Source organism: Mycobacterium sp. E2238 (assembly GCF_001672665.1).
Lineage (GTDB): Bacteria > Actinomycetota > Actinomycetes > Mycobacteriales > Mycobacteriaceae > Mycobacterium.
In genome coordinates, this window is sequence record NZ_LZKF01000151.1 from 57,672 (window position 1) to 115,342 (window position 57,671).

General features: G+C 66.3%; 47 protein-coding genes, 1 tRNA gene and 1 pseudogene. 20 read left to right on the forward strand and 29 right to left on the reverse strand.

Going from position 1 to position 57,671, the window contains the following annotated elements; genetic code table 11:
- The first annotated feature begins 134 nt into the window (after window positions 1–134).
- Window positions 135–1,373, forward strand: a complete 1,239-nt coding sequence (locus A5711_RS13055; protein WP_067947169.1) for a GNAT family N-acetyltransferase — start codon at window positions 135–137, stop codon at window positions 1,371–1,373.
- Window positions 1,374–1,530: 157 nt separating this feature from the next.
- Window positions 1,531–1,606 (forward strand) — tRNA-Lys (locus tag A5711_RS13060).
- 115 nt (window positions 1,607–1,721) lie between these two features.
- Here A5711_RS13060 and A5711_RS13065 read toward each other — a convergent pair.
- Window positions 1,722–2,858 (reverse strand): cytochrome P450, encoded by a 1,137-nt coding sequence (locus A5711_RS13065; protein ID WP_067947075.1) that lies wholly within the window; start codon window positions 2,856–2,858, stop codon window positions 1,722–1,724.
- Between the two features lie 1,324 nt (window positions 2,859–4,182).
- Here A5711_RS13065 and A5711_RS13070 point away from each other — a divergent pair.
- On the forward strand, window positions 4,183–5,925 hold the full coding sequence (locus A5711_RS13070; protein WP_067947077.1) for a DUF3556 domain-containing protein: 1,743 nt from the start codon (window positions 4,183–4,185) through the stop codon (window positions 5,923–5,925).
- A 4-nt stretch (window positions 5,926–5,929) separates the two neighbouring features.
- Here the strand turns inward: A5711_RS13070 and A5711_RS13075 are convergent, their stop codons facing one another.
- Window positions 5,930–6,157, reverse strand: coding sequence for a DUF3618 domain-containing protein (locus tag A5711_RS13075; RefSeq protein WP_067947172.1), 228 nt, complete (start codon window positions 6,155–6,157; stop codon window positions 5,930–5,932).
- Window positions 6,158–6,255: 98 nt separating this feature from the next.
- Between A5711_RS13075 and bcp the strand changes: the two genes are divergently transcribed.
- Entirely contained in the window at window positions 6,256–6,729 is a 474-nt protein-coding gene (gene bcp, locus A5711_RS13080) for a thioredoxin-dependent thiol peroxidase (RefSeq protein WP_067947079.1), read from the forward strand.
- An 18-nt stretch (window positions 6,730–6,747) separates the two neighbouring features.
- Here bcp and A5711_RS27235 read toward each other — a convergent pair whose 3' ends face one another.
- On the reverse strand, window positions 6,748–7,104 hold the full coding sequence (locus A5711_RS27235) for an MmpS family transport accessory protein (protein ID WP_067947082.1): 357 nt from the start codon (window positions 7,102–7,104) through the stop codon (window positions 6,748–6,750).
- A 184-nt stretch (window positions 7,105–7,288) separates the two neighbouring features.
- On the opposite strand from A5711_RS27235, the gene A5711_RS27240 reads away from it, so the two are divergent.
- Together A5711_RS27240 and A5711_RS13090 are read left to right on the forward strand one after the other, a co-directional pair.
- Complete coding sequence (locus A5711_RS27240) at window positions 7,289–7,576, forward strand: hypothetical protein (protein WP_068121218.1); 288 nt, start codon at window positions 7,289–7,291, stop codon at window positions 7,574–7,576.
- 70 nt (window positions 7,577–7,646) lie between these two features.
- Window positions 7,647–8,150, forward strand: coding sequence for a DUF3060 domain-containing protein (locus A5711_RS13090; protein ID WP_067947084.1), 504 nt, complete (start codon window positions 7,647–7,649; stop codon window positions 8,148–8,150).
- A 25-nt stretch (window positions 8,151–8,175) separates the two neighbouring features.
- Here A5711_RS13090 and A5711_RS13095 read toward each other — a convergent pair whose 3' ends face one another.
- The 5 genes from A5711_RS13095 to A5711_RS13115 all read right to left on the reverse strand — a co-directional run bounded on the left by A5711_RS13095 (window position 8,176) and on the right by A5711_RS13115 (window position 21,395).
- Window positions 8,176–9,501 carry a dipeptidase gene (locus A5711_RS13095; protein ID WP_067947086.1) on the reverse strand — a complete coding sequence of 442 codons (1,326 nt, stop codon included), beginning with the start codon at window positions 9,499–9,501 and terminating at the stop codon, window positions 8,176–8,178.
- A gap of 10 nt (window positions 9,502–9,511) precedes the next feature.
- The gene (locus A5711_RS13100) at window positions 9,512–9,910 is read right to left on the reverse strand and encodes a holo-ACP synthase (protein WP_067947088.1); all 399 of its coding nucleotides are present in this window, start codon (window positions 9,908–9,910) and stop codon (window positions 9,512–9,514) included.
- A gap of 31 nt (window positions 9,911–9,941) precedes the next feature.
- The gene (locus A5711_RS13105) at window positions 9,942–19,166 is read right to left on the reverse strand and encodes a type I polyketide synthase (RefSeq protein ID WP_067947090.1); all 9,225 of its coding nucleotides are present in this window, start codon (window positions 19,164–19,166) and stop codon (window positions 9,942–9,944) included.
- Window positions 19,167–19,709: 543 nt separating this feature from the next.
- The gene (locus A5711_RS13110) at window positions 19,710–20,432 is read right to left on the reverse strand and encodes a DUF1906 domain-containing protein (RefSeq protein ID WP_067947092.1); all 723 of its coding nucleotides are present in this window, start codon (window positions 20,430–20,432) and stop codon (window positions 19,710–19,712) included.
- Between the two features lie 60 nt (window positions 20,433–20,492).
- Window positions 20,493–21,395: a MerR family transcriptional regulator gene (locus A5711_RS13115; protein ID WP_067947094.1), complete on the reverse strand. Its 903-nt coding sequence runs from the start codon at window positions 21,393–21,395 to the stop codon at window positions 20,493–20,495.
- A 40-nt stretch (window positions 21,396–21,435) separates the two neighbouring features.
- Here A5711_RS13115 and A5711_RS13120 point away from each other — a divergent pair, with 40 nt between their 5' ends.
- A complete protein-coding gene (locus A5711_RS13120) occupies window positions 21,436–22,641 on the forward strand; it encodes an aromatic ring-hydroxylating dioxygenase subunit alpha (protein WP_067947096.1) in 1,206 nt (401 codons plus the stop codon).
- On the opposite strand, the gene A5711_RS13125 is transcribed toward A5711_RS13120, so the two are convergent.
- Window positions 22,624–23,985 (reverse strand): lipocalin-like domain-containing protein, encoded by a 1,362-nt coding sequence (locus tag A5711_RS13125; protein WP_067947098.1) that lies wholly within the window; start codon window positions 23,983–23,985, stop codon window positions 22,624–22,626. The two genes, A5711_RS13120 and A5711_RS13125, sit on opposite strands and share 18 nt — an antisense overlap.
- Before the next feature lie 91 nt (window positions 23,986–24,076).
- Between A5711_RS13125 and A5711_RS13130 the strand changes: the two genes are divergently transcribed.
- On the forward strand, window positions 24,077–25,543 hold the full coding sequence (locus A5711_RS13130) for an aldehyde dehydrogenase (RefSeq protein WP_067947100.1): 1,467 nt from the start codon (window positions 24,077–24,079) through the stop codon (window positions 25,541–25,543).
- A 105-nt stretch (window positions 25,544–25,648) separates the two neighbouring features.
- On the opposite strand, the pseudogene A5711_RS13135 reads toward A5711_RS13130, so the two are convergent.
- The 6 genes and pseudogenes from A5711_RS13135 to A5711_RS13160 all read right to left on the reverse strand — a co-directional run.
- Window positions 25,649–26,095: pseudogene (locus tag A5711_RS13135) on the reverse strand (maleylpyruvate isomerase family mycothiol-dependent enzyme); the annotation flags it as partial.
- 78 nt (window positions 26,096–26,173) lie between these two features.
- On the reverse strand, window positions 26,174–26,623 hold the full coding sequence (locus A5711_RS13140) for a MaoC family dehydratase (RefSeq protein WP_067947104.1): 450 nt from the start codon (window positions 26,621–26,623) through the stop codon (window positions 26,174–26,176).
- Window positions 26,620–27,093, reverse strand: a complete 474-nt coding sequence (locus A5711_RS13145) for a MaoC family dehydratase N-terminal domain-containing protein (RefSeq protein ID WP_197520794.1) — start codon at window positions 27,091–27,093, stop codon at window positions 26,620–26,622. The genes A5711_RS13140 and A5711_RS13145 overlap by 4 nt, the downstream gene beginning before the upstream one ends.
- Before the next feature lie 62 nt (window positions 27,094–27,155).
- Window positions 27,156–27,581 carry a nuclear transport factor 2 family protein gene (locus A5711_RS13150; protein WP_067947106.1) on the reverse strand — a complete coding sequence of 142 codons (426 nt, stop codon included), beginning with the start codon at window positions 27,579–27,581 and terminating at the stop codon, window positions 27,156–27,158.
- A gap of 95 nt (window positions 27,582–27,676) precedes the next feature.
- Window positions 27,677–29,263 carry an AMP-binding protein gene (locus A5711_RS13155; RefSeq protein WP_067947108.1) on the reverse strand — a complete coding sequence of 529 codons (1,587 nt, stop codon included), beginning with the start codon at window positions 29,261–29,263 and terminating at the stop codon, window positions 27,677–27,679.
- Window positions 29,264–29,274: 11 nt separating this feature from the next.
- Window positions 29,275–30,402 (reverse strand): aromatic ring-hydroxylating dioxygenase subunit alpha, encoded by a 1,128-nt coding sequence (locus A5711_RS13160; RefSeq protein ID WP_156744919.1) that lies wholly within the window; start codon window positions 30,400–30,402, stop codon window positions 29,275–29,277.
- Between the two features lie 152 nt (window positions 30,403–30,554).
- On the opposite strand from A5711_RS13160, the gene A5711_RS13165 reads away from it, so the two are divergent.
- Window positions 30,555–31,796, forward strand: coding sequence for a cytochrome P450 (locus tag A5711_RS13165; protein ID WP_067947176.1), 1,242 nt, complete (start codon window positions 30,555–30,557; stop codon window positions 31,794–31,796).
- A 15-nt stretch (window positions 31,797–31,811) separates the two neighbouring features.
- On the opposite strand, the gene A5711_RS13170 is transcribed toward A5711_RS13165, so the two are convergent.
- Window positions 31,812–32,003 carry a ferredoxin gene (locus A5711_RS13170; protein WP_067947112.1) on the reverse strand — a complete coding sequence of 64 codons (192 nt, stop codon included), beginning with the start codon at window positions 32,001–32,003 and terminating at the stop codon, window positions 31,812–31,814.
- 18 nt (window positions 32,004–32,021) lie between these two features.
- Entirely contained in the window at window positions 32,022–34,406 is a 2,385-nt protein-coding gene (locus A5711_RS13175) for a CoA transferase (RefSeq protein ID WP_067947114.1), read from the reverse strand.
- A 99-nt stretch (window positions 34,407–34,505) separates the two neighbouring features.
- Between A5711_RS13175 and A5711_RS13180 the strand changes: the two genes are divergently transcribed.
- The gene (locus tag A5711_RS13180; protein WP_066958635.1) at window positions 34,506–35,327 is read left to right on the forward strand and encodes a FadR/GntR family transcriptional regulator; all 822 of its coding nucleotides are present in this window, start codon (window positions 34,506–34,508) and stop codon (window positions 35,325–35,327) included.
- A 10-nt stretch (window positions 35,328–35,337) separates the two neighbouring features.
- Window positions 35,338–36,057 carry an SDR family oxidoreductase gene (locus A5711_RS13185; RefSeq protein ID WP_067947115.1) on the forward strand — a complete coding sequence of 240 codons (720 nt, stop codon included), beginning with the start codon at window positions 35,338–35,340 and terminating at the stop codon, window positions 36,055–36,057.
- A gap of 3 nt (window positions 36,058–36,060) precedes the next feature.
- On the opposite strand, the gene A5711_RS13190 is transcribed toward A5711_RS13185, so the two are convergent.
- Window positions 36,061–36,918: an LLM class flavin-dependent oxidoreductase gene (locus tag A5711_RS13190; RefSeq protein ID WP_067947117.1), complete on the reverse strand. Its 858-nt coding sequence runs from the start codon at window positions 36,916–36,918 to the stop codon at window positions 36,061–36,063.
- Between the two features lie 77 nt (window positions 36,919–36,995).
- On the opposite strand from A5711_RS13190, the gene A5711_RS13195 reads away from it, so the two are divergent.
- The 5 genes from A5711_RS13195 to A5711_RS13215 are packed head-to-tail and all read left to right on the forward strand — an operon-like array spanning window position 36,996 to window position 42,751.
- Window positions 36,996–38,078: an acyl-CoA dehydrogenase family protein gene (locus A5711_RS13195; RefSeq protein WP_067947119.1), complete on the forward strand. Its 1,083-nt coding sequence runs from the start codon at window positions 36,996–36,998 to the stop codon at window positions 38,076–38,078.
- On the forward strand, window positions 38,075–39,172 hold the full coding sequence (locus A5711_RS13200; protein ID WP_067947121.1) for an acyl-CoA dehydrogenase family protein: 1,098 nt from the start codon (window positions 38,075–38,077) through the stop codon (window positions 39,170–39,172). Before A5711_RS13195 ends, A5711_RS13200 begins: the two co-directional genes overlap by 4 nt.
- Window positions 39,169–40,326, forward strand: coding sequence for an acyl-CoA dehydrogenase family protein (locus A5711_RS13205; protein ID WP_197500913.1), 1,158 nt, complete (start codon window positions 39,169–39,171; stop codon window positions 40,324–40,326). The genes A5711_RS13200 and A5711_RS13205 overlap by 4 nt, the downstream gene beginning before the upstream one ends.
- Window positions 40,323–41,258 carry an acyl-CoA dehydrogenase family protein gene (locus A5711_RS13210; RefSeq protein ID WP_067947123.1) on the forward strand — a complete coding sequence of 312 codons (936 nt, stop codon included), beginning with the start codon at window positions 40,323–40,325 and terminating at the stop codon, window positions 41,256–41,258. Before A5711_RS13205 ends, A5711_RS13210 begins: the two co-directional genes overlap by 4 nt.
- Window positions 41,255–42,751, forward strand: coding sequence for a class I adenylate-forming enzyme family protein (locus A5711_RS13215; protein WP_067947125.1), 1,497 nt, complete (start codon window positions 41,255–41,257; stop codon window positions 42,749–42,751). The genes A5711_RS13210 and A5711_RS13215 overlap by 4 nt, the downstream gene beginning before the upstream one ends.
- A gap of 10 nt (window positions 42,752–42,761) precedes the next feature.
- Here A5711_RS13215 and A5711_RS13220 read toward each other — a convergent pair whose 3' ends face one another.
- Window positions 42,762–43,184, reverse strand: a complete 423-nt coding sequence (locus A5711_RS13220) for a hypothetical protein (protein WP_231987470.1) — start codon at window positions 43,182–43,184, stop codon at window positions 42,762–42,764.
- A gap of 74 nt (window positions 43,185–43,258) precedes the next feature.
- Window positions 43,259–44,116 (reverse strand): SDR family oxidoreductase, encoded by an 858-nt coding sequence (locus A5711_RS13225; protein ID WP_067947127.1) that lies wholly within the window; start codon window positions 44,114–44,116, stop codon window positions 43,259–43,261.
- Between the two features lie 196 nt (window positions 44,117–44,312).
- On the opposite strand from A5711_RS13225, the gene A5711_RS13230 reads away from it, so the two are divergent.
- On the forward strand, window positions 44,313–45,344 hold the full coding sequence (locus A5711_RS13230) for a hotdog fold thioesterase (RefSeq protein ID WP_067947129.1): 1,032 nt from the start codon (window positions 44,313–44,315) through the stop codon (window positions 45,342–45,344).
- Window positions 45,345–45,446: 102 nt separating this feature from the next.
- A complete protein-coding gene (locus A5711_RS13235) occupies window positions 45,447–46,652 on the forward strand; it encodes an amidohydrolase family protein (RefSeq protein WP_067947131.1) in 1,206 nt (401 codons plus the stop codon).
- A gap of 122 nt (window positions 46,653–46,774) precedes the next feature.
- Here the strand turns inward: A5711_RS13235 and A5711_RS13240 are convergent, their stop codons facing one another.
- The 4 genes from A5711_RS13240 to A5711_RS13255 form a co-directional block, all read right to left on the reverse strand.
- Entirely contained in the window at window positions 46,775–47,398 is a 624-nt protein-coding gene (locus tag A5711_RS13240; RefSeq protein WP_231987471.1) for a DUF4396 domain-containing protein, read from the reverse strand.
- Window positions 47,399–47,466: 68 nt separating this feature from the next.
- On the reverse strand, window positions 47,467–47,988 hold the full coding sequence (locus tag A5711_RS13245) for a DUF421 domain-containing protein (protein WP_067947184.1): 522 nt from the start codon (window positions 47,986–47,988) through the stop codon (window positions 47,467–47,469).
- 14 nt (window positions 47,989–48,002) lie between these two features.
- Entirely contained in the window at window positions 48,003–49,358 is a 1,356-nt protein-coding gene (locus A5711_RS13250) for a NarK/NasA family nitrate transporter (RefSeq protein ID WP_067947133.1), read from the reverse strand.
- 61 nt (window positions 49,359–49,419) lie between these two features.
- Window positions 49,420–50,619, reverse strand: a complete 1,200-nt coding sequence (locus A5711_RS13255) for a phosphatidylserine decarboxylase (protein ID WP_067947135.1) — start codon at window positions 50,617–50,619, stop codon at window positions 49,420–49,422.
- Between the two features lie 212 nt (window positions 50,620–50,831).
- Between A5711_RS13255 and A5711_RS13260 the strand changes: the two genes are divergently transcribed.
- Window positions 50,832–51,845, forward strand: a complete 1,014-nt coding sequence (locus tag A5711_RS13260) for a tellurite resistance/C4-dicarboxylate transporter family protein (protein ID WP_067947137.1) — start codon at window positions 50,832–50,834, stop codon at window positions 51,843–51,845.
- Here the strand turns inward: A5711_RS13260 and A5711_RS13265 are convergent.
- Window positions 51,831–53,198: a PPE family protein gene (locus tag A5711_RS13265; RefSeq protein WP_067947139.1), complete on the reverse strand. Its 1,368-nt coding sequence runs from the start codon at window positions 53,196–53,198 to the stop codon at window positions 51,831–51,833. The genes A5711_RS13260 and A5711_RS13265 overlap by 15 nt on opposite strands.
- Before the next feature lie 73 nt (window positions 53,199–53,271).
- Window positions 53,272–54,483, reverse strand: coding sequence for a PPE family protein (locus A5711_RS13270; RefSeq protein WP_067947186.1), 1,212 nt, complete (start codon window positions 54,481–54,483; stop codon window positions 53,272–53,274).
- 269 nt (window positions 54,484–54,752) lie between these two features.
- Here A5711_RS13270 and A5711_RS13275 point away from each other — a divergent pair, with 269 nt between their 5' ends.
- Window positions 54,753–55,136: a hypothetical protein gene (locus A5711_RS13275; RefSeq protein WP_082975730.1), complete on the forward strand. Its 384-nt coding sequence runs from the start codon at window positions 54,753–54,755 to the stop codon at window positions 55,134–55,136.
- A 6-nt stretch (window positions 55,137–55,142) separates the two neighbouring features.
- Here the strand turns inward: A5711_RS13275 and A5711_RS13280 are convergent, their stop codons facing one another.
- The 3 genes from A5711_RS13280 to A5711_RS13290 are packed head-to-tail and all read right to left on the reverse strand — an operon-like array spanning window position 55,143 to window position 57,472.
- Window positions 55,143–55,466 (reverse strand): hypothetical protein, encoded by a 324-nt coding sequence (locus A5711_RS13280; RefSeq protein ID WP_067947141.1) that lies wholly within the window; start codon window positions 55,464–55,466, stop codon window positions 55,143–55,145.
- 1 nt (window position 55,467) lies between these two features.
- Window positions 55,468–56,958 (reverse strand): molybdopterin-dependent oxidoreductase, encoded by a 1,491-nt coding sequence (locus A5711_RS13285; protein WP_067947143.1) that lies wholly within the window; start codon window positions 56,956–56,958, stop codon window positions 55,468–55,470.
- Between the two features lie 13 nt (window positions 56,959–56,971).
- A complete protein-coding gene (locus A5711_RS13290; protein WP_067947145.1) occupies window positions 56,972–57,472 on the reverse strand; it encodes an oxidoreductase in 501 nt (166 codons plus the stop codon).
- Window positions 57,473–57,671: the final 199 nt, after the last annotated feature.

Sequence of the window (57,671 nt, forward strand, 5' to 3'; positions counted from 1 at the left end):
ATTGCCCGTATCGACCGGACCGCCGGCGACGTTTGGCAATCCAGCACTCGGGTATCGAACGAAAAGGGCGCATCCAGTGAGCCATTCGCTGTGCGAGCGCCGTTCTGGCTGGGCGATAAGCGGATTGGATGACGATGAACGCGACGGACAACGCCATCAAGACGAGACATCCCACGGAACAGGATCTGCCGGCGATATTCGCGAATCAGGCTCGCACTTTCGGCGATCCGATTGACCAGCGCGATATCGAAGCGTGGAAACGCCGCGTCGACGTCGACAACATGCTGGTCGCCGAGGACTTCTCCGATCCGCAACGGTCATTCTTGGTCGGGTCGTCCATCATCTACCCCACGCAGCTGACAGTGCCGGGCGGCGCCAGGTTACGAGCCGCGTGGTTGACGATGATCGCCGTCGCGTCAACGCATCAGGGCAAGGGAGTGTGGGGGCAGCTCAGCGCACAGGGGCTGGGGATTCTCATCGAGCGCGGCTATCCGATCGTCTTCGGGGCGCCGACCCAGACCGCGATGTACGACGGCTTCGGTGCGGGTGTCGCGAGCTACCTCCGCAGCTACTCCGTCGACCGCCGCTTCGCGAAGCTGCGAAACAAACCGAGCGAGATGCGGGCTCGCGAGATCGGCGCTGACGAAGCGAAAAGCCTTGTGCCGGAAATCTACCAACGCTGGTGCGACACGACGTCTGGCGCCGTCGACCGCGACGACGCTTGGTGGGCAGACTATTTGGAGGACCGGCCGACGCAGCGCGGAAACGGAACCGCGTTGAACTACACCATCCATCCGGACGGCTTCCTGACATACCGCGTGGTCGGCGACTCGAACCACGGCTACCGACCCCCGTTGGGGACGGTGGTCGTCGAGGACTTCTGCCCCATCACCGACGAGGCTCACACCGAGCTGCTTCAGACATTGTTGGTCTTGGAGATGTTCGACACGGTTGAGATCGACGTGCCGGTCGACGATCCGCTGCCGCTCAAGCTCACCGACCCCCGGGCCGCGGAAACCACCGGCGTGAACGACTTCCTCTGGGTGCGGATCAACGACGTGGCCGAGGTGCTCGGTACCCGGGCCTACGCCGCCGACATCGAGATCGCGCTGGAAGCCGACGACCCGCTGGGCCTGGCCGGCGGCCGTTTCCTGCTACAGGCGCGCGACGGCGTCGGAAAGTGCACGCCGCATGACGGGCCCGTCGACGTCAAGATCGGTCTTGCCGATCTGGCCACGATCTACATGGGCGCGCACAGCGCCTCTGAACTCCTCCGGGCGGGCCGGATCACGGAACTGCGGCCGGGCGCGATACCCGATCTGGATGCCGCCTTCAGCACCGACCGGGCACCGTTCTGCGGAACGCTGTTCTGAGTACGCTGCGCCGCAGGTCATTTCGTCGGTCGAGGGCACCGGAGCGTCCAGGCGGGGCCTACCATCCCCTCGGCGGCTATGATGGAGGGGATTCTGGGGATTTCACGCCGCGGCAGAACGCCTGTTATTGTCGCGTACGCGGTCTCGACCGCCGAAAGCGCCGTTAGCTCAGTTGGTAGAGCAGCTGACTCTTAATCAGCGGGTCCGGGGTTCGAAACCCTGACGGCGCACCACAGACGTCTTCGAGCTCGTGCCGCTCCTCACCAGCATCGATGCATCTGCGCGGCACCGGGTCGGTCGGACGTGCATGCCCCTCCCTCTGGCAGGTGCCGACGGCCGGGTGCTCGTCTATGAGGCCTCCGGAGCAGCACTTGAGCCGGTCGCGGTCGCAGAGCCGGCCGGCTCAGGCCAGGTCAACGGCAGCGACCTGAGCGCAAAGCTCTTCGAAGGGAACTTGATCTCCGGGATGTACCCGTGCGGCGCTTCGAAGTCGGGGATCTGCTTCAGCCACTCGTCGACAACGATCGTCAGCTCGATTCGTGCCAAATGTGATCCTATGCAGCGGTGCGGCCCGCCCCCGAATCCCCAGTGTCGGTGCACCTTTCCGTCCATGACCAATTCGTCCGTCGAAGCCTCGTCGCTGCCGTCGCGGTTGATCGCCGCTGTGCACAGCCCCACGGGCGTGCCAGGAGGGAGTGTCATCCCGCCCACGTTGACGAAGGCGGTTGTAACCCGCGCCGCCAGCGGGGCTGCGGGCTCCAGTCGGACGATCTCTTCAATGAAGAACTTGACCCGCTCCGGTTGGTTACGAAGCTCTCTGCGCAGCTGCGGCCGGCGCGCCAATTCGAACAACGAGAACCCGATCGCCGCGGACACGGTGTCCAAACCGGACAAAACCAGCAGGAGGCTCATGCCGATTAGCTCGAGATCACTCAGTTCGCCCGGTCCGGTCATCACCTGCGACAGCAGGTCCGATCCCGGGTTCCGCCGGCGATGATGAATGGTTTCGGTGAAATACGTCAAGAGCTCGTTCCCCCCAGACTTGCCGTCCACGGCCGTGTCTTTCCACCCGATCACGCGATCCCGGTCTTCCAGCGGCAGCCCGTAAAGATCTATGAACACCTGGTACGGGTAGAGGCGCGCGAAGTCGGCCATCGCCTCGCACCCACCACGGCCAGCGAGGCCAGCGATCATGTCAACGGCGTGGCGCTCCATCACGGGCCGGAACTTGGTCAGGGCGTGCGGGCTGAAGTGCGGTTGCAAAATTTTGCGGTAGCGGGTGTGCTCGGGAGGGTCGAACGCCGACGGCAGCACCGGCACGGGGCAGCCCGGAGGTTGAAGCGCCAAATGCGCCGAGAAGAGGTTGGGTTGGCATAAGGCTGCCAGCACGTCTTCGCGACGGGTCAGGTAATAGGTGCCGTTCATGTACACGACCGGCCCCGCGTCCCGCAACACCTTCCATCCGACGCCCCGGTCAGCGGCCATCGGCAACGTCGAATGTTCCAGCCGCGGTAGGTGGAATTGTTCTGGCCGGTTTACATCAAGTGCGCTACTCGAGTGGATACATCCTGAAATGCGCTCTGTTGCAGACGAATTCATTGTGAACCTTCCTGGCGCACGGGAGAGGGCTGAGTTGCGCCTAAAGACATGACGTTTTCTAAGGAGGGAGGCCGGCGAAATGGCGGCGCTCAGGGCGTCGCAATGGTTGACCGAACGGCGGAAGCCGCTACACCTGCGGGTGATTCAGCACGACCCCGCAGATCTCATGTGGTGCTTCGCCGCGTCGAAGCCGCGGCGTCACGGCAAGTCGGTGGGCGCGTTGGTCTCACCGGCCTAGCCAGGCGCACGAAGGCCCAGAGCCAAGCCCTCAGGATCGGCTGATGCAGAACCTGGTCAAGAGGCCTCGGCCGCCGGGAACGACCGTCGGCGCCACCCGCTGTGCGCAGCAGGCGGGATACCGTGGCGCGGCAGGAGAAGTCAGCGGAGCCAGCCGGCCAGACTCCGGTGAGATGGACGGCCAACTGGCCGGTCGGTCTCGCGTCATCCACATGCTGTGGAACGGCTTTTTGTCCGTTGGTGTGGAGCCGGACGATAGGCCATGGTCCCGACGGCTGATGATTGGGGCCGCAGCAGGCTGAACCTGGCCGACATGCGTTTGGGGACTGTGGGTTTCGTGTGTCCATGCCGCCGGCTCGGGAAGCGAACCCGCCGCTAGTTGGGGACGCAGGCACGATCCCGCGATCAAGGCAGTGAACAAGCTCAGCGCTGTGACGGCTGCGACGATCGACTGCCTTCGTCGAGTCTTCAGAGCGCTCGCATGCCCCACAGTGGCAGGACTGTACAAGACCAGACTTGAGCGCTAGCCACCAGTGAGCTGTGAAAACGATCAAAGTCCGGTGTTTGTTGCCTTCTTGATTGTTCGATTTGCCGGTAGCTCATAACCACTTCAGCCGGCGTCGTTTGCCACCCGCTCGGCAGCCGGGATGCACAGGAACACAGCAGAGCTGGCCGACGGGTTCACCGCAACAAGCTTGTGCGCATACACATTCGGCCGACTGACGTTGTTTCTCACGCGGTGCGTCAAGGAACCAATGTCCTTGGCATCAGCTGCGCTGCACGCGATTTAGGCGAGGCCGCACGGGCTACGCAATGCGGCCACAAAACAACGACCGGCGATTCGGAGGATGGAGAACACCGATCAACGGCCGGCCTAGGTTGGCCGAAGAAATTGCCGACGGCGTATCCGCACGCGGTAGCTGTCGCTCAGGTACTTTTTTGCTGGAAACGAGCCGCGTCGAAGGAGCCGCAAATGGGGTTCATCCAGCCGAATCTGCCCGTCGTCGACGTAGCCGAATGGAGCAAGCAGAGCCGCGCCCAGCGGATCTTGCCGATGGTGCGCCACATCGCCGAGAACGGCTTCGGCACCCCGCTGGTGATGCATGTGATGTACGGCGTGAAGATCGCGCTGTACATCCTGGGCGGCTGGGTGTTCGGGTGGTGCACGACGGGCATCGGCAGCTTCACCGGCGTCGCCGCCTGGTGGTCGGAACCGATCGTGTTCGAGAAGGCCGTGCTGTACACGATGCTGTTCGAAGTCATCGGCCTGGGATGCTGCTTTGGACCACTGGCCGGCCGCTACTTCCCGCCGATGGGATCGATTCTGTACTGGCTGCGGCCGGGCACCATTCGGTTGCCGCCGTGGCCCGATCGGGTGCCGATGACCAAGGGCAGCGTCCGCAGCCCGGTCGACGCGGCGCTCTACGGCGCCCTGCTGGTGTTGCTCGCCATCGCGCTGGTGTCCGACGGCACCGGCCCAATCCCCGCGCTGCACACCGAGATTGGTGTGCTGGCGCCCTGGCACACCGTCGCGATCCTGGCGGTGCTGGCCGTCGTCGGGCTGCGCGACAAGGTGATCTTCCTGGCCGCTCGCGGCGAGGTCTACGCGCCGCTGGCGCTGGTGTTCCTGTTCGCCGGTGCGGACTCCATCATCGGGGCCAAGGTGGTCTTCATGGTGATCTGGCTGGGGGCCGCCACGTCAAAACTCAACCGGCACTTCCCGTTCGTGATCTCGACGATGCTGGCGAACAACCCATTCATCCCCTCCGGCCCGCTGAAGCGGTCGATGTTCAAGCGCTATCCGGACGACCTGCGACCCAGCGCATTAGCGGGTTTCATCGCCCACTTCTCCACCGCCGTGGAGGGCCTGGTGCCGCTGGCGCTGCTGTTCTCCCACGGCGGCTGGCCGACGGCCGTCGCCGCGTTCGTGATGATCGTCTTCCACCTGAACATCCTGCTGGCCTTCCCGATGGGTGTCCCCCTGGAGTGGAACGTGTTCATGATCTTCGGGGTGTTGTCGCTGTTCGTCGCGCATGCCCGCCTCGGCCTGGCTGACCTGGCCAACCCCGTGCCGGTGGCGATCCTGTTCGTGGTCATCGCCGGGATCGTCGTCGTCGGAAACCTCTACCCGCGCAAGGTGTCCTTTCTGCCCGGCATGCGGTACTACGCGGGCAACTGGGACACCACCGTGTGGTGCGTCAAGCCCTCATGCGACGAAAAGTTCCGGACGGGCTCCCGCGCGCTCGGACCGATGCAACACCTGCAGCTCGAGCGCCTCTACGGCTCCAAAGAGGCCACCCTGGTTCCGCTGCACCTCGCCATGGCGTTTCGGGGGATGAACACCCACGGGCGCGCGCTGTTCACGCTGGTGCACCGCGCGCTGGCCGGATTCGACGAGGACGACTACAACCTCTGCGAGGGCGAGGTGCTGTGCTCGATGGTGCTCGGGTGGAACTTCGGCGACGGGCACATGCACAACGAATGCCTCATCGAGGCGCTCCAGGAGCGCTGCAAATTCCAGCCCGGCGACGTGCGGGTGGTGATTCTCGACGCGCAGCCCATCCACATCCAGCGACAGGAATACCGGCTGGTCGACGCGGCGACCGGCGAGTTCGAGCGCGGCTATGTCGACGTCGACGACATGGTCACGACGCAGCCCTGGGCCGACGACATTCCGGTGCACGTGCAAAGCGGCACGGGCGCCGGCATGGCGTGACGAGTCAGCGGTTGCGCACCCGGTGCACCACCACCACGACCACGAGGACACCGACGCCGGCCAGAGTCACCGTCACCGCCGGCTTCTTGACGAACTCGATCGCCTTCGCCTTCAGGTCGTCGGCGAGGCGGCGCGGGTTGGCCCGCACGGCGAGTGTGTCGACGGTGGCCGCCAGCTGGTCGCGGGCGACGTCGATGTCGCGCTTGATGGCCTCGGGGTCCCGGTCCGCCACGTGTCTGTCCTCCCAGTCGGCCTGATGCACCTGACGCACTACCCTAGATCAGCTGGTGATAACCCCCACGCTCCGGTGAACAGAAAGGGGCCCAGAAATTGGCCGAGACCACGCGGCTTGCGCCGGGCGACAAAGCGCCCTCGTTCAGCCTGCCCGATGCCGACGGCAACAAGGTGTCGCTGGCCGACTACAAGGGGCGTCGCGTCATCGTGTACTTCTACCCGGCGGCCTCGACGCCCGGCTGCACCAAGCAGGCCTGCGACTTCCGCGACAACCTGCACGAACTCAGCGACGCCGGTCTGGAGGTCGTCGGCATCTCCCCCGACAAGCCGGAGAAACTCGCGAAGTTCCGCGACGCGGAAAAGCTGACGTTCCCGTTGCTGTCGGATCCCGACCGCAAGGTGCTGACGGCCTGGGGCGCCTACGGCGAGAAGCAGATGTACGGCAAGACCGTGCAGGGCGTGATCCGTTCGACCTTCGTGGTCGACGAGAAGGGCAAGATCGCCGTCGCGCAGTACAACGTCAAGGCCACCGGCCACGTCGCCAAACTGCGCCGCGACCTTTCCGTCTGATCCGCCAGCGTTATTCGATTACGCGGCGCACTGCGCCAGGCCGGCTTCACCCGTACCCGTCGTGGACTTGGTGTCCTTCACCGATCCGTTGACGGTGATCGTGCAGGTCGTCTTTTGACCGGTTGGGTTCGCCGCGACGGTCAGGACCGCCGGGGAACTGGTGTCCTTGCTGGTGAACGAAAGAGACCAGGGCACGGGCTGATTGGTGACAATCTGCATTTGGCCCGTCGCGTCTATGTAGGACACCGCCGCCAACGGGGCGTCCGAGGTCACGGTGTACACGACCGCATCGCCCGGCGCGGCGACCGCACCCGGTGCGGTCATCAGCGACGCTGAGACCAGTAGTGCGGAGACCGCGGAAAACTGCGCCTTCATCAGTTGCTCCCTTCTGCCCCCGCTGACCCGTACTTTGCACTCGTCGTGGCCTCCCGGCAACTTCACACCACGGCAGCCCCGAGCCCAATACGAAGGTTGGGATCGGTAGCCGCAAGCGAACGTCAAGAATTTCGCAAGTGATTCGCCGTAGCGTACGGCGCGATCGGCAGCAAAGGATTCTGGAATGAACACACCACTCGGGCGGATCATCGCGACGGCGATGATTTCTGGCGCCGTAGTGGCGGCCACCATGGGCTTGGCCGCGCCCGCCCAAGCTACGCCGTCCTACTGGCATTACTGCCCCGGCCAGAAATGGGGATATACGGTTCCGATACCGCCCGGCTTCGACCTGAGTGTTTGTCATTGGTTTGCGGTGACCACTGACAGCACCCCGTCGGGCCCGGTCTATCACTTCCGGGAAGCTGACCCGTCCGAGGTGCCCCCACCGTCACCCGGCTTCCCCTGGCCGTAACGGTCAGGCCGATGCCGGTGATCAGGGACGACCATTGCACTCTGCGCGGGCCGAGGCGGATCATTTAGCCGTGGACGCGGACGACCCCGAGCAATACATTCGCGACCTTGAGCACGGCTCGGGCAAGTCGCCGGGCGCGCCGCAGCCGTTCGAGGCGTCCAGCGGCGGACAGTTCGGCGGCCCAGGCAATTTCGGCGGCCTGGCGAAACTCGCGAATACGCCGCGAGGAAAGTTGATCCTCGGGATGTGCGCGGTCGTGGCGGCGGTGGCGGTCGCGTTTTTCTTGAGTCACGCCGGCACCACCGTGCAGGGGAATCTGGTGATGATCAATAGCGGCGCCAAGGACACGATCGACTGCAACAACGGCGACCTGAAGCTGGACGGCGACAACAACACCTACACCGTCACCGGCCACTGCGAACGGCTCGAGATCTTCGGCAGCGGGAACCACGTGGCCGCCGACAGCGCCGACACCATCGACGTTTTCGGCGACGACAATGCGGTGACCTACCACTCGGGCTCACCGAAGATCGAAAAGACGGGAAACAACAACGCCGTAGCCCAGCGACGGTGAAGCGGTTCGTCCGTAGGGCCCGCCGTCAGGCCAGGTTGGCCAGCAGCAGCGCCTCGGCTATGGCGGCGCGTTCCAGCACACCCAGGTGCAAACTCTCGTTGATGCTGTGCGCCTGGGTGCCGGGATCCTCGACGCCGGTGACCAGGATCTTGGCTTGTGGGAACGCGTCGGCGAACTCGGCGATGAACGGGATGGAGCCGCCCATGCCCATGTCGATGGGTTCGGTGCCCCACGCCTGCCGGAAGGCCGCCCGCGCGGCGTCATACACGGGGCCGCTGGCATCGATGGCGTAGGGCTCGCCGACGTCGCCGCGGGTGATGCTGACGCGCGCGCCCCATGGAACATGTTTTTGCAGGTGCGACGTCAACGCGTCCAGGTGCGCTGCGGCGTCACCACCCGGCGCGATCCGCATGCTGATCTTGGCGCGGGCCCGCGGGATCAGTGTGTTCGACGCCTTCTCGATGGGCGTGGTGTCGATGCCGATCACGGTGATCGCGGGCTTGGCCCACAACCGCTGGGGCGCCGAACCCGAGCCGATCTCGGACACCCCGTCCAGCAGCCCGGAGTCGGCGCGCACCCGTTCGGGCGGGTAATCCACCGCGGCGGCGGCACTTTCGTGCAGGCCGGCGACGGCCACATTGCCCACGTCGTCGTGCAGACTCGCCAGCAGCCGCACCAGCACGCTCAGCGCATCGGGGACCACGCCGCCCCAGATACCGGAGTGCAGGCCGTGATCGAGCGTGGCGACCTCGACGACGCAGTCGACCAGGCCGCGCAGCGAAACCGTGAGCGCCGGAATGTCGGTGCTCCAGTTGTCCGAGTCGGCGATGACGATCACGTCGGCGGCCAGCGCGTCGCGGTGAGCAGCCAGCAAGCGGCCCAACGACGGCGAGCCGGATTCCTCTTCGCCCTCGACGAAGACGGTCACACCGACCGGCGGTTGACCGCCGTGCGCCCGGAAAGCCGCCAAATGCGTTGCGATGCCGGCCTTGTCGTCGGCGCTGCCGCGGCCGTAGAGTCGCCCGTGGCGTTCGGTGGGCTCGAAGGGCGGCGACGCCCACTGGCCGGGATCGCCTTCGGGCTGCACGTCGTGGTGGGCATACAGCAGCACGGTCGGCACGCCCGGCGGCGCGGGATGCCGCGCGATGACCGCGGGAGCGCCGTCCTCGCTGACGATCCGCACATCACCAAATCCGGCCTGCGCCAACAGGTCCGCCACTGCCCGCGCGCTGCGGTGCACCTGGTCGCGCCGGGCCGGGTCGGCCCACACCGATTCGATGCGCACCAAGTCGTCGAGGTCGCGGCGCACCGACGGCAACACCTCGCGGACGCGTTCGACAAGATCGCTCATGATCTCGAGGTTAGTCGGAGGTCGTCTCCAGGATCGCCACCGCGGCCGCGGTGTCCCCCTCGTGCGTCAGCGACACGTGAATCGTCACGTCGGCCAGATGTTTGGCGATGTCACCACTCAGCCGCACCCGGGGCCGCCCCCACATGTCGGTGACCACCTCGATGTCGCGGTGAATGTCCTCCGGCAGCACGGGCCGTTGCGCGAAGCGGGATCCCGACCAGGCCTTGATCACCGCCTCTTTCGCCGCCCACCGGGCCGCCAGGTGGCGCGCCGCGAACGAACTCTTGTCCGAGGCGTCTCGGCGCTCACCCGGTGTGAACGTCTCGGAGAAGACGGTTCCCGGCTGGTCGACCTGCTCGGCGAAATCAGGGATGGAGACGACGTCGATCCCCACACCGACAATTCCCATGGGTCGCCAGGCTAACGGACGGTCGAAGACGTCATCCGGCCGAGACCTCGTAGGCCTCGCCGTCACCCAGCCGCGACGCCGGGTTCAGCAGCATCGCCGCCTCCTGGCGCTTCTCCGGTGCGTCGTGGTCGAAGCGACGACCCGACGGCCGCTCGTACATCGGCGCGCCGCCGGCGATGGCCGATGCCAACCGGCGCTGACCGGCCAGCAGCCGCGCCTCCGCACGCCGCTGGTAGTCAGCGCGCTGATCGGCGTCCAGCGAGGCGATGAACGCCTGCGGGTGCACCAGCGCCACGAGTCCGGAGACGTGGCCGAACCCGAGGCTGGTCAGCATCCCCGCCTTGAGCGGGAACTTCTCGCCGAGCCGCAGCGTCTCGCGCACCCAGACGAAGTGGGCCGACCCGGCCAGTTCGTCGTCGACACAATCCAGGCTGCGGTTGGGCGGGATCACCCCGTCGCGCAGCATCTGGCACAGGCCCATCATCTGGAACACCGCGGCGCCGCCCTTGGCGTGGCCGGTCAGGCTCTTCTGCGACACCACGAACAGCGGGGCGCCCTCGGAGCGGCCCAGCGAGTCTGCCAGCCGCTCGTGCAGCTCGGTCTCGTTGGGATCGTTGGCCAGTGTGGATGTGTCGTGCTTGGAGATCACGGCGATGTCGTCGGCGCCGACGCCGAGCTTGGCCAGCGAGCGCGCCAGCGCCGATTCCCTGCCGCCGCGGCCGGCGCCCAGGGCGCCCAGGCCGGGGGCCGGGATCGAGGTGTGCACGCCGTCGGCGAACGACTGCGCGTAGGCCACCACGGCCAGCACCGGCAGACCCATCTTGAGGGCCAGGTCGCCGCGGGCGAGCAGGATGGTGCCGCCGCCCTGCGCCTCGACGAACCCGAGCCGGCGCCGATCGTTGGGCCGGGAGAACTTCGAGTCCTCAATGCCGCGGCCGCGCATCATGGAGGTATCGGCCGTGGCCGCCATGTCACCGAAGCCGATGATCGCTTCCAGCGTCAGGTCGTCGAAACCACCGGCCACCACCAGTTCGGCCTTGCCGAGGCGGATCTTGTCGACGCCCTCCTCGACCGACACCGCCGCGGTCGCGCACGCGCCGACCGGGTGGATCATCGCGCCGTAACTGCCGACGTAGCTCTGAATGACGTGCGCGGCAACGACATTCGGCAGCACTTCCTGCAGGATGTCGTTCGGCTTGTTCCGGCCGAGCAGGTTGCCGTGATACATGGTCTGCATCGACGTCATGCCGCCCATGCCGGTGCCCTGGGTGCTGGCCACCAGGCCGGGGTGCACCCACCGCATCAACTCGGTCGGGGTGAATCCCGAAGACAAGAACGCGTCGACGGTCGCGACGATGTTCCACAGCGCCACCCGGTCGGTGGAGCTGGCCATGTCCTGGCTGATGCCGTACACGGTCGGGTCGAACCCAGTCGGGATTTGCGCCCCGACGACCCGCGACAGCTTCGTCTTGCGCGGCACGCGAATCTCGGTGCCCGCCTTGCGCGTGACCTGCCAATCGCTGGAATCGGGGACCGGCCGCACCACCGTGTGCTCGGGATCGAACTCGACGAACGCGCGAGCGTCGGCCTCCGACGACACGACAAAGGTGAAGTCCTTGTCCAGGAACACCGACACCAGCAACGGCGACGCGTGATCGGGGTCGATAGCGCCGTCATCGACGAACTCGCGAATGCCGACCCGCTCGACCACGGTGTCGTGGTAGCGCTCGACCAGCTCGGCTTCGTCCACCAGGTCGCCGGATTCCGTGTCATACCAACCCGGTTGGGGGTCGTCCTCCCAGCGGATCAGTCCGGTGGTCCAGGCCAGTTCCAGGACGCCGGCGGCGGAGAGTTCGTTGTCGACCTCCATCTCGAATCGGGTGCGCGACGAACCGTACGGGCCGATCTCGGCGCCGCCGACGATCACCACCAGGTCGGCCGGGTCGACGTCCAGGTCGTCCCACTGCGGGGGCGGCGCCGGGGTGAAGCCGCGCGGCGGCGACGGCAGCGCGGCGATGGTGCCGTCGGCCGCCGCGTCGTCCGTGGCCTGCTCGCCCGACGTGGTCTGCTCGCGGGCCTTGGCGGCCAGTTCGGCCATGTCGAGGTTGGCCTCGGCGAGGCCGCCGGTCAGGTCCGCTTTGATCGGTGCACCGGCCGCGGCGACCTTCGACTCGACGTCGCAGAGGTCCAGCAGCATGGCCGCCATCTCGTCGGTGGAGTAGGTGGTGACGCCGGCCTCCTCCACGGCCTCGACGATGGCGTCGTTGTGGCCCATCAACCCGGTGCCGCGGGTCCAGCCGATCAGCGCGTGCGCCAGGCTGACCCGGGCGGCCCAGGAGGTCTCGGCGTGCCAGCGGCTCACCAGTGCGTCCAGGGCCGACTTGGCCTCGCCGTACGCGCCGTCCCCGCCGAACATTCCGCGGTTGGGCGAACCGGGCAACACGACGTGCAGCCGCGACGCGATGTCGCGCTCGGCGCCGATCTTGGACAGCCCGCCGATCAACCGCTGCACCGCCCACAGCAGAACCTTCATCTCCATCTCGGAGCGCGACCCGGCCTCCGACAGGTCGCCCGCGACGCGAGGCGCCGCGAACGGGAACAGCAGCGTGGGAGTCTGCGCGTCCTTGATGTGAATGGATTGCGGCCCAAGGCTTTCGGTCTGCTCCGTGCCGATCCATTCGACCAGGGCATCGATATCGGAGTAGGACGCCATGTTGGCGGCGACGACCCATAGCGCCGCACCGTATCGGGCGTGGTCGCGGTATAGCCCGCGGTAGAAGGCCAGCCGCTCGTCGTCGAGCTTGGACGTCGTGGCGATGACGGTCGCACCGCCGTCAAGCAGCCGCCCGACGACCGACGCCGCGATCGAACCCTTCGAAGCGCCTGTCACCACGGCAACTTCGTTGCTGTAGGGGCCGGGATCGGGGTTCTCGGCGCCCGCCGCGATGCGGCCGTACAGCGACGCGTGAATCTGGCGACCGGCGGCCAGCGATTTGCCCTGCCACCAGGTGGCCTGGGTCGCGACGACATGGCCTGCGCCCTCGAACCTTTCGGACAGGCTCTTCCATTGGGCGTCGATGTCACCCTCGTCGGTCAGCCAGAGCTTGACCAGGTCCTCCCGGGCGCTGGCCCACCGGTCGTCGAACACGACGGCCTTCTTGGCGTCGAAAGCCGGCGCCACCAGACGGGGCCAGTCCGCGCCGAGTTCGGCGGTGACCAGGTCGATGAGCTCGGCGTCGGTGGCCGCCGGCGCCGCACTGACCGGGTCGTCGTGGCCCAACTGGCCCAGGATCAGGCGGGCCGCCGAAGCGAGCACCCCGTCGCGACCGGTGATCTGATCGGTGAATTCGCTCAACGCGGCCGCGTCGACGGTCGCGCCGCCGCCGCCACCCGATGACGGCAGCGCCACCGAGATGCCCCGGCGCGCGGCGACGGAGATGACCGCCGCGTCGATGACCTTGTCGACCGAGGCGGCATCGGCCAGCGCACCCTCGTGCAGGTGGCCCATGGCGCCGCCGCGCACGCTGGTGCCCTCGCGGGTCCCCAGCGCCACTTCGACCGTGACGTGCTTGGCCCAACCGTCGCCGAGCTCCCACGTCTTCTTGACCCGCTCGGCGATGGCGCCGGGCCGCTTGCCCGAGGGTCCGAGCACCGTGCGCAGCTGGTCGTTGATCGCGTCGGAAAGCACTGGCCCGAAAGGCTTGTACGTGCGCGCGAGCTTGGTCACCTGCGACCGCAGGCCGGCCAGGTCGGCCTCGGCGGCGCCGTCGATGGCGCCCAGGTTCAACTCCGAACCGAGGTCCACCAGCAGCTGGTTGCGCCGCGACGACGCGCCGTCGGTGATGGACTCGATGGAGTCCAGCTCCTCGATCTGGTCGATGCGCATCTTGGCCGACAGCGCGATCAACGCCAGGGTGGCGTCGGCGGCGTCGAACCCGATGTCGTCGGGGCGGGGGCCCGACGACGCGGCAGCGGGTGCCGGTGCGGCCGGTGCGGCCTCCACGGAGGTCGCCCCCTCGGCCGCCTCGGCGGCCGGCTCGTCGGCCTCGGGCTCCGGCTCGGGGTCGGTGTCGGTGGCGAACAGCACCGCGGCGTCGCGCTCGGCGTTCAGCACTTCCACTGTGCTGTGGGCATATTCGGGAAGCTTGAGGGTGTTGGTGGCCAATCCGGCGACGGTCGGCGCGGACTTGACACCGATCTCGACGAACCGCTCCACGCCCAGACCGCCCGCGGCCTCTTCGGTGAAGAGGAGATCCTGGGTCTCGATCCAGCGCACCGGGCTGGCGAACTGCCATGCCAGCAGCTCGATCAAGACGATGCGCGCCATGTCGTTGCGGCGCTCTGCCAGCCAGGTGTCGTAGTCGGCGAGGATCTCGTCGAGCGGCTCGGCGGGCACCAGGTCACGGATCTCCTGGATGAAGTCGCGGTCCAGGGTGAACGGGCGTGGCACCAGGTTGGGAATGTAGCGCCCGATGATGACGTCGGGATTCTTGTCCCTCGGCATGACGCGCTCGAGCGAGCGGCGGAATTCGGCCACCCCGACGCGCAGCACCCGCGAGTGGAACGGCACGTCGATGCCGGGCACCAGGATGAAGGAACGCTTGCCGCCGGTTTGCTCGCGACGGCGCTCCACCTCGGCTTCCAGCTCTTCCAGACCGCGTACCGTGCCCGCGATCGCATACTGCGAACCACGCAGGTTGAAGTTCACGATCTCCAGGAATTCCCCGGTGCGGTCGGCGATTTCGGCGACGAACGCGGGCACCTCGTCATCCGGCAGGTCGATCTGCGACGGCCGGATCGCCGCCAGCCGGTAGTTGGAACGGCCCAGCTCGTCGCGCGGCACGATGTCGTGCATCTTGGAGCCGCGGTGGAAAACCGTCTCCAGCAACGCTTCCAGTTCGTAGATGCCGGTGACGCAGGCCAGCGCGGTGTACTCCCCGACGGAGTGGCCGCAGGCAATGGCATCTTCGACGAACGCACCCTGCTCGCGCATCTCGGCGACCTGCGCCGCCGCCACGGTCGCCATCGCGACCTGGGTGAACTGCGTCAGGTACAGCACGCCCTCGGGATGGTTGTAGTGCACGCCGCTGGCGATGATGCTGGTCGGGTTGTCGCGCACCACGTGCAGCACCGAGAAGCCCAGCGTGTCGCGGGTGAACTTGTCCGCTTTGTCCCACACCTTGCGGGCGGCCTTGGACCGGGCGCGCACATCCATGCCCATGCCCTTGTGTTGAATCCCCTGGCCGGGGAAGGCATACACCGTGTGCGGGGAGGCCAGTCGGGCCGTCGCCGACATCACCAGGTCGGATCCTATGCGGGCGGAGACATCCAAAACCTCTGCGCCCTGGTCGATTCCGACGCGCTCGACGCGGAAGTCGACCTCGTCACCGGGGCGCACCATGCCGAGGAACCGCGCGGTCCAGCCGACCAGCCGGGCCGGCGGCCGGGCCTGTCCGTCGGTGGCGGTCACCGCGTGCTGCGCGGCCGCCGACAACCACATGCCGTGCACGATGGGCGATTCCAGGCCGGCCAGCAGGGCGGCGGCCCGGTCGGTGTGGATCGGGTTGTGGTCACCGGAGACCACGGCGAACGGTCGCATGTCGACCGGGGCGGTCAACCGGACGTCGCGGCGGCGGCGGCGCGGGGTGTCGGTCGCGTTCTCCGACACCGCGCCGCCGGCGCGCACCGGCTCGGTGAGTTCGGCCGCACCCGTGCGGCCAAGGATGGCGAACCGCTCGTCGAGGGTGGCGATCGTGGCGCCGTGGGCGTCGGCGATCGTCACCGCGACGCGGACGACGCGGCCCATGTCCGTGTCGATAGCCGGCGAAGCCGTTGCGGTGACGGTCAATTCGGCCGCGGCCTTGGGCAGCGCGCCCATGACGTGGGCTGCGTGGTCGAGGTGGACCAGACTCAGCAGACCCTCCACGACCGGGACGCCGGCGTCGGTGACCGCCGAGCCGATCGCCGCGAAGACCGCGGGCCAGCACAGCCCGACCAGCGCGTCGGGCACGGTGGTGAGACCGGGCGCCAACGGCTCGCCGAAGGTAGCGGTGACCCCGGTGTGGTCGGCGACCCGCTCGGGGTCCCAGTCAATCGCCACGGTGGCGGTCCCGTCGACGACCGCGGGCAGGAATTCCGGCCCGTCGACTCCGGCGGCGATGGCCAGCACCGCGCGCATGGCGGTCGCGGCGTCTTCGGTGGACACCACGGGGGTGCCACCGTCAATCGTGTTGGGAGGCAACGTGAACGGGATGTCGATCCAGATGCCCGACACCGGGACACTCAGCACCACTCGGTCGCCGTCGACCTCAAGCCGCGCCCCGGTGAACGAGTGCGTGGCACGACGGCTTTCGGGGCCGTCATGCACGAGCCAGTCGGCGGGGTCGGCGATTCGGTGGACCGGGTTGATCGCGGTGCGGCCGGCCCACTGCACGTCGGGGGCGTCGAGCACGACCGCGAGCGGCCCGGTCACGTCGGGGCGACCCAGCCGACGCGATGCGACGGGCCGGGGTTGCCCACCGGAGGACAACACCTCGTCAACGGCGGTCTGCTCGAAGCGGTCCAGCAATTCACCGACGGGCTCGTCCATGCGGGTGATGCCGGCCACGGCCGCGGTGCCCGGGATGATGCACACCTGGTCGGCGTCGTAGCGGGCATCGTGCGCCTGCCACAGCGAGTCACTGCGCCACCAGCGCCGCACGTCCTTGTCGATGACCGGCACGAAGTTGACCGGCTTACCCAGCGTCTTGCACAGGGTGACGAAGAATGGGACGTCGGCCGGGTGCAGCTGCACGGTCTCGGCGTCGGGGTATGCCGCAAGCAGCGTGGCGATGGCCTGCTGGGGACTTTCCAGTAGCGCGAGGTCATCGAACAGCGTCTCGATCGGGCCGAAGTCGTTGGCGTGCAAACGGGCTTCGGCGCGCTGCAGCATCTGCTGGAACCGGTCGCGCCAGGTGTCGGCCAGCCACGGGCTGCCCGGTGCGGCGGTGTCGGCGGTGGAGTTGCCCTCACCGATGGTCAGCTCGACGTAGCGCTGCAACCACTGCAAGTACGTCATGTCGGCGACATCGCCGAAGTACGGCTTGGCGGTGTTGGCCATCGCCGCGATGATCTCGTCGCGACGCTCGGCGACGGCCTCGGCGTCACCGGCGACCTCGTCGAGCAGCCGCCCGCAGCGCGAGGCGCTGTTGTCGATCTCGTGAATGTCGGCACCCAGCTGGCTGCGGCTGGAAGCCATGCCGCCCACGGCTTTTCCGGCGCCGACCCACTGTTCGGTCCCTTGCGTCTCGACCAGCATCCGCTTGACCGACGGCGACGTGGTGGCCTCCTTGGTCGCCATCGCCGCGGTGCCGACCAGGATGCCGTCGATCGGCATCAGGGGGAAGCCGTAGGCCTGCGCCCACCGCCCGGACAAGTACTCGGCCGCCCGCTCGGGCGTGCCGATGCCGCCGCCCACGCAGACGGTGATGTTGGGGCGCGACCGCAACTCCGAATACGTTGCCAGCAGCAAGTCGTCGAGGTCTTCCCACGAGTGGTGGCCACCGGCGCGGCCACCCTCGATGTGCATGATCACCGGCTTGGTGGGCACCTCGGTCGCGATGCGGATGACCGAGCGGATCTGTTCGACCGTGCCGGGCTTGAACACGACGTGGCTGATGCCGACGTCGTTCAATTCCTCGATGAGCTCGACGGCATCCTCGAGGTCCGGGATGCCGGCACTGATCACCAGACCGTCGATCGCCGCGCCGGACTGACGCGCCTTCTGCACCAAGCGTTTTCCGCCGACCTGCAGCTTCCACAGATACGGGTCGAGGAACAGCGCGTTGAACTGATACGTGCGGCCGGGCTCGAGCAGTGTGGCGAGCTCATCGACGCGACCGGCGAAGATCTCCTCGGTGACCTGCCCGCCGCCGGCGAGCTCGGCCCAGTGCCCGGCGTTGGCCGCGGCGGCGACGATCTTGGCGTCGACGGTGGTCGGGGTCATCCCCGCCAGCAGGATCGGCGAGCGTCCCGTCAACCGGGTGAACTTGGTCGAGAGCTTGACCCGGCCGTCGGGAAGGCGAACGACCGTGGGGGCGTAAGTGGACCAGGCCCGCGCCACCTCGGGGACGGCCCCGACGGTGAAGAGGTTGCGCTGCCCGCCGCGGGTCGCGGCGGGCACGATGCCGACACCCAGGCCGCGGATCACCGGCGCGGTGAGCCGGGTCAGGATGTCGCCGGGTCCGAGGTCGAGGATCCAGCGCGCACCGGCCTCGTGCACGCGGTTGATCTCCTCGACCCAGTCGACACGCCGCACCAGGATGGCTTCGGTCAGTTCACGGGCCAGCGCGACATCGAGTCCGACCTTTTCGGCCCAGCCGCCGACGATGTCGATGCCGTCGGCCAACCGGGGGGTGTGGAAGCCGACCTCCACCTGCACCGGATCGAAGACCGGCGAGAAGACGTCCCCGCCGCGGAGCTTGTTCTTGCGGTCGGCCTCCTCCTTCTCCGAGATCTGCCGGCAGTAGAGCTCGAACCGGGACAGCTGCTCGGGCGTGCCGGTGATGACGACCGAGCGCCGGCCGTTGCGAATGGACAGCACCGGCGGCAGCACGGTGCGGACGTCTTGCGCGAACTCGTCGAGCAACCGGCTGATGCGCTCGGGGTCGGCGTTGGTCACCGACACCATGGGCGGGCGGTCGCCGAGCACGGAGATGCCGCGCCTGCGGGCGACCAGCGTCCCGGCCGCGCCGATGAGCTGGGCCATTGCCAGCAGCTCTGCGTCGCGGGAGCCCGCGGCTTTGAGCGCCTCGACGGCGAGCACCCCTTGCGAGTGTCCGGCGACGGCCACCGGCGGGGTGGTTTTCAGGTCCATGCCTTGGCGGGCCAGCGCGCGCACGGCCGCGATCTGGGTGAGCAGTACGCCGGGGATGGACACCGCGGCGGACGTCAGGTGCTTGTCCGACGGGACCGGATCCTCGGCCGCCAGCGCGCGGACCCAGGAGAGCGGCTCGAAACCGATCGGACGCACCACCACCAGTTCCTTGGCGACGGGCTCGAGCAGCAGTTCCACCTCACCGGCCAGCGTTGCCAGGTCGGATTCGATGCCGGCCGACGACACCAGTTCTTCGAGGGTTTCCAGCCAGGCGCTGCCCTGGCCGCCGAACGCAACGGCGTACGGCTCGCCGGCCGTCAGTCGGTCGACCAGAGCATGGGCGGTGTGCGGTGCGTTTGGATCGCGCTCAGCGGACACCTCATCGTGCTCGTGGATCGTCACGTCTGTATCTCCCTCAATGCGTCATGTACGTCTTACGTATCAGTGCGTTCAGCCGGTCCGAAGGGGACAGGAACTCTAGAGAGTCCGTCGATTCCGCATCGAATCGCGACCGAAAATCCGTCTGACCGGTGTCTTGTCGGGTGGGCGGGCCCGTGGACGGGCGGCGTGGCGGACTGCATCGGCTGTACTAAGAGTGTCATAAGGGCAGACCCCCGTTTTGCGTCGTGATCGGTTACTGATGAGTTCTACGCACGGGTAACCGTGTCCTGGGTAACACCGGGTTTAATCCGCGGCGCGGGCGCGCCGAACAAACCTGCTGCATGCAGGTGGTTACGGTCGAGTAGCTATAACTGCCCTGATCAAAGCAGTTTTGTTATGTAATCGTTATGTAAAAATTTCGAGCCGTCCAGCGGCGTCAAGCGCGCTTTCGTCGCGCAGTCGGGGCGGCCTTCGCGCACGCCGCGCCGAAAAATGAGCGAACGAGTGTTTGCTGGGATCTCTAAGAGTCGCGGCCCGGTGGTGAGCCGGCGGGGTGCGGGGAGGCTAGGCCCACTGCCCGAATTGCGGCTTGAGGATCTCGTTGATGTCGACCCCAACCCCGCCGACGCTGCGTTTGTCGATCTCGACCTGATGCAAATGGGCGGCCGGGTGCGCGAATCCCTTGGGTGAACCCCAGTTGTGCTGCCAGAAATAAGAGCCCAACCCGTCGTGCAGCGCCCAGTCGATGGTCTTCGAATTGGCGTACACACCTGTGCGCTGATGACCGATCACTGACTCCCAGGATCGTAGGTAGGGGGCTACCTGCTGTTTGTACTGGTCATACGATGGGTCGTCGTCGATCGAGGCGTATATCGGCGCGTTCGCGGGCCCGCCCGCGGCGGCATGCAGTTGCATTCCGCGTTGCGCGTGCTGGAGACCGGCGTTGGCGCCGCCGAGCCAGTCGGCGGTATTGCCCTTCCCGTACTGGTAACACGAGACGATCTTCAGCCCGTTGCTGTTGAGGTCCCGAGCCTCGGCGACCTGGATCGGCTTGCCCAGCATCCAGTTGCCGCCGGGCCGCCGGTCCGACACGTACCTGATCGAGCCCACGGCGCCGGCGGCCCTGATCTCGCTGGCCGGGATGACCCCGGCCGCGTAGTCCAACAACGTGCCGAGCGACGCCGACGCCGGTGCCGGACGCAGCGACGCACCGGCAACACCCAGCCCCATCAGGGCAGGGGCCGCCGCGGCCAATTTGAGCGCGTCGCGTCGCGAAACCGATGACACAGGCGTCAGGATACGGCAGGAACACCATCTGACACATTGATCACACTGGTCACATCTGCATCACAGGGGCGCATCTTTGGTTTGGCGCCGCGCCGCAGCGGGCAGCACGATGACGCTCACGGCCTCCAGGCCACGACCAGCGGTCTGGCGGCCGACCTCGTCGAGGAAGTGGGCGGCCGCCGTGTTGATCGATCCCGCCCAAGCACGGAATCCCTGCACGATCACGGGGTCACGCTCCAGCGACGGCTGCACCCCCCGAAGCACGTCGACCACGTCGTCGGGCAGCGGGTCGGCGAGCTGCCGGTCGATCCAACTCTGAGCGAGTTCCGTCGCGGCCGCCCGGTCGTCGCCCAGCCCGATCACGTCGGCGGCGAGCTTGCGCAACCGGTCGAACAGCACCTGACGCCCCGGCGTCTCGGCCAATTGGGCCAGCAGGGTGCTGGCCGCCGGCGGCAGAACCATCTGCCCGAACAAGACCGGTACCGGCAAGTCCCATTCGTCGAACAGGTCGGCATACATCGTGGCGACGGACGCGGACAGCGGCGCGGTGAGCCGCCCGATGACGCCGATGCTGTCGCGGTGGGTGGTCGCCAGCCTGCGCAGGATGTCCTCGCTGACGTCGGAGCCGGGGCAATCGGTGGCGGCGCGAGACCGGTCGATGGCCGCGATCAACTGGTCCAGCCGGTCCCGCTGGCGCATCAGCAACGTCCGGTGCTCGTCGAGAACACCCGCCAACGTGGCGCGTCCACCCGCGACCAAGCGCTGGATGTCATTGATGCTCACGCCGAGACTTCTCAGCAGATCGATGCGGAGCAGATCGAGCACCTGTTCCACGCCGAAGACCCGATAGCCGTTCGACAGATACTCGGCACGCAGCAAACCGATTTTCTCGTAATGGCGGATGCGACCGGAAGCGATGCCCGTCAGGGCCGTGACGTCGCCGATCAGCAACTGCTCAGCCACTCCTTGACCTTACAACTGTGGCAAGGTCTGTACTGAGCTGATGGAACGCGAGCAGCTAATCGACCTCACCCGCCGCGCCTTGAAGTTGGCGCGGGACAAGACCACCGATCTCGCCCCCGCCGAGCACCGCGTCGAGGCGACGTCCTATACGTCGGCCGAGCGCCACGACCGAGACCGGGCCATGATCCTGGCCAGCCCCCAGTTGGTCGGCTATGTCTCCGAGCTGCCCGCCCCCGGCGCGTACTGCACGAAGACGGTGATGGGCCGGTCAATCCTGCTGACACGAACGGCTGATGGATCGGTCAAGGCGTTTGACAATATCTGCCTGCACCGCCAGTCGCAGGTCGCAACCGGTTGCGGCAGCGCGAAGCGGTTCACCTGCCCGTATCACGCGTGGACGTACGACAACACCGGCCGGTTGGTCGGCCTGCCCGGCCGTGAGGGCTTCACCGGTGTGGCGATCGCAAGGACGGCGAAGCCGGCCGAAGCGGGTCGCCGCCAAACCACCGTGACCGCCAAGGCCGACGGCCTGACTGAGCTCCCGGCCACCGAATTCGCCGGATTCCTCTGGGTCACACTGGTTCCCGGGGCCAACTTGGATGTCGCCGCACACCTGGGCCCCCTGGCCGAAGAGCTCGATTCGTGGGGCATCGGCCGGTGGGCGCCATTGGGTGAGAAGGTGCTCGACTGCCCGATCAATTGGAAGCTCGCGGTCGACACCTTTTCGGAAAACTACCATTTCGCCACCGTGCATCAGCAGACGTTCGCCACCATCGCCCGCAGCAACTGCACGGTGTTCGACGCGTTCGGACCGCACCACCGATTGATCTTCCCGCTCAACACGATCCTGGCGCTGGACGACGTCCCCGAAGAGCAGTGGGATCCGTTCCAGAACTTGGTCGTGATCTACGCGCTGTTCCCCAACATCGTGCTCTCGGTGACCATCGCCAACGGCGAGCTGTTCCGGATCTACCCCAGCGACGGGCCCGGGAGATCGATCACCGTGCACCAGAACTCGACACCGCTGGACGTCTCCGACGAATCGGTCGCGGCCGGCGCGCAAGCCGTCTTCGACTACGCCCACGCCACGGTGCGCGACGAGGACTACCGGCTGGTCGAACGCTTGCAGACCAACCTCGAGTCCGGTGCCCGCGACCACCTGCTGTTCGGCCGCAACGAACCCGGCCTGCAGCATCGCCACCAAGCCTGGGCCGGGGCGCTTGGCGAATCAGCCGCTCTCGGTTGATGCGTCGGCGGACAGCACCGCCACGATGTCGTCCAAAAGCGTTGCCAGCGGGTCGCTTTGCGCGGGACGCACCGTAGTCAACAGCCCGACCGCTTCATGTCGGCGGCCGCGTGCCAGCAGCTGCTCCAGCAGTCCCGCCGCCTTCTCCAAGTCCCGGTCGGCCGGTTCCATGTTCGCGACCGTGGTGGCCAGCACCTCGACCAACTCCCAGTCGCGGTACAGGGCCAACGAGCGCTCGTTGAACGCGAAGCCGGTCACCGGTTGACCCCACAGGGTTCCGCGGTAGCGGTACGGACCCTCCATGTATTCGATGGGCAGGCCGTGCGCGGGAGCGGGCACCAGCGGTTCCCCGACAATATCGAGTTGCATTGTGCGGCAGGTGATCCGGTGCCGGTCCGGCATGTAGCGGGCGGCCGCCTGCGGCCGCACCAACGGTTGCACCGTGTCCGGCCATCGCACGTAGCTGCTGACCGTCACCTCGATGTCTTCAGCACACTCCGGCGGCATGCCGGGGTCCGGATGGCTCGTCGTGACACCCGTGAACGGCTGCAGCGCATTGCCATTGGTGCGGTCGAACTGCCGCCAGATGCTCAGGTCCACGCCGTTGTCGAAGTTGATGGTGCGCCATTCGTGGGATCGGGCCCGCGGGTCTCCCCCCGTCCCTCCGCCGCCGGCGTATTTCGGGAACCACTGCCGGTCGATGTGCCCACTGCTGCCGGAGACCTGCTGGACGACGTCTCCCCAGCGCAGGGTGCCCGTCATCGCCATGCCGGTCTGGAAATACGAATACGTTTCGGTCTGGCCGAAGCAGCAGATCTTCCCGTTGTAGGTCGACGCACCCACCGGTGTCGGTGCACGCGTTGGTGTTACGGCCAGGTCTAGCCGCATGGGCCGACCCGACTGGTCCTGGCCGACCAGGCTGACGCGGTACGTGTAGGGCAGCAGCTCTCCGTCGCCGTCGCGGCAGGTGGTCCACGACGCGGTGCCGACGTCGCTGGAGTAGTGGATGTCGAGATGGCCTGGGGCCAATGTCAGCTTGCGCCTCGCCCCGGGCTTCAGGTTTGCCGGCGGCATGTCGTAATCCGTGAAGGTGCCGTAATCGCCGGTGTCCAGATCGAAGAGCGCCAACGTGTAGAAATCGGCGACCACGGTGCCGCCGGGCCGGTTCTTGTTGAAGATGGTCAGGAAGGCGAACGACCGACCGGTCTCGGCGGCATCGAGCTGCCCCGCGATGAACCAGGTGTCCGACTCCTGATCCGGGTGTTCGCCCTCGGCGGCGGGGAAATCCAGTTGGCTGTCGCCGGGCACCAACTGGAACGGGTAACTACGCCAATTGCTGGTCATATCGGCCCTCGCTGCTTTTTTCGCTATGTTAGCGTCAATAGAGAAATCCCGGTCACTGGCTACCTGCGCCCAACCCTCGAGGAAGTGTCCGATGACAGAAAACTCCGGCCACCGGTCTTATGACGAACTCTTCATCGGGGGGCAGTGGCGCAAGCCCGCCAACCCCCAACAGCTCGCCGTCATCTCCCCGCACTCCGAAGAACCGGTCGGCCATGTCCAGCTGGCCGGACCCGAGGACGTCGACGCGGCCGTCGCTGCCGCGCGACACGCCTTCGACCACGGGCCGTGGCCGCGGATGACCCATGCCGAGCGGATCGCCAAGGTCGAACAGCTCGCCGCGATCTACTCCGGCCACATCGAGGAGATGGCCGACCTGATCACCGACGAGATGGGCTCGCCGCGCAGTTTCAGCCGGATGGGCCAAGGCGCTGCCGCGGCGACGCTCATCCATTTGGCGCTGGCCGCCGCGCGCGAGTTTCCGTGGGAGGAACGGCGTCAGGGCGTGCTCGGCGAAGTGCACTTGCGCAGGGCCCCGGTAGGCGTGGTCGGCGCGATCGTTCCGTGGAACGTTCCGCAGTTCCTGATCATGCCCAAGCTCATCCCGGCGCTGATCGCGGGCTGCACGGTCATCATCAAACCCGCACCCGAAACCCCCTTGGACGCTTTGTGGTTGGCGGAGATGATCGAGCAGCTGGACCTGCCCGACGGGGTGGTCTCGGTGTTGCCCGGTGGACCCGAGATCGGTGAGGCGCTGGTGCGCCACCGCGACGTGGACAAGATCGCGTTCACCGGGTCCAGCGCCGTCGGGCGCCGCATCGCGACCCTCTGCGGTGAGCAGCTGAAGCGCTACAGCCTGGAGCTGGGCGGCAAGTCCGCGGCGATCATTCTCGACGACGCCGACATCGGCAAGACCGCCGCCGGGCTGAAAACCGCCGGCCTGATGAACAACGGCCAGGCGTGCGTCGCACAGACCCGCATCCTGGTCAGCGATAAGCGGCACGACGAGGTCGTCGACGCGCTGGCCGACATGATGTCGGCCCTCAACGTCGGCGATCCGTCGGACGACGCCACCGACATCGGACCCCTTGTGGCGCAACGACAACAACGCCGCGTTCAGGACTACATCAAGTCCGGACAGGCCGAAGGCGCCCGCGTCGTCCTCGGCGGCCAGGACAGCCCGTCAACGCGTGGTTGGTATGTGCAGCCGACGTTGTTCGCCGACGCCACCAACGACATGCGCATCGCCCGCGAGGAGATTTTCGGTCCGGTCTTGACCGTGCTGCGCTACCGCGATGAGGACGACGCGATCCGAATCGCCAACGAGAGCGACTACGGCCTGGCCGGTTCGGTGTGGACCTCCGACATCGCACACGGCCTGGAAATCGCGGCGGGCGTGCGCACCGGTACGTACGGCATCAACATGTACACGCTGGACATCGGCGCCCCATTCGGTGGCTTCAAGCAGTCGGGCATCGGGCGCGAGTTCGGCCCGGAGGGCCTCCACGAATACGTCGAGTTGCAGACGCTGGTATGCAAAGGACAGCTGCCGCCGCTATAACCACCGTCAGTGACCCCTGCCCATCATCGGGGCATATGGCGATTTCCGTTCGCGATATCACCGGCGATATCACAATCCGAACTCGTCCCATGGCCGCGGCCGTCGCTACGCCGTCTCCGGTCGCCACGACGGGTCGCGGCCAAGCCGCGCCAAAAGCTTTGCTTGCACGTCGCTTTCGTCAGGCACCGCGATCGGAACGCTGAACATTCGCGAGGAGCTCAAGGCCCGCGGGTCGGCAGGCAGGCCGTCGTAGAACCGCCGGCACCACGCGGAATCCAATACATCGTCCGCCCCCACCGCGCGGGCGAGATCCCACGTGTGCACCAAGACATCGCGTGTCAGGTTCGGCATCAAGCTGTACTCACGCAGCTGACTCAGCCTGCCGGATTCAACGGCCGCCGTCAGCGCGTCGTAGGTCAGTTGCCAGCGCGCCTGCGGATCGTCCCTCGGTCGGTCGGGCTTTAATCCCAAGGGGCGCAAGATGAGCACGTCGTGAAAACCGATCACGTGCTCGAGCACCGCCCGGGCATCCCACTCCTCGCATGGGGAGCGACGACCCCACCCGCCATGCGCCGATCGGACGGCTTCGCCGAACCGTCGGAGACCGCGAGATGCAGTGCGGCCACCAAATCATCGGGCACGTGCGGGCATCTGCAGGGTGAGCTCGACCGGACAGCACAGCGCGCCGTGCTGGTTGGTCACCTGGATCTCGATGTCGACGAGGCAGCGCGGCGGGTCCACCGAGGTGTCCAGTCGCTTGGCGACCGCGCGTCCCCGGCCGATCATTGTGTCGCCCGCATACACCGAGCCGGCCAGCCGCAAGGAGCGCCGCACCACCCGACTGCTCGGGCCCGCCCAGTCGGTCGCGACGCGGTCGGCGAAGCCGGCGAGGTGCATCGTGTTGACGTAGATCGTCGGATTGCCCTGGCGCTGAGCGTATTCGGGGTCGAAATGGCCCGGGAAGTAGTCCCAAGTCGCCCCCGCGTTCTCCACCACTCGCTGGTAGCTGATGTGGTCGACCACCTCGGGGAGGTCGGCGGGAACGACGATCTCGTCGAAGTGCAGGTCGCCGCCGGTCACGGGGATGCCCCGGGCGTGAAGCGGAACAACGTGTTCCGGCAGGTGGCGACCACCGTTTCGTCCTGGCGGCGGTAGGTCTCCAGCGTCTCGACGAAATGCCCCACGCCCAGCCGCGTCCGCTTCTCCGGTGACACCGACACCAGCTCTTCGACGGCGGTAAGGACGTCACCTTCAACGATGGGCACCACGAACTCGACATCGTTGGCCGCGTTGATGAACGTGGTTCCCGGCAGCGGCACTCGCAGCACCAGGGATGCCGCAGGCGGGCCCACCTGTGGCTGCCACGGCGGAGGGATCAACCACCCCATCAGCAAGGCCGGAGGCGCCAGCAGACCGCCCCATTTCCGGCGGGCGAACTCGGCGTCCCAGTACGACCGATTGCCGTCGCGGACCATCGCGGCGAACAACTGGATGCGGGCTCCGCTTACCGCCGTCGCCGCAGTGCGCGGCTCGCTTTTCGCGCCGACCATGCGCAGCGCGTCTTCATAGGTGCCGAAGGCCAGCTGGTAACTGAGGTCCGGATCCACGCGGCTCACATGACGAGCGGGTGCCGACTGGGCACCGAATCCCATTGCAGTGCACGGGAAGTGAAGTACCAGCCGCCACGCTCGTAGATCAGCGTGTCCCGGAATATCCCCGTGGCACGTAGCGTGGTGTCGCCGTACATGCTGGCGAAAAGCAAGACGACGCAACGCTGCACGGCGTTGACCCCGTCGACCCTGATCTCGTGGTCGACCGTGACCAGCCGTTGTCCGTCGCCGCCATCGAACGCCGCACGCAGATCGTCGAACGTCTCACCATCACGCTGGTAGGTGGCACCGGCGTGGCGGAACGTGGCGATCCAGCGCTCGCGATCACCCTCGGAGTATGCCCGGTTGTGCCGGGCGTTCAGATTGAGAATGGCAGCTCGGCCCGTGGCGGCCTGCAGCATTTGCTGTTCCTGATAGGACATGGTCATTTCGGTCTCCAGCCTCTCCCGGGAAACGACTGCCAACGAGCGGACGGATGTAACGGTAAAGTAACTTGCCGACTAATACGTAACATTAACGTAACTTACCGGCTAACGATATAGCCCTGAGCTTCACGATCCCACGCCTCCCGAGTCACCCCCCGCTCGCGCAACAAGTCCTTGCGTATCCGCCCGATGACCGTCTTCGGGAGTTCGCTGACGGTCTCCACGTATCGGGGCACGCAGAAGTACGGCATCCGGGCCGAGCAGAAATCGAGCAGCTCGGCGTAATCCACTGTCGCCCCCGGTCGCAACGTCACGATCACCAGAATGTCGTCTTCGCCCAACGCGCTGGGCACCCCGATCGCGGCGGCTTCCGCGACGGCGGGATGGCTCGCGACCACGGTTTCCACCTCGACCGAGGACACGTTTTCACCGCGCCGGCGAAGCGAATCCTTCCTGCGGTCGACGAACGTGAGGTTTCCCTCCGCGGTGAGCAGGCCGACGTCGCCGGTGCGAAACCATTCCGGGTGCGGAATGACCCGCATGCCTTGCGCGACATAGCCTTCGCTCATCACGTGGGGATACCGGGGCCGGCAGGCGATTTCCCCGACCGCGCCTGCGGGTAGCGGATCGCCGCCCTCGTCGACGATCCGCACGTCGAAATTCGGGTTCGGCCGGCCCGAAGTTCCCGGCACCCCTTCGTCGGCCAGGGTCTTTACGGCGATCGGAAACGCCTCGGTCATCCCGTACATCGTGACAATGCGGCAGCCGTAACGCTTTTCGATGTCGCGATAAGCCTTGGCGTCGATCGGAGCCGCCGAGATGAATCGCAGCGGCAAGTCGGCGTCACGCGGATCCGCCGGCAGGTTGTGCAACATCGACACCATCGCGCCGGCGCCGGCGAAGCCGACGGCACCGCGGGCGCGTATGTCCTCCCACACCCGGGCGGGGTGAAACGCTTGTGCCAGCACAGTCGTCGCGCCGAGCAGCATCGGGGCGAGCACGCTGGGTGCCGCGCTCAAGTGAAACAGCGGCATCGCCGTCCACAGCACCTCCCCCGCGCGCAATTCCCACGCCGAAGCGACCGTCGCGGCCACCGTGAACAGGTAATGCCAGGTCGTAGCAACCGCTTTCGACGACCCGGTGGTGCCCGACGTGTAGAAGAGACAGCCCACGTCCTCCACCGCCACGCCGACGTCTGCGACCGCACGGGAGCCACCTCGGCTCAACTCGTCGGCAAGTGAATCACCCTGCAGCACAACGGTCGGGGCGGTCTTCAACGCCCCGGCAACCTCGTCCACCCGGGGCCCGCGCTCGGCATCGGTCAGGATCACCTTGGCCTGCGACAGCCGCAGGGCGTGTAGCAGGAAATCCCCTTTGTTCGCGGCATTGACGGCGGCGCTCACCGCGCCGATACTCGCCGCACCCAACCAGAAGTAGACCCACTCCGGGCAGGTTGCGGTGAACAACGCCACGCAATCGCCGCGGCCGACGCCCAAGTCCGCGAGCACGTTGGCGGCGGCGCAGGAGCGCTGCCGCATCTGCTCGAAGGTCACGTCGACGCCGGCGATCGACATCATCACCCGGTCGGGATGTTGCTCGGCCCGCCGATCGAGCACGGCTGGGACCGTGAAACTTTCGACGCCGAAGTCGGCGGGCCCGAGAGGTCCGCTCCGGTCGGGGCTCATCGGACGGCCGATCAGGCTTTCGCGGCCGCCGGATCGGGCTCACCGTCGGCCGTGTACCCGAAGTCGGACGGCGAAGGTTGCGTGCCCGGGTAGAAACGGTGCGCCCAGCGGCGAAGCGCGGCATAGTCATGCGCCTCTTCGGGAGCCAGGTTCGGCTTCTCCAGGTACTTCATGTTCTCCCACGTGAAGAAGTCCTGCTTGATGACCTCTTGCTGCAGCGCCAGGAATTTGGCCGCGCGACCGGTCGGCGCGTCCCCGGTGTCGCCGGGCTCGCGGACGGACGCCTGCGTGTAGAAGTAATCGGTGTAGTCCTCGTCGACCGGCGTCTGCCCGGTCACCTGAACCGTGGCCACCAGCTCGCTGGGGAAGCGGACCACCCCCAGCCCCAGCGAGTAGTTGTCGTAGATGATCTTGGCGTCGACCGGCCCATTGGGGGTCAGCCAGGTAGAGGCCCGGCCGCCGCCGAAATGGGCGTTGACGGTCGCGTGCAAGTGGTAACCGGACACTTCGAACGACGCGGTGGTGGCCGGATTGGCGGCCTTGTGCACGTATTGCACGTGATACGGGTCGGCGGCGTTCTCGATGATCATCTGCGGGTGCACCTTGACCCGGTTGATCATCTGCGTGTGCGGGTGCAGTGGGTAGTACTCGTCCGTTTCCAGTTCAGGCAGCACCGGAGGCTGCCAGTACGGTGCCCGCCCGTGCCGCTCGTGCCACACGAGCACGAAGCCGTACCACTCCATGCTCGGGTACGTGCGGATGCGGACGTTGTTCTTGCACCCGATCTTGCTGTACGGGATCAGCGCGTTGCTGCCGTCACCACGCCAGCGCCAGCCATGCCATGGACAGACGATGTTCTCGCCTTCCACGGTGCCTCCGACGCCGAGGTTGGCGCCGAGGTGCTGACAGTAGGCGTCCATCACGTGCACCTGGCCGGACTCGGTGCGGAAGATGACGAGTTCCTCACCGAAGTAGTGGGCGCGCTTGACCTGACCGGTGGTCAGGTCGGAGCTGAAGGCGACGATGAACCAACCCGTCGGGAACCGATAGGTCGACAGCGCGATGCCCGCCTGTCCGAACTCGCGTTCCGAGGGATCCCCGGCCGCATCCGACGCGGGGTCAGAAATTGTGTGCGTCACGAACTCTCCATATCCCGCCCAGACCAAGGCGAGTCGAGCGCAACTTGGCCGCCCTTCACTCACCGCGGTTCGACGACAAGGTCTATTTTTACTATTTTAAGCATTGAACGTCAACGCGGCACCAGATGCGCCCGGGCAGAGCGGAGTTTCAGATGACGGCTGGGTCAGTGGATCTTTCCGATTTCGCCCTGTGGCGCAACGGATTTCCTGACGAATTGTTCACGGAGTTGCGGCGCAGCCGACCGATTTTCCGCCACGACCTGACCCCCGGTGTCGCCAGGACGGTCCAGCGCCAGTTCTGGGTGACCACCAAACACCGGCATGCGGTCCGGCTGCATCGCGATGTCGAGTCCTTCACCGCGGTCGACGGCCCGCTCATCCAGCCGGTCGGGATGTTCTCGTCGTACCCCACCATCATCAACATGGACCCGCCCGGGCTCAACAAGCGCCGCAAGCTGATCTCGAACGCGTTCAATCCGCGGGCGATCGCCAAGCTCGAGGACGGCATCCGGGCGAGGGCCGCGCGCATGATCGACCGCCTGCTGGTCGAGGGCGGCGGCGATTGGATCGAGGACGTCGCGGACGCCCTGCCGATGACGGTCATCGGCGACATCATCGGCATACCGGAAGACGACCGGCCCCGCATCTTCGACGGCCTGGACCGGATATTGAAGGCCAACTCACCGGAGGTGCAGCTGAGCCGGCAGGACGAAACCGACCTCTACGCCAACATCTTCGGGTACGCGATGGACCTCACCGCGGAGAAGCGACGCAATCCCACCGACGACATCTGGAGCACGTTGGCCACCGCGGTGATCACCGGCGAAGACGGTGATCACTTCAGCTTGCCACCTCACGAACTCGAATTCTTCTTCTTCGTGCTGGCGTTCGCCGGCAGCGACACCACCAAGAATGCACTGGCCATCGGGCTACAGGCGTTTGTGGCGAACCCGGAGCAGATCGAGCGCTATCGCGAGCAGGAAGCGCTGCGACCCAGCGCCATCGAGGAAGTGTTGCGCTGGGCGTCACCGGTCGCGTACTGGACGCGCACCGCGAAGGTCGACGTCGAGATGGACGGCCAGCGCATAGCGAAGGGCGAACGGGTGGTGTCGATGCTGCGTTCGGCCAACCGCGACGAGGAGGTCTTCGAATCACCGTTCACCTTCGACATCGGTCGTCAGCCGAACCCCCAGGTGGCCTTCGGCGGCGGCGGACCCCATCACTGCCTGGGCGCCATGCTGGCGCGCGCCGAACTGCGGGCGGTGTTCGACGAACTCTTGCTGCGTTGCGACGACATCGCCCTCGGCCCGGCGAAAGTGGCTTACCCGAACCTGACCACGAACATGTCGATCTACGACGAAATGCCGATCTCGCTGGCCGGACGGTCGACCTGACTAGGCGCCGATCCCTCAGTCGATCAGCCGCAGCGCGGCCTTGGGGCACTGGTCCACCGCGGCGCGCACGTCGATCTCCAGGCGCGGGGGCACGGGCCCGTCCGCGATCTGCACCACGTCCTCGTCCCCCAGCTCGAAGACATCCGGTGCCAGCGATTCGCAGAAGCCGTTGGCCTCACAAAGGTTTTCGTCAACTGTCACGCGCATCAGTTGCCCTCCACTTCTCTACAGGCCCTTGGGTCGGGTCCCGATCACCCCGCTGGTTGCGAGGCGCGTCAGTTCTTCGTCGGTCAGCCCGCACCGCTCGCGCAGTATCTCTTCATTGTGCTCGCCCAGCCGCGGCGGTGGCCGCAGCAGCCATCTGTCCTGGCCGGCCAGCTGGGCGAACGGCGGGCACGGATAGAGACCCGCGCCGGTGCTGGGGTGGTCGAGGGTCTCCAAGAATCCCCGGTGACGCAGTTGGGGATTCTCGACGACCAACGACGGCGACACCACCGGCGCGGCGGGGATGCCGGCGGCCGCCAATCGCTCCACCGTCGAGTCGAGGGGTTGGCGCGCGAACCAGTCCGCGAGCCGGCGATCGACGTCGTCGCCCCGCCGTCGCCGCCCGGCGACGGTGGACAGCTCCTCGTCGCACCACGCCGGTCGATCCATCACCTCGACCAGGGCACGCCAGTGCCGGTCGTCGCGCACGGTGACCGCTATCCAGTCGTCGTCCCCCGCACACCGGTAGATGTTTTGGATCGAGTCGCCGTGACCGCGGTTGCCGCGCCGGGTCAGCGTTATCCCGAAGACCTCGGATTCGATCGCCTGTATCGCGGTCGCGTTGAGCACCGTCTCGAGCATCGGCAGCTCGAGTTGCTGTCCCGATCCGGTGCGTTCGGCGAAGTCCAGCGCGGCCAGCACGGCGAACGCGGCGTGCACACCGGCCAGCGGATCGCAAGCCCCGCGCGGTGTGACCGGCGCGGTCTCGGGCAGCCCGGTCACCCAGGCCAGGCCGGCGAGCTGCTCCATGGTGGGAGCGAATCCGACGCGATCCCGCCATGGCCCATCCAGTCCGAACGCGGGCATCCGGGCGACGACGAGCTTGGGGTTGACGTTGAGCAGCACGTCGGCGGTCAGGCCGAACTGGTCCATCACCCGCGGGGAGAAGTTCTCGATCACCACGTCGGCGCCGGCGGCCAGCTCGGTGAACAGGCGGCGCCCGTCTTCGGAACCCAAATCCAGTGTGACGGAACGCTTGTTGGTGTTCATGGCGTGGAAGACCCAGCCGTACTCCCACCAATCGTGGACGTCGGTGCGCATGCCGCCCGAGTATCGGATGCCGTCCGGTCGCTGTATCGACTCCACCTTGACGACGTCGGCGCCGAACGCGGCCAGCAGATGGGTGGCCGCGGGACCCGCCCAGAACGCGGTCAGGTCGACGATGCGCACACCGGCCAGGGGCAGCCCTGTCTGCGTCGCGCTCCTCGTGGATTCGCTTGGCGACCAGAGGGTTTCGTCATTGGCCTCACCGAGAGCGGGGGTCGGCCGCGGCGGGGTGGGAGCGCATGCCGACATCAACCAGGGAGGCCGGGGCTGGTGAAAGCCGGCGGGGTTTTCGACGAATGCCCCGCGCTCGGTGACGTATTCCATCTCCCTGATCGTGGAGCCGTTGCCAAGCGCGGCGATGGGCAACCGGAACAGTTGGCCCAGTTCGACGATTTCCCCGACGGTGCGTTCGGCCAGCCACGGGCCGATCTGTTCGCGGATCAGGTCGCGGTAGGCCCACCGGCCGATCTGGAAGCGGAGTTGTTCGATCTCTTCGAGCTGCGGGCATTCGACCATGGCGACGAAGTCGAGCCATTGCTGGCCGGTGACCATGGTGATCCCAACGTAGCCGTCCTTGGCGGGCTCGATCGATGGCACTTCGAGCGTGCGGCGGATGGGTGGCACCCGCAGCAGCTGGGAGTGCAGCCATTCGCTGCTCTGCATCGCGGTCAACGCCTCGAGCATGGAGAGATCGAGGTGCTCACCGGGGCCACCGCGCTCGACGCGGCGGCGCACGGCCAGTGCGCCGAATGCGGCGTAGACGCCGCCCATGTACTCCCCCAAGTCGCCGCCGATCGAGATGGGCGGTCCCGCCGGATCGCCGCGGAAGCCGGGCGAGCCCGCCCACGCCTGCAGGGTGAACTCGCTGGCGGCACGGTCGGCGTACGGTCCGGTCCAGCCGAAGTCGGAGATCGTGACGATGATTGCGCGCGGACAGTCCGCCAGCAGCCGCTGCGGGTCAACGCCCAACGCGGCGGCCTGCTCCCGGCCGGCGGTGACCACCACCACGTCCGCGGCGGACAGTTCGGCGGCGAAGCGCTCGGCATCGGGCGGATAAGTCACGCTGCGCTTGCCGGCATTGAGGTAGGCGAAGAACGGCGAGCTCTCCCCATCCGGCATCGGCGAGCCCGTCGCGGAGTATCGTCGGAGCCAATCTCCTTGCGGCGGTTCAATTTTGCACACTTGGGCCCCGGCATCGACCAGCAGCTTTCCGCAGTAACTGCCGGCGATCCGATCACTGATCTCGACGACACGCAGGTCGTGCAGCGGTGTGGGCCGGCCGTCGAACCGCTCGCTCACTTACACCCGCCCTCCCGATCGACGCGCGATCGAAGAAGCTATTTATACCATTACTGCTAAAATAGCTAAGCCAGCGAGTTGCTATGCATCGAGGATCGGATGACCGCCTTGGGAATTGGGAGCGACGCCCGTCGCCGATTGTCGGCGCCGCGGATCGCAGAAATCGTAGCCGACGAGTTGCGCCGCCAGATCATCAACGGTGACCTCGCCGACGGCGATCTGTTGCCGCGGCAAGAGGTGCTCGTCGAGCAGTTCAACGTGAGTCTGGTTTCCCTGCGCGAAGCGCTTCGCATCCTGGAGACCGAGGGCCTGGTTTCGGTGCGGCGGGGCAACCGTGGTGGCGCCGTCGTCCATGCCCCTGCGAAGACCAGTGCCGCGTACATGCTCGGGCTGCTACTGCAGAGCGAGTCCGTAGCGGTCGCCGACCTTGGCATGGCGTTGCAGGAACTCGAGCCCGCGTGCGCCGCGCTGGCCGCCCGGCGCCCGGACCGGGCGGACACCTTGGTCCCGGAGCTCAACCGGGTCAACGACTCCATGGCCGAGAACATCGAGGACGGCGGGCTGTTCACCGAAATCGGCCGTGAATTCCACGATCTCGTGGTCCGCGGCTGCGGAAACCACACCATCATCGCGGTGGTCGGCAGCTTGGAGACGCTGTGGACCAGCCACGAACAACAGTGGGCAGACGAGAGCGCGGCGAGGGGGACCTATCCCTCATTGGCGCAGCGCCGCGCCGTGCTCAGCACGCACGTCAAGCTGACCGAGACCATCGCGGAGGGCGACGTCGACCGGGCGCGCCGCATCGCGGGTCGCCATCTCGCCGACACCCAGACGTACGTGCTCTCCGGTCGGCACGATCAACGAATTCACGCGCTGTCGCCGCAGGCGCTGTCGCGGACGCGGGATTTCCGTCAAACCTGAGAGGCAGCCCGTGAGAACCGCATTGGTCACCGGCGGCAGCGGCGGGATCGGCAAAGGGTGTGGTCGAAAGTTGGCCGAGTTGGGTTACGACGTGGTGCTGGCGGCGCGTCGCGAGGCCCCGTTGCGCGCGGCGGCCGAGGAGATCGGCGCGCGCCACCTCGTGGCCGATGCCTCGGACCCGGACGGATTTGCGGCTGCGACAAGCGCATTGGAGAGAATCGACCTCGTTGTCCACGCCGCCGGCACGCTGGGCGGAACCTACGCGCGCAAGCAGACGTTCGAGCAGTGGCGGACCATCATCTCGGCCAATCTGGATTCGTGCTTCGTGGTGACCGCCGCAGCCCTGCCCAGGATGCGGGCGGGCTCGCGGTTCGTGTTCATCTCCTCGTCGGCGGCGCACGAACCGATGATGGCGCGGACCGCCTACTCGGCATCCAAAGCCGGCATGAACGCGTTCGCCCGGGCCTTGGCCCTCGAAGTCGATCGTGACGGCATCAGCGTCCACATCGTCACCCCCGGCCCGGTGGAAACCGAGATGCTTTCCGATGTTCCCTTCGAGATGTACGCCATCCAGGTCTCCGATGTGGCGGACGCGGTGGCCTGGTTGGACACCGTCGACCCATCGGTCGACCTGCCGGAGATCCGGCTCAGCGCGGTCCAGCGCGGACCGTTCGCCCGGCCGCCGGTCGTTCCCACGGAAGCGCGGCGGCGCGCGGCGCAACGGGGTTGACGGCTACCGCGGCGGAAACGCCTTGATCACCGTTTCACCGAACTCGTGCAGCGAATCGGGCACGGCGAAATCGGCGAACCACACGTAGAACCGCTCGACGCGCTGCGCCGCTAGCCCGGTGAAGTGGCCGATGAGCTCGTCGGCATCCCCGCAGACCAGCCCCGCGCCCAGGTTGCCGAATCGCCGCGTGCTCACCTCGCGCACCGTATCGGGGTCGGTACCTGATCGTACGAACCCCACCATCTGCTGGACCGACATCCGGGCCGTCCCCGCGGCGGGGGCCAGGATGGGCAACTTGTCGAGGTGGTTCGCCGGCAGGTTCCACCAATCCGCGTGTCTGCGAACGAGTTCCATCATCCGAGGGCCGGTGCCACCCAGGACCAGCGGGATCGGATGAGACCTCGGCGGGGCCTGCGGAGCCGGGCCGCCGCCCGGATCGTCACCCCAGTATTGCTTGATCAACTCGAGGTGCCGCCCGAGCTGCTCGACCCGGGCCACCGCGTCCTGCCGGCCGACATCGAATCGGGTGAACTCCGCGGGCCAGGACCCCGCACCGAGGCCCAAATCGAACCTGCCCCCCGACGCGTCCGACAGGGTGACGGCTTGTTTGGCCAGCACGGCGGGGTGGCGGAAGGCGTCACAAAGGACCAGATGGCCGATTCGCAGCCGTTCCGTCTTGGCCGCCACCCAGCTCGCAATGCCCATTGCCTCCCAAATGCTTTCATCGGGCAGCCCGGGCGCCTCGAGGTGATCGATGAATGCCATGCCGTCGAAGCCGCTGGCCTCGGCGTGACGTGCCCGCTCCACGATGTCGGCCGCCGACAGCCGCACCTGCGGCAAGAACAAATACCACTCGACCATGGCCCACCTAAGCGTTTGTTCCGGTGCGATTGCGCACAAGGCCGCTAGTTTACTATTTTTATTATGTTAGGGGTCTTATGGATGTCGGACTGAATTCGGAGCAGTTGTCGCTGCGCGACACGGCGCGCGATGTCCTACGCACCGAGTGCCCGCCCGACTCCGCGCGCCAAGCGATGACGGATCCGGAGCGGTGGCGCACCCTATGGAAGACAGTCGTCGATCTCGGTTGGACGGAACTGGCCGCGCCCGGGGCCGGCGACTACGGACCGGTCGAGCTCGCGGTAGTGCTCGAGGAGTGCGGTGCCGCCATCGCGCCCATCCCCTTGTTGAGCAGTGTCGGCCTGGCCGCGGGCGCGTTGCGGGGCACGGGCCTCGACGCAGTTCTCGACGACATCGCCGGCGGGGCCGTCGCCACCCTGGCCGTGCACGCCAGGGGATCTCGGCTGCCGGGGGCGCCGATGACCCTGCGCGGGGGACGCCTGCGCGGGCGCGCGGTCGCGGTCCCCAACCTGACCCGCTCCGAGTTGCTCGTCACGCTGGCGCGCGCCGACGGTGGCGCCAGTGGCCCCGACGGCACGGTGGTGGTGGTCGCGCGCTGCGGCGACGGGGTGGCGGTGATCTCGGGCGAGTCGACCGATCCCGCGCAGCCGCTGGCGGACGTCGAGGTCGACGCGGAGCCGTTGGCTGCTGCGCCCGTCGACCTCGACAGCGCGTTGACGGCGCCGTTGATGGCCGCGGCAGCCGACTTGGTGGGCACCGCGAGCGCAGCCTTGCACCGCGCCGTTGAGCACGCGAAGACTCGCCGCCAGTTCGGCACCCCGATCGGCGCGTTCCAGGGGATCAAGCACGCGCTCGCCGACAACTATGTCGGCCTGGAGCGCGCCCGCAGCCTCACCTACGCCGCGGCCGCCCGGCTCGGCGATCCGGCCACGACGCCCGCGGACGCCTGGACCACAGCGGCGCTCGCCAAGGCGGCGGCCGGCGATGCGGCCGCCAATTGTGCGAGAACCGCGGTGCAAGTGCACGGGGCGCTCGGGCAGACCTGGGAGCACGACGCCCACCTCTATGTCCGCCACGCCTGGCAGGCCGCCGCGATGCTGGGAGACAGCCGCGCGCTCTATCACGAGGTCGGCCGCCGTTTCGCTGGAGGCGCGGCATGAGCGCGGTGGTCGACGAATTCGGGGCGTGGCTGACGGAGTTTCTGCCGAAGGACTACTACGAGAATTATCGCGATTATCGCTGGGATCTGGGGCTGCGGCGCGATTACCAGCGAGCTGCCTTCGAGGCCGGATGGATACAACCGACCTGGCCGCGCGAGCACGGCGGCCGATCGCTGGGTCTGCGCGATGCCATGGAGGTCCGGCTCGAGGGGGCGCTGCGGTCCGCGCCCAAGCTGCCCAACATCGCGGGCCCCAACGTCGCCGCACCCGGCATCCGTCAATTCGGCACCGCCGCCCAGATCGACCGCCTCCTGGCTCCCCTGCTGCGCGGTGACGAATGGTGGGCGCTGGGCATGTCCGAACCGGAAGCCGGATCCGATTTCGCCGGCCTGCGCACACGCGCCGAACGCGACGGAGACGTGTTTCGGGTCAACGGTCACAAGATCTGGACCACCCAGGCCCACGAGTCGCGCTGGTGCACCCTGTATGCCCGCACCGATCCGGTGGCGCCGAAGCACCGGGGCATTTCCTGCTTGATCCTCGACCTGCATTCGCCGGGGGTGCGGATCGAGCCCATCCGGATGGCGTCGATCTCCGACGAGACATTCTGCGAGGTCTTCCTCGACGATGTCGAAGTTCCGATGGAAAACCTGCTGGGCCCGCTGCACGGTGGGTGGAACGTCGCGCTGTCGTCGTTGCACCACGAACGCCAGATGATCTGGATCATGAACTGGGTCGAGATCAAGCGTGGACTCGAGTCGGTACGCAGGGCGCAGCCGACCGCCGATATCTGCACCGAGCTCGGTTCGCTGCTGGCCGATGCCGAAGCGTTGCGGGCCACCGGATACCGCGCCCTGGGCAACGAATTGGCGGGACGTCCGAGTCCAGAAGCAGACACCATGAAGCTGCTGGGATCGATTACTTTGCAACGGGTTTGGGAGCTCGCCGCCGTTACCGAGGGAACGCAGTCGCTCACCGACCCGGATCTGCTCTTCGAACGCCAGGACGCGCTGGCCGCGACCATCTACGGCGGAACATCGGAGGTCCAGCGCAACATCATCGCCGAGCGGTTGCTCGGGCTGCCGAAGGGATGACGACGATGGATTACGACCTCGGCGACGACGCCGCACAACTGCGAAACCACCTGCGCGAGCTGGTGTCCAACCACATCCCCGCCGACTTCCTGGGCGCCTGCACCGAGAACCCGCAGGATCTCGCCACCACCGAGACGTTCTGCAAATTGCTGGCCGCCGAGGGCCTCCTGGCGCTGGCGTGGCCGAAAGAGCATGGCGGCGGCGGTGGTTCGGTGTGGCAGCAGACGGTGCTGCGCGAGGAGATGTGGGCCCAGCACGAGCCACGCGGTCCCCAATACATGGGAATCAATTGGGTGGGCCCGGCCCTGATGCGCTACGGAACGGCCGAACAGAAGGCCAAGCACCTGGCCGCCATCGCCGCCGGCGACGTGATCTGGTGTCAGGGCTTTTCCGAGCCGGAGGCCGGTACCGACCTCGCCTCGTTGCGTACCCGCGCCGTCCCGGACGGGGACGGCTGGCGCATCACCGGACAGAAGGTGTGGACGTCGTACGCGCTGATGGCGTCCTGGTGTGTGCTGGCGGCCTGCACCGATCCCGAGGCCCCAAAGCCCAAGCGGCTCACGCTCTTTCTGATTCCGATGGACCGGCCCGGCTTCACCGTCCGGCCTATCGGGTCGATGCTGGGGCCGCATCACCTCAACGAGATGTTCCTCGACGACGTGCAGGCGTTCCCCGGTGATGTTCTCGGCGAGGTCGGCGACGGCTGGCGGGTCATGCGCGAGGCGCTGGCATTCGAGCGCGTGGGCATCGCCCGCTACGCCCGCTGCGAATCGTTGCTCGACCGGATGTGCACCCAGCTCGGCGATGACTGGGACGGGCTGCCCGAATCGCTTCGCTCGCGGTGGGTGCGGGCGCTGGTCGATCTACGGGTCGCCCGGTTGCTGGCCTACCGAGCCGTGTCGCTGCAGGACGACCCGGCGGCGGGCGCGGCGGCCAGTGCAGCCCGCATCGCCACCACGACGTGTGACCAGCAGGTCGCCGAGCTACTTTTCGACGTGCTGGGCCCCGTCGCGCTGGACAGCGGCGCGAGTGCCGCGCTGCACGGGGCGATCGAAGACCATTGGCGTTACGCACAGGCCGCCACCGTGGCATCGGGCACCATCGAAGTGCAGAAGATGTTGGTGGCCCGGGACGTATTGGGAGAGCACCGGTGAAAACTGATCTGCCACAAGACATCAGCGACTTCGCTGCCGTCGCCGCCAAGCGGTTGGGCCGGCTGGGCGGGCCACCGGCGGCGCTGCGCGCCGAAACCGACGACAGCATCCGGGACGCGGCGCGGGGTTCCCTCGGCGAGGTTGGCGCGTTCGAGCTCGATGTCCGCTCGGCGCCCGACGACCTGCTCGCCGCAGCCGTGCTGTGCCGCGCCGCCGGCGCGACCGTGCTGCCCTATCCCCTCGTCGAGGAGTTGCTGGCTATTGACGGCGCCCGCCTTGCCCTGATCGATCCTGGGGCGCCGCGCATCGACCATGGCGACCTGCCCGGCGACTGGATCGCCGCCGACCTGGACGGCACCCGGTACCACCCGCGGCCGGCTGCGCGGACCAACGCCAAGCTCGGCCCGTTCCTGGTGCCCGCATCCCTCGGCGGACCCGACGGAACCGTTCCGCCCGCCGACGTTAACCTTCACCTCGTGCTGGGGTCATGGCGGATTCTGGGATCGGTGCAGCAGGCGCTGCAGATCGTCACCGATCACGTGCGCGCCCGGGTTCAGTTCGGTAAGCCACTCGCGGATTTTCAGGCCGTCCGGTTCGCCGTGGCGGAAGCCGCGGTGGCGGTGCGCGGACTATACGAATTGGCGAAATTCACCGTCTGCCGTCCGGAATCGCTACCGATAGAGGTTCGTTCGGCCGACGCGCTCGTCCTTCGGCTCAAGGCGTCCGACACCGCAAGGCAGGTGCTACGCACCTCGCACCAACTGCTCGGCGCACTGGGCTTCTGCGATGAGTCCGATGTCAGCGTGCTCGACCGGCATACCCAGCCGCTGATCCGGCTGCCCCTTAGCGCCGAGGCGCTCGCCTTGCGGCTGATCCCGGGCGTCCCCGACGGCTCCTTCGAGACACTGTTCAGCGGGCCGGTATCGGCGTGAGCGAGCCCGCCGCGGCCGAAGTGGCAGCCAACCCGTTAGCGGACGGAATCCCGTTCGGAACCAAACTTCACCAGCTCGCCGAACAGCGTCGCGACGACATCGGGGTGACGCTGGTCGCCCTCGATGGCACCGCGCAGTCGCTGACATTCGGTGAACTCGACGCCCGCGCCAACCAGTGGGGCCGGGCGCTGGCCGCCCACGGAGCCGAGTCCGGTTCCCTTGTCGCGCTGGCAATCCCGAATTCGATCCACCTGGTGCTGGCCACGCTGGGATGCTGGAAGATCGGCGCCGTTCCGGTTCCCATGCATTGGGACCTGCCGGAGTGGGAGCGTGACAGGGTGCGCGAGGTGATCAACCCCGCGGTCGTCGTGGACGAGGCGAGTCGGTGGCGCCTCGAGGCGCGGGCGGCGGCCGAGTCCGACAGCGCGCTGCCCGAAGCGGTCTCCCCCAACGTGAATGGCATCTGCAGCAGCGGTTCGACCGGCGTGCCGAAGGTGATCCTGAGCCTGGCGCCATCGCTGTGGACGCCACAGCACGGCGAGCCGTTCCTGGCGAACTGGACGCCGGTGGCTCAGCCGCAGACCATCATGGTGCCCGCGCCGATGTATCACACCAACGGCTTCGCCACCTTCTTCTTCCTGCTGGCCGGCGACCGTCTGGTGGTGCTGGAAAAGTTCGATGCCGCACTGGTTTTAGATGTGATCGAACGTTTCAAGATCACCAACTTCACCGCCACGCCGACAATGCTGGCGCGCATCGCGGCCCGGCCGGACGTCCGGGAGCGGGACCTGTCCAGCATCGTGTTCATCCTGCAAGGCGCCGCCGTGATGCCGCCGTCGCTCATGCATACCTGGTTCGAACTGCTGAGCCCGCAGCAGATCGTGTCGGCATACGGCATGACCGAAAACCTCGGGCTCACCGCCTTGCGCGGTGACGAGTGGCTCGCCCACCCGGGTAGTGTCGGCCGCGGCTTCCGCGATACCGAGATCCGGATTCTCGACGCCGGAACGAGACAGCTTGGCCCTGGTGAACACGGCGAGATCTACCTGCGTGCACCGATGAGCGCGGGATCCCGCTATGTGGGCGGCGCGGCGCCACTGCCGTCCACCGAGGATGGCTTCCGTTCCGCCGGCGACATCGGCTACCTGGACGAGGATGGCTACCTCTATATCGTCGACCGCCGAGTCGACATGATCGTCACCGGCGGCGCGAATGTCTTTCCGGCGGAAGTGGAATCGGCATTGGCGGGTCACCCCGGGATCGCCGACGTCGTCGTCATCGGCCTCGCCGACCCGCAATGGGGACGCCGAGTGCACGCGGTGGTGCAGCTCGCCGACGGCGTGGCGCTCACCGAGGAGCAGGTGATCGAGTACGCCAAGAGCCGGCTCGCCCACTACAAGGCGCCCAAGACCGTCGAGTTCGTCGACGCGATTCCCCGCACCGCGGCGACCAAGGTCAATCGTTCGGCGATGATCGAGGCGCGGGGCGGCTGAGGGCCGAAAGTCAGCCCACGGTCGCGATCCCGGCGTTGGATATCGTGAACCCGCGACCCGAGGTCACAGTGCACGTCACGCCGTCTGTCTCCGACCGGCAGCTGAACGGGCCTGCTCCCATCGTCTGCCCGTAACTGAGGATCGGCGTGCCCTCCGCCGGATTGGCCAGACAGCGCTCGCCCGCGCAGCGGGACAGGGCGCCCGCGGGGTCCATACTCACCGACGCCGGTGGCGAGATAGTGAAGCAGAACGCCGCATCGGGGATGCCGTGCCGTTGGTAATCAATTTCGCAGCTGATGTTGCGCGACGGGGACAGGAAAGCCACGTAGTTGTCCTGATCGGCGGCGGCCATCGGCGTGAACACCTGCGGCGCAAGAACGGTACCGGCGCCGCCCAGTACGGTTGCCGCGGCTGTCAGCGCTTTTTTCAACACATGCTCACCGTGCCATAGTTCTGCCCCAGCCACACCCTAACCACTCACGACCTCGAAAGCCGTTGCCGGCTTTGTCAACCCGCCGACGGCGCCGAGGCTCGCTCCATTTCCCGGGCGCGCTTGAGCATGGTTTTTGCGGCTCGCATCGACAACGCCGGCGAAAGCCGCTCGAGGTACCAAAACGCCTTCCACCACCCGGGCACCACGATGATCGCGTCTCCGCGCAATACGGCACGAAGGGCGCGCTCGGCGAATTTCTCGGGCGCAAGGGGGTGCATCCGCTCCCACATTTTCAGGATTTCCTCGTTGCTGAACCCTGCCATATCGGTGCGTCCGTACTTGCCGCCGGTAAGGATCGGGGTCCGGATCACGCCAGGGCAGAGCACCGAGACCTGCACCCCGTGGCGCTCGGCCTCCAGCCGTAACGATTTCGACAGCGCGACGACGGCGTGTTTGGTCGCGGTGTAGCTTGCCTGGCCCGCAGTCGTCATGAGACCGGCCATGGAGGCCGTGTTGACGATATGCCCGGAGTGCTGCCGGATCATGATCGGATACACCGCTTGGATACCGTGCACGACACCGCGCAGGTTCACATCGAAGACGTCGTTCCAGTCGTCAAGCGTGTACTTGTCGACCTCGCCGGCGACTCCGATGCCGGCATTGTTGAACAGGTAGTCGATCCGCCCTGACTGCTGCACCGCCTCAGCGACGGCGCGCTCAAACGATGGGTAGTCGCGCACATCGAGCTCGATCGCGTGCGCCTTACCCCCGCCGCTGTTGAGGCGCTCTGCGAACTCACGTGCGGGACCGATCTGCCGATCGGCGATCCAAACCTCGGCGCCCCCGGCGACCAGCTCGGCGGTCAATGCCGCGCCGATGCCGGACGCGCCGCCGGTGACGAATGCAACCTTTCCGGATACGCTCGCTGCCATTCCAGCAGCCTAAACCCTGAATCCTGGCTGGTAGAGCAGATTCTGGCAGCAAAGCCGTCGACACGGCGCGCCACGCCGGCGCCGCGGCCCTCAACCATGTGTCGCCCGGAATCTCCGGTTTCTCGGATACGCGGTGAGCCCACGGTAACCTCATTCTCATAGCGCGCACCGCGCCGCGGAAGGGGACGAATCGCTCATGACCGACCTTGGCGACGACGTCGAAGTGACGCGCGGTGACCGCTTCATCAAGACCGCAGTCGAGATATTGGGCGAAACCGGGCGCACCGACTTCACCGTGCAGGAAGTCGTCGCCCGCTCCAAAACATCGCTGCGCGCCTTCTACCAGCATTTCAGCAGCAAGGACGAGTTGCTGCTCGCGCTGTTCGATCGGACCATCGCCCAATCGGTGCAAACCTGGCGGACGGAGACCGACGGGCTGGACAGCACCGCGGCACTGAAGCTGGTCATCGACCGCATCAGCCAGCAACCGGAATCGAGCACCCAAGACAGCCTCAATCGCGCGCTGACCCTCTACAACCAACATCTGGCCGAGACCCGTCCCCGCGACTACGCCCGGGTGCTCTCACCCCTGCATCGACTCATTCGCGGCATCGTGGGCCAGGGCATCACCGAGGGCGTCTTCAACCCTGGAGTGGACGTCGGTGCGGCGGCCGCCATCGTCATGCAGACGGTGATGGGGGCACAGCGATTGCATTGGCTGGGAACGGAATTGAACGGAGCTCCGGTCGACGTCGGTCAACTGTATGACTTCTGCAGTCGCGCCCTGGGCATCCGGGACGGCGACGAAGAATCGAACACGCCGTCGTTAAGCGAACTGTTCGCCCAGATCGGCATGAGGCCGGGAACCCACGATGGCGAATTCGCGATGACGATGCCGGTCAGCCCGGCCGTCGTGAATACTTCCGGCGCACTGCAGGGCGGCCTGATCGCAACCCTCGTCGACGTGGCGGGCGGTCAGTTCGGGCTGGACTACCTGCAGCCGGACACCACGATGACGACGGCGGACCTCTTCATCCGTTACCTGCGCCCGATCCGGCAGGGCTCGGCCGTCGCGGTGCCCCGGATGCTGCGGTCCGGGCGGCGGGCGATGGTGATGCAGGTCGACATCTACGGCGAAGCCGACGACGAGCTCGCCGCGACCGCGACGGTGAATTTCGCCGTCATCAACGGAGCGACGCCGAACCTTCCCAACTGGCCGGACGCCTAGCCGGCGACGACGAGCGGAATAGGGCGCTACACGCGACGGGGCCGAAGTGGTAACGTCATTACCACCTATAGAGAACCCGAGTACTTCCGCAAGGAGATCGCCATGCCGTCTCGCGAACTTTCCTTTCCCGTGTTCGACGCGGACAACCACATGTACGAGCCGCAGGAGGCGCTGACCAAGTTCCTGCCGGAGAACCGCAAACGCGTCATCGACTACGTGCAGGTGCGCGGCCGGACCAAGATCGTGGTGCGCGGGCACATCAGCGAGTACATCCCCAACCCCACCTTCGAGGTGGTGGCACGCCCCGGCGCCCAGGAGGACTATTTCCGCAACGGCGCGCAGGGCAAGAGCTACCGCGAGATCCTGGGTGAGCCCATGAAGGCCATCCCCGCCTTCCGCGAACCCGGCGCGCGGCTGGAGGTGATGGACGAACTCGGCATCGACTACGCCCTGATGTTCCCGACCCTGGCCAGCCTGGTCGAGGAGCGCATGAAGGACGACCCGGAGATGACCCACGACGTCATCCACGCGCTGAACCAGTGGATGCATGAGCAGTGGTCGTTCAACTACAAGGACCGCATCTTCGCCACCCCGGTGATCACCCTGCCCATCGTCGAGCGGGCGCTCGAAGAACTCGAATGGTGCCTGGAGCGCGGCGCCCGCACCGTGCTGGTCCGCCCGGCGCCGGTGCCCGGCTATAAGGGCAGCCGGTCGTTCGGCCTCGAAGAATTCGACCCGTTCTGGCAGGCGTGCATCAAAGCCGAGATTCCGGTATCGATGCACGCCTCGGACAGTGGTTATTCAGAGTTCGCCAACGTGTGGGAACCAGGCGACGAGTTCCTGCCGTTCAAACCGACCGCCTTCCGCAGCTTCGCGATGGGCCATCGGCCGATCCTGGACGCGATGGGTGCGCTGGTCTGCCACGGCGCTTTGTCCCGCAACCCGGAGCTGCGGATCCTGTCGATCGAAAACGGCGCCGACTGGGTGCCAGACCTTTTCAAGGGCCTCAAGGGGGTCTACAAGAAGATGCCGCAGTCGTTCAGCGAGGACCCCATCGAGGCGTTCAAGCGCTGCGTCTACATCACGCCGTTCTGGGAGGACCGGTTCACCGAGATCGTCAAGATGGTCGGCACGGACCGAGTGCTTTTCGGCTCCGACTGGCCGCACCCCGAAGGCCTGAAGGACCCCATCTCGTTCGTTGACGAGCTCACCGACTTCGACGAGGCGGACATCGCCAAGATCATGGGCGGCAACCTGATGAAGCTGATGAAGGTTTCTGCGCCGGCCAAGAAGCCAGTCTCCGCCTAGGGAGCGACAACAGACATCCGACGACCGCCCGAAAATCGGGCAGCGCCACGAAGGTGGCTGATTTGTGGCGCTTCTCTCTTAGAGGCGCCCTAGGCACGTCATAGCTGGTGCGCAAGCACGAGCTACATCGCCTCCTTGATTCCTCGTCGGATCAGCCAGACATTCGCCGGCCAGGCCGTCGCGAACCCGATGACCATCCCGATCTGCATCAGAAACCAGTACGCGGCCGTATCCGGGTGCAGGGGTGATGGAAAGAGAGCGAAAGACATCACGGCCATCCAACCGAACAGGCCAACTTCGAATGCGGTGAGCGACAAGACGTCAGCCTTGGCCGCCGCGACCATGCCTTTACGGAAGCTCAGCCCGCGCATGGGGGCGATCGCGAAATACTGGAACAACACGCCCAACGCCAGGGCTGCGGCATAGTCGCCGATGTATTCGGGTAATAACGCGCGCCCAAACAGCTCCAAGCCGAGTGCGAAAACGGTGAATTCGGCGATGATGTCGCCGAGCGTGCATCCCGCGCCGCAGTGGCTTACCCCGATGGCGGTGGTAGCCCAGTTGGGCTTATCGGGCGGTCGGTCGAGGTCGTGCTCGCTTAACCAGCGACGGCTGTTCGGACGGCCGTATCGCCAATACATCCACAGCGCTGCGGGCCCGAAGTACAGCGCGGTGACCGGCCAGACGGCCTCCATGATGCCCATCCGCTGTCGGTAGCCGCGAACGTAGATGTCGCCGAGGACCACGACCGCTACTGCGACGCCCACGGCCAGGGATGCCCATGAAACGGCAGTCAACCAGGTAGGCGGAACCATCACGAATCACCTCGCGGCGGGTTTCGCGTTTGCGCGCCGTCTGGGTCCTCGAATACCGAGACCACCCCTTTGGTCTCGAACAGGGCGAGGTGGACGTCGGTAGGTGTTCGATACCCGTGCTGGCGCAAAATGGCATCCATGTCCGCGTGAGTGAGTCTGCAACGAAACAGGTTCCGCTCGTCGAGTTGCCCGTCGCGGATGAGCACCCTCACCGGCGGGTCAACGACTCTGCGCACCCATGGGATAAACCGTAGGCGCGCGACGACGTCGTGCGCCGCGATCAATGTGAGTAGCGCCGCCGCTCCGGTCAGCCATGACGTCCCGGCAGCCGTCGCCGTGCGACCGACGATGGCCCCCACCGCAACTGCGGTGACCCAATCGAAAGGCGTGAATTCGGCGATGGTTCGCCGCAGCGTTAGCCGGAAAGCCGCTGCGGCGGTGAGGAACAGCGCTAACGCCTTGACTGCCGCGTACAGCGCTGGCCGCCAACCGTTGTATAACTCGAATAAAAGGCCGTGCATCACGTTCACCCGTTTCACTCTATGTCTGCGCGCACATAACCGAACCACGTCAGGATCGCGAAGCCGATGTAGCACACCAGGAAGATCCATAGAGCCGGCGTCTCGGTGCGAGCGGTCAAGTAGGACTGCCGCAGCACAATGTCGATGGCGAAGCCGCCGAATGCCCCGACCGAATCGGCGAAGCCGACCATCGCTCCCCCAACGTTTTTCGACCACTGCTTGCGTTCGTCGTCGCTGAGGTCTAACGATCGGCTACGAGCCTCGAACACCGATGGGATCATTTTATAGATCGATCCGTTGCCCGCTCCGGCCAAAACAAACAGGCAGACGAAGCCGACGAGGTAACCGACTATCGATGCGGTGCCAAGGCGGCCACCGTTGTCGTCCTCCAGCGTGCTGGCGAAGACCAGCAGCCCGGCGGCGAGGGTCATACCGCCGAAAACGGCCAAGGTCACCCGGCCACCACCGACACGGTCCGCGAGCTTGCCGCCATAGATCCGCGTCAACGACCCCAACAACGGTCCTACGAAGGCGATTTGCGCCGCATGTAGCGAAGCCTGTGCGGAGCTTTGCCCGGCGTCGGTGAATTTCATGTGCAGCACCTGGCTGAGCGCGAAGGAGAATCCGATGAATGAACCGAAGGTGCCGACATAGAGCAGTGAGAGGAACCAGGAGTCACGCTGCTTGATCATCTTTCTCATCGCGGCGAAATTGACTCTGTACTCCTCGATGTTGTCCATGAACAGAAACGCACCGATGCTGGTGACCGTCAGCAGTACCATGTAGAGCCCTGACACCCAGTACGGCTGCCGGTGGCCGGCCACCGCGATCACCAGCAGGCCGACCAGCTGTATCACCGGCACACCGATGTTGCCTCCCCCGGCATTGAGGCCCAGCGCCCAGCCCTTGAGTCGCTGCGGATAGAAGGCGTTGACATTGGTCATGGAGGCGGAGAAGTTGCCGCCGGCCAGCCCGGTCAGCGCGGCACACCCCAGGTATGGCCACAGCGGCAGGCCCGGGTTGGCCAGCAGGACTATCGTGCCGGCGGTGGGTATCAGCAACACCAACGTGGAAACCACCGTGAAGTTGCGTCCACCGAACATGCCGATCGCGGCCGTGTACGGAATGCGCATCAGCGCACCAACCAGCGTGTTGACGCCTACGAGCAGGAACTTGTCGCTTGCCGAAAACCCATAAACCGACTCGGGCATGAAAAGCACCAGTACCGACCACAACGACCAGACGCCGAAGGCCACGTGGTCCGTCGCGATCGACCAAGCCATGTTCCGGTGTGCGACAGCCTTATTGCCGTCCTCCCAAGCTTTAGTGTCTTCCGGGTCCCAGTCCAGAATGTCGTGCGAGCGTGCCACATTGGCTGCGTGCCCGAGTGAACGAGCAGCAAACCCCGCTGACCGGATGATTGCCTGTGACTTACCTAGCAAGTCGTTGTGAGGAGGCGCAGCGGGCTGCGGGTGTGCCGGAGAGTCGGTATCCGTTGTCCGTGTCGATCTCTGGGTCCAGACCATTCTGAAAAAGCAGGATGATGTCCGAGCCGCCGAACTGGAAGTAGCCGAACTCGTCACCCTTCGCCATGTGTTTGCCTTCGATGGCGGTGAGGATCACCGACGACACGTGGGCCATGCCCACCGGAATGATCGCGACGACGCCGACGTCTCCGCAATCGGAAGCCGATGTGTCGACGATGACCACGCCGCGGTTCTGAAAGAACTCGTAACCGGTGGTCGCGCTGTCGCTTGATTTGAACTCATGGCCGTCCAGTGACACCTGCATGAAGACCTGTCCGCTGATGTTGAAGGCCTCTTTCACCAGGCCGGACACCGGTAGGTGGAAGCGGTGATACGAATTGGGCTTCAACATGTAATGGACGAAGGTTCCGCCACCGAAGCTTTCGCTGTATGCGCTGCCTTCGATGAGTTGCTTGACGTTGCCGAACGTCTTGATGCCCTTGAGGGTTACCGGCGGAATGTTGGAGTCGGCGTCGATGTCGTAGGCGTGCTGGAAAACGCAGTCGGCAGGAGAGACCACCACCCCATTGTTGGTGGGTTCGGCGATCGGGCGCAGACCCCCGTTCAACTCACGACCGAAGAACTGATTGAACGTCAACCAACCGCTGGGCATATTGGGTCTGCCGTCGATTAGCGATTCATAAACCCGATACTCGGGCGCGTAGTCGATGAAAGACTGCAAGATCTCCGGGCTGAACGAATCGGGGGTGTCCAGGAAGCTGCCCCACTGCCGCGAGAACTCGGTCACCCAATCACGGAAGACCTTGGAGCCCTGGGGCGTGGACCCGTCTCCCGCCTCCTGATCGATGAGAAAGAAAAAATGTGCTGTTCGGTCATTGACCTCTTGGGCCTGTCGTTGCTCAGGTTCTATCTCTTGCCATGCCTTCGCGTCGGACTGGCGGGGCACCCATCTCACGAAGCGCTTCAGGTAGTCCTCATATTCACCAATGTCGGTCGGCCACTCCAGCGCCGCGAACAACTCGGGCCGCAACTCGGCCTCGGCCGATTCGCGAGCCTGCTTCAACGATCGCTCAAGGAGATCGGCGAGTCCCTCCTTCTCGATGACATCGCGCAGCTTCCGGATAACCGCATCGGGATCGCTCATTTGACTTCTTTCGGGTGGGTTCGCAGGATTCGCCGAATGAGGCTTACCCGCTAGACAGCGGGGTTAACACCGAAGAACCGGTCGCGGGCACCGTGAGCGACCGCCAAACACCGCTTCCCGGATTGCGCTTCACCGTGATGGGTAGTCGGCCGTGGTGATCATCTCGATGCCCACAAACGATTCAGAGCTCACGAGGAAGCCTCGGCGCCGCTATGGTTCGGTCACGTAGCAACGAAGTTTCCCCGGACGCGTTCGCGGCGGTGATGGCGACCGGAATCCTGTCGACCGCCGCGAAGGATCACAATTACGCCATAATCAGCAACGCGCTCAGTCTGATCGCAGTGCTGGCCTTGGCCGTTCTGATCGCCATCACGGTCATCGCCGCTGCGCCCAAGCGCCGGCTCCTGCCCTGGGATTTGGGCGATCTTGAGAACACACTGCCCCTGTTCACTTTCGTTGCCGCGTGCGCCGTCCTGTGCAACCGGCTGTCGTCGGCCTATCCCCTGATCCTTCCCATACTGGGCGTCATCGGGGCGTCGGCCTGGATTGCTTTGACATGGCAAAACTTTCCCAACCTCAAGAAGCACCGCTTGACTGCGTTGCGCGACCAAGTCCACGGCGCATGGCTACTGTCCAGCGTAGCCACCTCGGGCTTGGCGATCGTGGCTACCAAGGTCGCGAGCAGCACCGGACAGCGCCCATGGCTCTTCGCCGCGGTGGGCTTATGGCTTACGGTGCTCGGGGTCTACATGGTGGTGACCGCATTGATCCTGTGGCGCGCCGTCGTCGAGCGGCTGGATCGTGACGGCTTCCAGCCCGACAGTTGGGTCTTGATGGGAGCGCTGGCCATCGCCGTGGTGGCCGGACACGACATTCACCTCCAAACCCGAACCTGGTTGGCGCCAGCGGCGTTTGGGATCACGCTGACGGCTTGGGCGGTAGCGACCCTCTGGATTCCTCCGCTGGTCTACTTCGGTTTGCACCGTGTCGAACAGCGACCGAAGCTTTTGCGATTCACCGGCGCGTGGTGGACGCTCGTGTTTCCGTTGGGAATGTATTCGGTCGCCACCAACATGCTCGCGAGCGATATTCATGTGCGATCACTGCAAACCGTTGCGCTGGTTTTCTTTTGGGACGCGCTATTTGCGTGGTCGGTAGTGACGGTCGCCGGTTTGTCACGCATCGCGCATGCCGTCGGCAGTAAGCGGTCGCTACGGGCTCGGTAGGGTCATTCGGGGCTTTCCATTCGTCACGTGTACCGCGTGGGTACCCGGCTTCTTTCGCAATTCGTCCAGCAGACCATCAAGGTGGTCGGCGTCGGTGTGCCAGTGCTGCACGCTTTCTGGGTTCTCCGCCATGTCGGCCACGACGCGTTGGAGGTTTTCGGGCGCGTCGCTGTCTTTGAGACTTGCGCCGCCTTTGGCCGGCGCTTTGCGTCCCTTCGCACCGCCGCCGGCCACGGCGCGCGGAAGTGCGGCGCCGAGCGCACCTCCGGCCAGCCCCGCGACAGCCAAACCGCTGAAAAAGCTTCCCTCGCTGACGGCGGCTGCGCCGATGGCGCTCTCCGAGGTGCCCGACAACACCGCGGCCACAGTCCGGATCGCGGGGGTGGCTACGGCCCAACTCGGAGGAACCGCCAATCCCCCCACCAAGCCGGCCTGGCCCACGCTCGCCGATATGGCCGATCCCTCTGCAGCAGAACCGATTCCGGTCGCCAGCCCCGGCGTTGCGGCTTTGACGGCGACCGTCAGGTCACCGAGGTGCCGCGCGCCGATCACCAACCCCATGATGGTGCTGATGAGCACATCGTTGGCCGGTAGAACCGCCTTGGGGATCAGCTCCACATTGCCGGCAAGCTTCGCCAACGGCGAGGAGTTCAGGTTGCTCAGGAAACTCGCCAGCGACGATGCCGACGGTGGGCTCGCCGGCGCCGCGAGGCTTCTTAGCGCGCTCGGCGTGACGGATGTCAGTTGAGACAAGGCGGACTGCGTGTTCGTTGCGGCGGATGTGCCGGCGACCTGGCTCACCGTGGCCGCCTGCCCCGCGGCACCGCCCGGGTTCGTGTTTTGCGTGGGCGCATCGAACGGCGTTACCGCTGAGGCCGCCGCGGACTGGCCGGCGTAGCCATACATCGCCGCGGCGTCCTGGGCCCACATGGCGGCGTACCGGGCTTCATTGGCCGCGATCGCCGCGGTGTTCTGCCCGAGAACGTTGGTTGAAATCAGCGACTCGAGCTGCGCGCGGTTTGTTTCGACTACCGGGGGCGGCACGGTAGCCGCGTACGCGGCCTCGTAGGCCGTCGCGGCCGCCCTGGCTTGGTTCCCGGACTGCTCGGCCTGCGCTGCCGTGGCGGTTAACCACGCCGTGTACGGCGTTGCCGCGGCCGCCATGTTCAGCGACGATGGACCGAGCCAAGCGGTGGTGAGCCCCGAGATGATCGCGGAGTAGGAGGCGGCGGTCGCCCGCAGCTCGGCGGCCAGTCCGTCCCACGCCGCAGCGGCGGTCAACATCGATCCCGATCCCGGGCCCGCGTACATGCGCGCCGAATTGATCTCCGGTGGCAACGCTCCGTAATCCATTGTCAGCCTCCCCAATTCGCGGTGAGCGCGTCGGCGGGTCCGATCCCCGAAAGCGGCGCGAGGCCGGCCGGCATCATTCGCCGGCCTCGTGGATCACGAAGATGTTGGCGGTGGTGGCCTCGCCGGCGGCGGGAGCTGCGCTCCCCGTGCCTGCGGAACGGGCAACGGCCCCGCCGGTCCCGGCCGTCGCGCGGAGGGCTAACCCGGACAGCGCCATGTTGCCGACGAGGCTGCCCTGCCCATCGGCCGCGAGCGCCGCCGGGGCGGCGCTGAGGGCGCTCTGGGGCACGGTTGCGGCAACTGTCTTGATTTCGGGCGCGGCCGACGCCCACCCCTGCGGCACCGACAATCCACCGACCAGTCCGGCCCGGCCGACGCCTGCCGTCACCGGCGCGTTGACCAGGCGCGGCGCTCCCGTGGACCCGGCCTTCGCCAGCGCTTTCGAATAATTTTCCGATGACCTGGTCAAGTTCGCCGCGGCTTGGGGCAGCAGATAGCTCTGCGTGCCAAGCAGATAGGGGACGCCAGGGATGGTGAACAACGACAAGGGCGACAACGGCCCCGTGATGAACCCGTCGAGTGCCGAAGCCAGGGTGGGCGGAGCAGCCGCCGCCGCCGGAGCGGCGGACTGCATGGGCGCGGTGAGCGCCTGCAACGCCTGCGGGGTCACCGACATCAGCTGCGGCAGCTGCGTCGCCTGCGCGCCGGCCGCGGTGCCCGCGGCCTCGCCGACCGCCGCGGCCTGCCCGGTGGCCCCGGCGGGGTTGGTGGTCTGCGGCGGCGGCCCAAAGGGCGCAACCTGGGCGGCCGCCGCCGACGCGCCCGCGTAGCCATACATGGCCGCCGCGTCCTGCGCCCACATTTCCAGGTACTCGGCCTGCGTCGCCATGATCGCCGGTGTGTTCTGCCCGAGAAAATTGGTGGCGATCAACGCCAGCAGCCGGGCCCGGTTCGCCGCGACCGACGACGGCGGCACCGTTGCTGCGAATGCTGCCTCGAAGGCGGCGGCCGCCGCCCGGGCCTGAGTGGCCGTGAGCTCGGCTTGTATCGCGGTGGTGCCCATCCATGCCGTGTATTGCGCGGCCGCGGACGCCATCATCGTCGACGACGCGCCACGCCAGCCAACGGCCAAGCCCGAGACTACCGAGGAGTGGTTCGCCGCCGTGGCATGCAGTTGCGCCGCCACATCGTCCCACGCGGTCGCTGCCGCCAGCATCGGCCCGGAGCCCGGCCCGGTATACATGCGCGTCGAGTTGATCTCCGGCGGAAGTATGCCGAAATCGATTGCCATGCAACACCTCCTGCCTCGGTTCGCACATCGGCTCTCGACCGACCACAAGCGCGCGTCGCTCGACGCCACCCCGCGGTTTCCCCGGTTTGGCGCTCATACGCTGAGAACGGGCGTACCGATCCCTGTCGATACCCTGAAAACAGTTTCTGTTAACAACTGTTTCTTGATGCAATATTGGTGGGATCCAATGTTGCAGAGATGCTCGCGTGGGTACTCACCTGAGCGATGACAGAGGCCGGAGGTGTGCGGGAAAGGGTGGCCGCATGAGCATGGCACCGGAGAGTCGCGAGCAAGTCAGCATCGACGACGACGTGGAGTTCGTCAACGAGCAAATCAAGCGGCTCAAGGAACTCGCGGAGCAAAAGGGTCCGGCCGACGTGTTCGGGGACGAGGACGTCTACGACCTAAGCGTCCGATGGGGAACCGCGCTGGCCGGACGGCTGCCACGCATGGCGCACTACAGTTCGATCGGGTTGCTCACCGACGCCGACGAGCGGCGGTTTCAGTCGCTGCGCGATGAATTGCGAGCGGTGTCTCCGCTGATCGAGAGGTTCAAGCTGATGCGTCCCAAACTCACGGACAGCAGTGGCGAAGGTGCTGGGCGGAAGCGGCGCGCTACCAAGCGGCGACGACTATCTCGGGCTTAGCCGTTATCACGCGATCGAGGACCTGAGGGACATCGCGTGCGCCCGTTGCTCCTCTGACAGAAAGTCCTTGCCGCACAATCTAATCGCGGTCCTGGGCTTGGGGCATTCGGGATTGCGACACGTCAGCGCCACCATGTAGGCGTCGGCATCCTCGTCGAGGAACAAAAAGCCCATGATCATCGCATCGCCGACCGCGAAATCCGTCGCGCCGCAGGCCTCGCAATGTCCGCCTTTCACCGCAACCAGTTCCAGCACGCGCTGGCGCGCCGCGCCGTCCAAACTGATCAACTCGGGGCGTACCCCCACGTGCTCGCCGGCACCCTGGGTCATCTCAGATCTCCACATCCTTGTCGTAGAAGACGCGGTCCTCCCGCCAGCCCCCCGTACCGAAACCGATACCGGCGAAGTCCTCGACGAACTCGATCTGGTTGATCCATTTCGTCATCTTGAAACCCACCTGGGTCTCCACCCGCAACCGCAACGGCGCGCCGTGCTTGATCGGAAGCGGCACGCCGTTCATCTCGTATGCCAGCAACGTCTGCGGCTTGTCCGCGAATTCCAAATCAATGACCTCGTAGAACTGGCCCCCGCCGTGTGACGCCGGTTCGTCGGTGCTGTTGTCCTGCATGCTCAGAAAGCAGACGTACCGCGCCTGGGGCAGGGGTCGCACCAGCTCCACGAGTCGGCCCAAGTGCACCCCTTTCCATTCGGCAATGCTGGTCCAGCCCTGCACGCAGTTGTGCATGACGCACTGCGACTCCGGCTCGGCCAGCGACCGCAACGCGGCGAGGTCCAAGATCACCGGGTTCTCGACGAGGCCACCCACCCGCAATCGCCAGTCGACGAAGTTGTGGACGGCCATCACCTTGAAGTCGATGCTCGTCGGCGGCTTTCCGTTGACGCGGTGCTGCGGCGAGATCTTGCTTGCCGGGTAGTTCTGCCGGGAATTCAGCGGCCGCAACAACATCCGCCGAACGGCGGACACCACCGCCCCGAGTATGCGCTGCACCGATCGCGGGTTGCGACTACTCCAGAGCGTCGCCGCAACGTGGATGGCGACGACCGCCGCGACGATCAGCAAGGACAGCGCCGTCGCCCAATAGATGTTGCGGACAGAGCCGAAGATCATCAATGCGGTGAGCCTGCCCCACCCCCAAAAGAAAATCATCGACAGGTGAATCACGATGAAGATCAAAAACGCGATCAGCCCCAGGAAATGCAGACTGCGCGCCCACTGGCGTCCACCCCACATCTGCACGTACCAGGGGAAGCGCGCCTCGATCGCCGGGGACTGAGCGGCTCCGGTCAAGATCTGAAACGGCGCCAGGAGAAAGATGACACCCGCGTAGGTCAACTTCTGGACGGCATCCAGTGGTTGACCGGGCAGTGTGCTCGGCAGATTGAAGGACATGTAGGTGACGATGTCGTTCCATGCGTCGGGAAAAATCGACCACGAGTACGGCCAGTACCGGTGCCATTGACCCGTCGCGAACAACAAGACGTAGTACGCCAGCCCCACCAAGATCCAACCGATGACCGCGAAGAAGTGCCAGTGCCGGCCGACTCCCAGTTGGGCATGGCCCGGCAACGAGATCAGCGGGTGATAATCCTCTTCTTCGTCGAGCGTGTCGTAGATGCGGTCGCGCGGCATGACCTTGCGGGTAAACCGCGCCCATTCGGTGCCCGGTTTGCTGTCGTCATGCCAGTACAGCTTCGGGTGAGTGGACAGAATTTCGATGCCGCTGCGGATTATCAGCGTCACGAACAGCAGGTTTAGCCAGTGCTCGACGCGCAGCCAGGCCGGGTAATCGAGCGTTGTCATGCCTGGGCTCCCATCAGTCGGGCCATTGCCGGCGTTGCGGGTAAGCCACATTGATGCCCGACAACACCGTCGTGTGAACAGCGACAAAGGCCGCGGCGAACGCCATCGCGAAGGTGCCGGGCGCGAAGTCCCATCTAGCCGTCACGGCCACCAGTCCCGGAAGCCTCACCCACCGACTGACCAGATAGAGACCCAGAAAGGCCAGGCACACCATGCTGCCCCAATACCAACCAGCTGGCGGCACAAGGGGTTTGGCCGCAAACACCATGGCGCCAGCCGCGGTCATGCAGGCGACTGCCAGCACAGCCGTGTAGACAATGAAATACAGCGGTGGATCCGGCTCTGTCAGGACAACGTAGACATGCATTGCCACCAGACCCATCAGCAGCAATATCCCTAAGGCGGTCACCGCTCGCGGCACGTTGAAGGCGACCCAGCCGTTCAGGGTGAGCACCGGTGAGGTCACGATGCTTCGCCAAATCGAGATCAACCGCCGCGGGACGACATCGACCATGAAGCCGTGGTACCCGCGCTGATTACTTACAAACCGTCCTGTTAAATTGCCGCGACTGCAGCCCGACGCGCGCCACGCTGGGCAAACTGTTGCATTGAGCATGCGGCTGCCGTTGATATTCTTAGTGCCTGTGCCTGGCGAGTGCTCAGCGCTTTTGTGACCAGCTTGCGAGACTCAGCCCGAAAACGGGGGGCCGTAG

Excerpts from the sequence above, each read along its gene's own strand:
- A5711_RS13055 (WP_067947169.1), top strand. The coding sequence starts at position 135 with ATGAACGCGACGGACAACGCCATCAAGACGAGACATCCCACGGAACAG.
- A5711_RS13065 (WP_067947075.1), bottom strand. The coding sequence starts at position 2,858 with ATGGCCGCTGACCGGGGCGTCGGATGGAAGGTGTTGCGGGACGCGGGG.
- A5711_RS13070 (WP_067947077.1), top strand. The coding sequence starts at position 4,183 with ATGGGGTTCATCCAGCCGAATCTGCCCGTCGTCGACGTAGCCGAATGG.
- A5711_RS27235 (WP_067947082.1), bottom strand. The coding sequence starts at position 7,104 with ATGAAGGCGCAGTTTTCCGCGGTCTCCGCACTACTGGTCTCAGCGTCG.
- A5711_RS27240 (WP_068121218.1), top strand. The coding sequence starts at position 7,289 with ATGAACACACCACTCGGGCGGATCATCGCGACGGCGATGATTTCTGGC.
- A5711_RS13095 (WP_067947086.1), bottom strand. The coding sequence starts at position 9,501 with ATGAGCGATCTTGTCGAACGCGTCCGCGAGGTGTTGCCGTCGGTGCGC.
- A5711_RS13100 (WP_067947088.1), bottom strand. The coding sequence starts at position 9,910 with ATGGGAATTGTCGGTGTGGGGATCGACGTCGTCTCCATCCCTGATTTC.
- A5711_RS13120 (WP_067947096.1), top strand. The coding sequence starts at position 21,436 with ATGGAACGCGAGCAGCTAATCGACCTCACCCGCCGCGCCTTGAAGTTG.
- A5711_RS13125 (WP_067947098.1), bottom strand. The coding sequence starts at position 23,985 with ATGACCAGCAATTGGCGTAGTTACCCGTTCCAGTTGGTGCCCGGCGAC.
- A5711_RS13130 (WP_067947100.1), top strand. The coding sequence starts at position 24,077 with ATGACAGAAAACTCCGGCCACCGGTCTTATGACGAACTCTTCATCGGG.
- A5711_RS13145 (WP_197520794.1), bottom strand. The coding sequence starts at position 27,093 with ATGGTCGGCGCGAAAAGCGAGCCGCGCACTGCGGCGACGGCGGTAAGC.
- A5711_RS13150 (WP_067947106.1), bottom strand. The coding sequence starts at position 27,581 with ATGACCATGTCCTATCAGGAACAGCAAATGCTGCAGGCCGCCACGGGC.
- A5711_RS13155 (WP_067947108.1), bottom strand. The coding sequence starts at position 29,263 with ATGAGCCCCGACCGGAGCGGACCTCTCGGGCCCGCCGACTTCGGCGTC.
- A5711_RS13165 (WP_067947176.1), top strand. The coding sequence starts at position 30,555 with ATGACGGCTGGGTCAGTGGATCTTTCCGATTTCGCCCTGTGGCGCAAC.
- A5711_RS13170 (WP_067947112.1), bottom strand. The coding sequence starts at position 32,003 with ATGCGCGTGACAGTTGACGAAAACCTTTGTGAGGCCAACGGCTTCTGC.
- A5711_RS13180 (WP_066958635.1), top strand. The coding sequence starts at position 34,506 with ATGACCGCCTTGGGAATTGGGAGCGACGCCCGTCGCCGATTGTCGGCG.
- A5711_RS13190 (WP_067947117.1), bottom strand. The coding sequence starts at position 36,918 with ATGGTCGAGTGGTATTTGTTCTTGCCGCAGGTGCGGCTGTCGGCGGCC.
- A5711_RS13195 (WP_067947119.1), top strand. The coding sequence starts at position 36,996 with ATGGATGTCGGACTGAATTCGGAGCAGTTGTCGCTGCGCGACACGGCG.
- A5711_RS13200 (WP_067947121.1), top strand. The coding sequence starts at position 38,075 with ATGAGCGCGGTGGTCGACGAATTCGGGGCGTGGCTGACGGAGTTTCTG.
- A5711_RS13205 (WP_197500913.1), top strand. The coding sequence starts at position 39,169 with ATGACGACGATGGATTACGACCTCGGCGACGACGCCGCACAACTGCGA.
- A5711_RS13225 (WP_067947127.1), bottom strand. The coding sequence starts at position 44,116 with ATGGCAGCGAGCGTATCCGGAAAGGTTGCATTCGTCACCGGCGGCGCG.
- A5711_RS13230 (WP_067947129.1), top strand. The coding sequence starts at position 44,313 with ATGACCGACCTTGGCGACGACGTCGAAGTGACGCGCGGTGACCGCTTC.
- A5711_RS13235 (WP_067947131.1), top strand. The coding sequence starts at position 45,447 with ATGCCGTCTCGCGAACTTTCCTTTCCCGTGTTCGACGCGGACAACCAC.
- A5711_RS13245 (WP_067947184.1), bottom strand. The coding sequence starts at position 47,988 with ATGCACGGCCTTTTATTCGAGTTATACAACGGTTGGCGGCCAGCGCTG.
- A5711_RS13255 (WP_067947135.1), bottom strand. The coding sequence starts at position 50,619 with ATGAGCGATCCCGATGCGGTTATCCGGAAGCTGCGCGATGTCATCGAG.
- A5711_RS13260 (WP_067947137.1), top strand. The coding sequence starts at position 50,832 with ATGGTTCGGTCACGTAGCAACGAAGTTTCCCCGGACGCGTTCGCGGCG.
- A5711_RS13265 (WP_067947139.1), bottom strand. The coding sequence starts at position 53,198 with ATGGATTACGGAGCGTTGCCACCGGAGATCAATTCGGCGCGCATGTAC.
- A5711_RS13275 (WP_082975730.1), top strand. The coding sequence starts at position 54,753 with ATGAGCATGGCACCGGAGAGTCGCGAGCAAGTCAGCATCGACGACGAC.
- A5711_RS13280 (WP_067947141.1), bottom strand. The coding sequence starts at position 55,466 with ATGACCCAGGGTGCCGGCGAGCACGTGGGGGTACGCCCCGAGTTGATC.
- A5711_RS13285 (WP_067947143.1), bottom strand. The coding sequence starts at position 56,958 with ATGACAACGCTCGATTACCCGGCCTGGCTGCGCGTCGAGCACTGGCTA.
- A5711_RS13290 (WP_067947145.1), bottom strand. The coding sequence starts at position 57,472 with ATGGTCGATGTCGTCCCGCGGCGGTTGATCTCGATTTGGCGAAGCATC.